Annotated in this window: 51 protein-coding genes (2 of these 51 cut by a window edge); 22 read left to right on the forward strand and 29 right to left on the reverse strand. The window is 71.4% G+C overall.

Going from position 1 to position 56799, the window contains the following annotated elements; genetic code table 11:
* The 9 genes from IQ210_RS02025 to IQ210_RS02065 form a co-directional block, all read right to left on the reverse strand.
* A protein-coding gene (locus IQ210_RS02025) for a glutamate ABC transporter substrate-binding protein (protein WP_194076202.1) crosses the window boundary here: on the reverse strand, nucleotides 1-818 show its 5' portion. The gene continues 250 nt to the left of window position 1, outside the view; the window shows 818 of its 1068 coding nt (coding positions 1-818); the start codon lies at nucleotides 816-818; its stop codon lies beyond the left edge, outside the window.
* A gap of 14 nt (nucleotides 819-832) precedes the next feature.
* The gene (locus IQ210_RS02030) at nucleotides 833-2260 is read right to left on the reverse strand and encodes a hypothetical protein (RefSeq protein ID WP_194077043.1); all 1428 of its coding nucleotides are present in this window, start codon (nucleotides 2258-2260) and stop codon (nucleotides 833-835) included.
* A 446-nt stretch (nucleotides 2261-2706) separates the two neighbouring features.
* Nucleotides 2707-3678: an N-acetylglucosamine kinase gene (locus tag IQ210_RS02035; RefSeq protein ID WP_194076204.1), complete on the reverse strand. Its 972-nt coding sequence runs from the start codon at nucleotides 3676-3678 to the stop codon at nucleotides 2707-2709.
* Nucleotides 3669-4934, reverse strand: coding sequence for a 6-phospho-beta-glucosidase (locus IQ210_RS02040; RefSeq protein ID WP_194076206.1), 1266 nt, complete (start codon nucleotides 4932-4934; stop codon nucleotides 3669-3671). The genes IQ210_RS02035 and IQ210_RS02040 overlap by 10 nt, the downstream gene beginning before the upstream one ends.
* A 2-nt stretch (nucleotides 4935-4936) precedes the next feature.
* On the reverse strand, nucleotides 4937-5830 hold the full coding sequence (locus IQ210_RS02045; RefSeq protein ID WP_194076208.1) for a carbohydrate ABC transporter permease: 894 nt from the start codon (nucleotides 5828-5830) through the stop codon (nucleotides 4937-4939).
* 3 nt (nucleotides 5831-5833) lie between these two features.
* Entirely contained in the window at nucleotides 5834-6775 is a 942-nt protein-coding gene (locus IQ210_RS02050) for a carbohydrate ABC transporter permease (protein WP_194076218.1), read from the reverse strand.
* A gap of 2 nt (nucleotides 6776-6777) precedes the next feature.
* The gene (locus IQ210_RS02055) at nucleotides 6778-8109 is read right to left on the reverse strand and encodes an ABC transporter substrate-binding protein (RefSeq protein WP_194076220.1); all 1332 of its coding nucleotides are present in this window, start codon (nucleotides 8107-8109) and stop codon (nucleotides 6778-6780) included.
* 42 nt (nucleotides 8110-8151) lie between these two features.
* Nucleotides 8152-9345, reverse strand: coding sequence for an ROK family transcriptional regulator (locus IQ210_RS02060; RefSeq protein ID WP_194076222.1), 1194 nt, complete (start codon nucleotides 9343-9345; stop codon nucleotides 8152-8154).
* 195 nt (nucleotides 9346-9540) lie between these two features.
* Nucleotides 9541-10374 (reverse strand): hypothetical protein, encoded by an 834-nt coding sequence (locus IQ210_RS02065; protein WP_194076224.1) that lies wholly within the window; start codon nucleotides 10372-10374, stop codon nucleotides 9541-9543.
* A 433-nt stretch (nucleotides 10375-10807) separates the two neighbouring features.
* Here IQ210_RS02065 and IQ210_RS02070 point away from each other — a divergent pair, with 433 nt between their 5' ends.
* Both IQ210_RS02070 and IQ210_RS02075 read left to right on the forward strand, forming a co-directional pair.
* Nucleotides 10808-11284, forward strand: coding sequence for a hypothetical protein (locus IQ210_RS02070; RefSeq protein ID WP_194076226.1), 477 nt, complete (start codon nucleotides 10808-10810; stop codon nucleotides 11282-11284).
* Nucleotides 11281-11844, forward strand: coding sequence for a hypothetical protein (locus IQ210_RS02075; protein WP_194076228.1), 564 nt, complete (start codon nucleotides 11281-11283; stop codon nucleotides 11842-11844). The genes IQ210_RS02070 and IQ210_RS02075 overlap by 4 nt, the downstream gene beginning before the upstream one ends.
* A gap of 52 nt (nucleotides 11845-11896) precedes the next feature.
* Here the strand turns inward: IQ210_RS02075 and IQ210_RS02080 are convergent, their stop codons facing one another.
* A complete protein-coding gene (locus tag IQ210_RS02080) occupies nucleotides 11897-12991 on the reverse strand; it encodes a mechanosensitive ion channel family protein (RefSeq protein WP_194076230.1) in 1095 nt (364 codons plus the stop codon).
* 292 nt (nucleotides 12992-13283) lie between these two features.
* Between IQ210_RS02080 and IQ210_RS02085 the strand changes: the two genes are divergently transcribed.
* On the forward strand, nucleotides 13284-13820 hold the full coding sequence (locus IQ210_RS02085; RefSeq protein WP_086843133.1) for an HNH endonuclease: 537 nt from the start codon (nucleotides 13284-13286) through the stop codon (nucleotides 13818-13820).
* Nucleotides 13821-13939: 119 nt separating this feature from the next.
* Here IQ210_RS02085 and IQ210_RS02090 read toward each other — a convergent pair whose 3' ends face one another.
* From IQ210_RS02090 to IQ210_RS02100, 3 genes are read right to left on the reverse strand one after another with little or no spacing between them, the layout of a single operon-like run.
* Nucleotides 13940-15331, reverse strand: a complete 1392-nt coding sequence (locus tag IQ210_RS02090; RefSeq protein WP_322656299.1) for an FtsX-like permease family protein — start codon at nucleotides 15329-15331, stop codon at nucleotides 13940-13942.
* Nucleotides 15328-16014: an ABC transporter ATP-binding protein gene (locus IQ210_RS02095; RefSeq protein ID WP_194076232.1), complete on the reverse strand. Its 687-nt coding sequence runs from the start codon at nucleotides 16012-16014 to the stop codon at nucleotides 15328-15330. The genes IQ210_RS02090 and IQ210_RS02095 overlap by 4 nt, the downstream gene beginning before the upstream one ends.
* The gene (locus tag IQ210_RS02100) at nucleotides 16011-16544 is read right to left on the reverse strand and encodes a PadR family transcriptional regulator (protein WP_194076235.1); all 534 of its coding nucleotides are present in this window, start codon (nucleotides 16542-16544) and stop codon (nucleotides 16011-16013) included. Before IQ210_RS02100 ends, IQ210_RS02095 begins: the two co-directional genes overlap by 4 nt.
* Before the next feature lie 201 nt (nucleotides 16545-16745).
* Here IQ210_RS02100 and IQ210_RS02105 point away from each other — a divergent pair, with 201 nt between their 5' ends.
* The 3 genes from IQ210_RS02105 to IQ210_RS02115 all read left to right on the forward strand — a co-directional run bounded on the left by IQ210_RS02105 (nucleotide 16746) and on the right by IQ210_RS02115 (nucleotide 19400).
* The gene (locus tag IQ210_RS02105) at nucleotides 16746-16955 is read left to right on the forward strand and encodes a hypothetical protein (protein WP_194076237.1); all 210 of its coding nucleotides are present in this window, start codon (nucleotides 16746-16748) and stop codon (nucleotides 16953-16955) included.
* On the forward strand, nucleotides 16956-19004 hold the full coding sequence (gene malQ, locus IQ210_RS02110; protein ID WP_228046698.1) for a 4-alpha-glucanotransferase: 2049 nt from the start codon (nucleotides 16956-16958) through the stop codon (nucleotides 19002-19004).
* A 120-nt stretch (nucleotides 19005-19124) separates the two neighbouring features.
* Nucleotides 19125-19400, forward strand: a complete 276-nt coding sequence (locus tag IQ210_RS02115; protein WP_194076239.1) for a hypothetical protein — start codon at nucleotides 19125-19127, stop codon at nucleotides 19398-19400.
* 93 nt (nucleotides 19401-19493) lie between these two features.
* Here IQ210_RS02115 and IQ210_RS02120 read toward each other — a convergent pair whose 3' ends face one another.
* Nucleotides 19494-20075 carry a TetR/AcrR family transcriptional regulator gene (locus IQ210_RS02120; RefSeq protein WP_194076241.1) on the reverse strand — a complete coding sequence of 194 codons (582 nt, stop codon included), beginning with the start codon at nucleotides 20073-20075 and terminating at the stop codon, nucleotides 19494-19496.
* Nucleotides 20076-20202: 127 nt separating this feature from the next.
* On the opposite strand from IQ210_RS02120, the gene IQ210_RS02125 reads away from it, so the two are divergent.
* Nucleotides 20203-21690 carry an FAD-dependent monooxygenase gene (locus IQ210_RS02125; protein ID WP_194076244.1) on the forward strand — a complete coding sequence of 496 codons (1488 nt, stop codon included), beginning with the start codon at nucleotides 20203-20205 and terminating at the stop codon, nucleotides 21688-21690.
* 105 nt (nucleotides 21691-21795) lie between these two features.
* Here IQ210_RS02125 and IQ210_RS02130 read toward each other — a convergent pair whose 3' ends face one another.
* Nucleotides 21796-22305, reverse strand: a complete 510-nt coding sequence (locus IQ210_RS02130; RefSeq protein WP_194076246.1) for a MarR family winged helix-turn-helix transcriptional regulator — start codon at nucleotides 22303-22305, stop codon at nucleotides 21796-21798.
* A gap of 107 nt (nucleotides 22306-22412) precedes the next feature.
* On the opposite strand from IQ210_RS02130, the gene IQ210_RS02135 reads away from it, so the two are divergent.
* From IQ210_RS02135 to IQ210_RS02145, 3 genes are read left to right on the forward strand one after another with little or no spacing between them, the layout of a single operon-like run.
* Nucleotides 22413-23363, forward strand: a complete 951-nt coding sequence (locus IQ210_RS02135) for an EamA family transporter (protein WP_194076248.1) — start codon at nucleotides 22413-22415, stop codon at nucleotides 23361-23363.
* Between the two features lie 35 nt (nucleotides 23364-23398).
* Entirely contained in the window at nucleotides 23399-24304 is a 906-nt protein-coding gene (locus IQ210_RS02140) for a DMT family transporter (RefSeq protein ID WP_194076250.1), read from the forward strand.
* 18 nt (nucleotides 24305-24322) lie between these two features.
* Nucleotides 24323-25225 (forward strand): LysR family transcriptional regulator, encoded by a 903-nt coding sequence (locus tag IQ210_RS02145; RefSeq protein ID WP_194076253.1) that lies wholly within the window; start codon nucleotides 24323-24325, stop codon nucleotides 25223-25225.
* Between the two features lie 356 nt (nucleotides 25226-25581).
* Here IQ210_RS02145 and pepN (IQ210_RS02150) read toward each other — a convergent pair whose 3' ends face one another.
* The gene (pepN, locus tag IQ210_RS02150) at nucleotides 25582-28155 is read right to left on the reverse strand and encodes an aminopeptidase N (RefSeq protein ID WP_194076255.1); all 2574 of its coding nucleotides are present in this window, start codon (nucleotides 28153-28155) and stop codon (nucleotides 25582-25584) included.
* Nucleotides 28156-28285: 130 nt separating this feature from the next.
* Here pepN (IQ210_RS02150) and IQ210_RS02155 point away from each other — a divergent pair, with 130 nt between their 5' ends.
* Entirely contained in the window at nucleotides 28286-28759 is a 474-nt protein-coding gene (locus IQ210_RS02155; protein WP_194077047.1) for a DUF1203 domain-containing protein, read from the forward strand.
* On the opposite strand, the gene IQ210_RS02160 is transcribed toward IQ210_RS02155, so the two are convergent.
* Together IQ210_RS02160 and IQ210_RS02165 are read right to left on the reverse strand one after the other, a co-directional pair.
* The gene (locus IQ210_RS02160; protein ID WP_194076265.1) at nucleotides 28756-29772 is read right to left on the reverse strand and encodes an aspartate-semialdehyde dehydrogenase; all 1017 of its coding nucleotides are present in this window, start codon (nucleotides 29770-29772) and stop codon (nucleotides 28756-28758) included. The genes IQ210_RS02155 and IQ210_RS02160 overlap by 4 nt on opposite strands.
* 107 nt (nucleotides 29773-29879) lie before the next feature.
* Nucleotides 29880-31940 (reverse strand): TerD family protein, encoded by a 2061-nt coding sequence (locus tag IQ210_RS02165; RefSeq protein WP_228046700.1) that lies wholly within the window; start codon nucleotides 31938-31940, stop codon nucleotides 29880-29882.
* 112 nt (nucleotides 31941-32052) lie between these two features.
* Between IQ210_RS02165 and IQ210_RS02170 the strand changes: the two genes are divergently transcribed.
* A complete protein-coding gene (locus IQ210_RS02170; protein WP_194076270.1) occupies nucleotides 32053-32592 on the forward strand; it encodes a sigma-70 family RNA polymerase sigma factor in 540 nt (179 codons plus the stop codon).
* Nucleotide 32593: 1 nt separating this feature from the next.
* Complete coding sequence (locus IQ210_RS02175; protein ID WP_194076272.1) at nucleotides 32594-33298, forward strand: hypothetical protein; 705 nt, start codon at nucleotides 32594-32596, stop codon at nucleotides 33296-33298.
* Nucleotides 33299-33349: 51 nt separating this feature from the next.
* Here IQ210_RS02175 and IQ210_RS02180 read toward each other — a convergent pair whose 3' ends face one another.
* Nucleotides 33350-36649: a S8 family serine peptidase gene (locus IQ210_RS02180; RefSeq protein WP_194076274.1), complete on the reverse strand. Its 3300-nt coding sequence runs from the start codon at nucleotides 36647-36649 to the stop codon at nucleotides 33350-33352.
* 216 nt (nucleotides 36650-36865) lie between these two features.
* On the reverse strand, nucleotides 36866-37393 hold the full coding sequence (locus IQ210_RS02185; protein WP_194076276.1) for a CGNR zinc finger domain-containing protein: 528 nt from the start codon (nucleotides 37391-37393) through the stop codon (nucleotides 36866-36868).
* 121 nt (nucleotides 37394-37514) lie between these two features.
* On the opposite strand from IQ210_RS02185, the gene IQ210_RS02190 reads away from it, so the two are divergent.
* The 8 genes from IQ210_RS02190 to IQ210_RS02225 all read left to right on the forward strand — a co-directional run bounded on the left by IQ210_RS02190 (nucleotide 37515) and on the right by IQ210_RS02225 (nucleotide 45099).
* Entirely contained in the window at nucleotides 37515-37958 is a 444-nt protein-coding gene (locus IQ210_RS02190; RefSeq protein WP_194076278.1) for a VOC family protein, read from the forward strand.
* 2 nt (nucleotides 37959-37960) lie between these two features.
* The gene (locus tag IQ210_RS02195; RefSeq protein WP_194076281.1) at nucleotides 37961-38845 is read left to right on the forward strand and encodes a pyridoxamine 5'-phosphate oxidase family protein; all 885 of its coding nucleotides are present in this window, start codon (nucleotides 37961-37963) and stop codon (nucleotides 38843-38845) included.
* A gap of 9 nt (nucleotides 38846-38854) precedes the next feature.
* On the forward strand, nucleotides 38855-39313 hold the full coding sequence (locus IQ210_RS02200; protein ID WP_194076282.1) for an NUDIX hydrolase: 459 nt from the start codon (nucleotides 38855-38857) through the stop codon (nucleotides 39311-39313).
* A 294-nt stretch (nucleotides 39314-39607) separates the two neighbouring features.
* A complete protein-coding gene (locus IQ210_RS02205) occupies nucleotides 39608-41383 on the forward strand; it encodes a TIGR03767 family metallophosphoesterase (protein ID WP_194076283.1) in 1776 nt (591 codons plus the stop codon).
* A gap of 92 nt (nucleotides 41384-41475) precedes the next feature.
* Nucleotides 41476-42600 (forward strand): serine hydrolase domain-containing protein, encoded by a 1125-nt coding sequence (locus IQ210_RS02210; protein ID WP_194076284.1) that lies wholly within the window; start codon nucleotides 41476-41478, stop codon nucleotides 42598-42600.
* A 143-nt stretch (nucleotides 42601-42743) separates the two neighbouring features.
* On the forward strand, nucleotides 42744-43901 hold the full coding sequence (locus IQ210_RS02215; protein WP_194077049.1) for a glycosyltransferase: 1158 nt from the start codon (nucleotides 42744-42746) through the stop codon (nucleotides 43899-43901).
* A gap of 50 nt (nucleotides 43902-43951) precedes the next feature.
* Nucleotides 43952-44401 (forward strand): hypothetical protein, encoded by a 450-nt coding sequence (locus tag IQ210_RS02220; protein ID WP_194076285.1) that lies wholly within the window; start codon nucleotides 43952-43954, stop codon nucleotides 44399-44401.
* A gap of 38 nt (nucleotides 44402-44439) precedes the next feature.
* Nucleotides 44440-45099: a hypothetical protein gene (locus IQ210_RS02225; RefSeq protein WP_194076286.1), complete on the forward strand. Its 660-nt coding sequence runs from the start codon at nucleotides 44440-44442 to the stop codon at nucleotides 45097-45099.
* 82 nt (nucleotides 45100-45181) lie between these two features.
* Here IQ210_RS02225 and IQ210_RS02230 read toward each other — a convergent pair whose 3' ends face one another.
* The gene (locus tag IQ210_RS02230) at nucleotides 45182-46228 is read right to left on the reverse strand and encodes a hypothetical protein (RefSeq protein WP_194076287.1); all 1047 of its coding nucleotides are present in this window, start codon (nucleotides 46226-46228) and stop codon (nucleotides 45182-45184) included.
* Between the two features lie 217 nt (nucleotides 46229-46445).
* Nucleotides 46446-49019 (reverse strand): aminopeptidase N, encoded by a 2574-nt coding sequence (gene pepN, locus IQ210_RS02235; RefSeq protein ID WP_194076288.1) that lies wholly within the window; start codon nucleotides 49017-49019, stop codon nucleotides 46446-46448.
* A 149-nt stretch (nucleotides 49020-49168) separates the two neighbouring features.
* Between pepN (IQ210_RS02235) and IQ210_RS02240 the strand changes: the two genes are divergently transcribed.
* A complete protein-coding gene (locus tag IQ210_RS02240) occupies nucleotides 49169-49831 on the forward strand; it encodes a mycothiol-dependent nitroreductase Rv2466c family protein (RefSeq protein WP_194076298.1) in 663 nt (220 codons plus the stop codon).
* Nucleotides 49832-49834: 3 nt separating this feature from the next.
* Here IQ210_RS02240 and IQ210_RS02245 read toward each other — a convergent pair whose 3' ends face one another.
* The 7 genes from IQ210_RS02245 to IQ210_RS02275 all read right to left on the reverse strand — a co-directional run.
* Complete coding sequence (locus IQ210_RS02245; protein WP_194076300.1) at nucleotides 49835-50062, reverse strand: hypothetical protein; 228 nt, start codon at nucleotides 50060-50062, stop codon at nucleotides 49835-49837.
* A gap of 10 nt (nucleotides 50063-50072) precedes the next feature.
* Entirely contained in the window at nucleotides 50073-51098 is a 1026-nt protein-coding gene (locus tag IQ210_RS02250) for a glycerophosphodiester phosphodiesterase family protein (RefSeq protein ID WP_194076301.1), read from the reverse strand.
* Between the two features lie 26 nt (nucleotides 51099-51124).
* Nucleotides 51125-52543, reverse strand: a complete 1419-nt coding sequence (locus IQ210_RS02255; protein WP_194076302.1) for an FGGY-family carbohydrate kinase — start codon at nucleotides 52541-52543, stop codon at nucleotides 51125-51127.
* Nucleotides 52544-52738: 195 nt separating this feature from the next.
* Nucleotides 52739-53779 (reverse strand): 2-hydroxyacid dehydrogenase, encoded by a 1041-nt coding sequence (locus IQ210_RS02260; protein ID WP_194076303.1) that lies wholly within the window; start codon nucleotides 53777-53779, stop codon nucleotides 52739-52741.
* Nucleotides 53776-54858 carry an ABC transporter ATP-binding protein gene (locus tag IQ210_RS02265; RefSeq protein ID WP_194076304.1) on the reverse strand — a complete coding sequence of 361 codons (1083 nt, stop codon included), beginning with the start codon at nucleotides 54856-54858 and terminating at the stop codon, nucleotides 53776-53778. Before IQ210_RS02265 ends, IQ210_RS02260 begins: the two co-directional genes overlap by 4 nt.
* Complete coding sequence (locus tag IQ210_RS02270; RefSeq protein WP_194077052.1) at nucleotides 54836-55651, reverse strand: DeoR/GlpR family DNA-binding transcription regulator; 816 nt, start codon at nucleotides 55649-55651, stop codon at nucleotides 54836-54838. Before IQ210_RS02270 ends, IQ210_RS02265 begins: the two co-directional genes overlap by 23 nt.
* 23 nt (nucleotides 55652-55674) lie before the next feature.
* Nucleotides 55675-56799, reverse strand: the 3' portion of a protein-coding gene (locus IQ210_RS02275; protein ID WP_194076305.1) for an ABC transporter ATP-binding protein. 9 nt of this gene lie beyond the right edge of the window; only the last 1125 of its 1134 coding nucleotides appear in the window; its start codon lies off the right edge, out of view; the stop codon is at nucleotides 55675-55677.

The following is a 56799-nucleotide window of genomic DNA, read 5'->3' on the forward strand; positions in this document are numbered from 1 at the left end:
GCGGCGAGGGCGCCGTCCGTCACCACCGCGTCCACCTCGCCCAGTTGGAGCCGCACCAGGCAGTCCAGCTGGTTCGGCACCGGGTCGACGATCTTGGCCGTCGCGGGGAGCTTGCCCGCCTTCTGGTCCTCCGTCAGCGTGGTGTTCGCCGTCGAACCCTCCGCCGTGCAGATCCTCTTGCCGGCGAGCGTGTCGTCGTACCCCTTGATCGTCGAGGACTTGGGGGCGAGGACCTGCTGGCCGGTCTTGAAGTACGGGGCGGAGAACGCGACCTGGCCCAGCCGCGTGCAGTTGATGGTCATCGTGCGCACCACCATGTCGACCCGGCCCTCCTGGAGCGCCGGGATGCGCTGGTTGGTGGGGATCGCCTTGAACAGCACCGCGTTCGGGTCGCCGAGGATCTCCGCGGCGATCCGGTGCACCAGGTCGATGTCGAAGCCCTCCAGCTCGCCGCTGGTGCCGGCGTTGGGGTTGCGGTAGCCCCAGCGGTAGCTGTTCTGGTCCACGCCGACGATCAGCTTGCGCTTGTCGCCCTCGCGGGCCTTGATCTTCTTGATGGTGTCGCCGTCCGCACCCGACGGCGACAGCGTCTGCTTCTCCGGGGCCTTCTTGATCTGCGGGTCCTGGCAGGGGTCGTCCTCGGCCCGCGCCTGGCTGCCGTGGGCCACGCCCTGGCCGCCGGTGCCGGTGCCGTCGGCGCCCTTCGACTGCGTCAGCGGCAGGAGCAGCACGAACGCGAGCGCGAGGGCGCAGACCACCGCCATCGCGGCCACACCGCCCCAGCCCTTCAGACCGGCCCGTACACGTCGTATGTTCATCGTCACGCCCCCTTTCACCGGTACTCCGACAGCCTGCGGCCGATGCCGAGGACCGCGCCCGCCGCGCCCAGGACGGCGAGGACGGCCGCGCCCACCGGCAGGCCCGTCATCGCGTCCAGGCCGCCGCCGGCCGCCTGCTCGAACTCGGCCTCCTCGTGCCCGATCGCCGTGGCGAGGTTGTCGTCGACGCTGTCGAAGCACTCGCCCGTCGCGTTCTCGGGGCCGATGACCCGGTTCAGGGCCGCCTCGTAGTTGCCGTTGTCGTCCTCGTCGCGGGCCGCGCCGTGGCGCTTCTGCCACTCCGTCATGTTGCCCTGGGCCGCGGTGACCGGCTTCTCGCCATCGCTGTCGTCGGCGAGCTTCGCCGCTTCGGCCAGGCCCGCGCCGAGGGTCTTCATGTCCTTCTGGAAGTCGTAGTCGTAGGCGTCGCGTGTCTGTTCCACGCCGTCGGCGTCCTTCACCGTCACCGTCTCGGCGCCGCGGGCGACCAGGGTGAGGTTCTCGTTGCCGCGCGCCTTCAAGGAGGCGATGCGGGCGTCGTGCAGGACGTTGAGGGAGCGGACGCCGTGGTCGTAGGAGTCGTTCAGGCCCGCGCGCGCGACGGTGTGACCGACGACGAGCCACAGCAGCACGACCGTCGCGGTGGCCGTCGCCGCGACCAGGCCGTGGTTCATGACCCGGTTGGTGCGCCGGTAGTTGCGGTGCTGGGCCCAGGCGAGCGCGGCGAGGACCACGACGCCGAGGGCTATCGCCGCCCACGGGTACGGCGTCGCGTCGTCGTAGTCGGAACGGAGGCGTTCGTTCTCGCTCGTGTACAGGTCCTCCGCCGCCGGGAGCATCTCGTTCTGCATCTTCTCGTTGGCGTAGCGCAGATACGCGCCGCCGACCGGGAAGCCCTGGCGGTTGTAGGTGCGGGCACGCTCCACCAGGCCCTTGTACTCCGGCAGCAGACGGTTGAGCTTCGTGACCGTCGCCGCGGCCGGGGAGTCGGGGTCCGAGTTCGCTGCGGCCTTGACGAGGCCCGCGGCCGCCTTGTCGATGTCCTTCTCGTACCGGTCGCGGGACGTCGCCGTCTCCTGGCCGCCGGCAAGGAAGCCGCTGGAGGCGGCGGTGTTGGCGTCGGCGAGGCTGCGGTAGATGTCGGCGGCGGCGCTGCTGAGCGGCTGGCTCTTGTTGAGGACGTCGTCGGCGGCGGCCGCGCGGTCGGTCGTCTGCCAGGCCGTGACGGCGCCGAACGCGATGACCAGGGCGGCGAGGAAGGCGCCGATGATGCGGAGCCGGCCGGGTTCGGTGGTGGCCGCGTGGCGCAGGCGGTCGACGCCCTCGGCGAACGCGGTACGGCGGGGTTCGCTGGGCGCGGGCGCGGGCGCGTTGGTGGAGGCGGTGGCCGGGGTGGGGGTGCCGTTCGCCTGGAGGCCCGGTTGGGGTGGTACGGCCGGCATCGTGGGCATGCCGACGTCCGGTGGTGGTGCCGCGCTGCTTTTCGGCGGGTGTGTCACTGTTGACCTCCCCCATGGTCATCTGTCGCCGCAAGTATCGCTGCCGGGACCGACAATGCGCACCGGCCTTCACTGGATCTTGATCGGATCGCAGCGTGTATGCCGGTTTCCCGGCGCAACACAACGCCCCGCACCACCCCCTGCCCAATCACACGCGGGGGGAATCTGTTCGGTTCCCGGTTCGGGCGTTCGGTGGGGGTTCGCGTCTTGCGTGGTGTGGTGCGTTGGGGGTCGGGGCCGCGCCGGGGGGTGTCCGTCCTCGGAACGGCGCGGAATCGGGCGTTCAGATAAGGCGCCCGTGTTGACGCGCCAACCGCTGCGGGCGGACACCCCCCGACACGTCCCCTTCCCGCCGTCGCGCGCTGCGGGGCCGTGGGGGTGCGCCCCCGTCAGCGCTCGTAGTGGGCTCGTGTGCGTGCCTGGGCCGTGGGGGGTGCCTCTACGTCGTCCAAGCCCAGGAGTGCCGCTCCCAGTACCGGGCTTGCCGTGACCACTTGGGGTACGGCCTTGGGTGCGTGGGTGGCTAGCAAGTCCCTTATGCCGTGATCCAGTTGGGGGTGGCGTGCTGCCAGTACGCTGCCGCCCAGGAGTACCGGGGTCTCCTCCTCCAGGAGGTCCAGGCGGGTCAGGGCCACCGTGGCCATCGCCACCACCTCTTCGGCCAGGCGGTCGATCAGGGCGCGGGCTGTGGGGTCGCCGTCGGCTGCCGTGGTGAAGAGGACCGGGGTGAGTTCGTGGCGGCGGGCGGGGGCTATGCGTTCCAGGTGCAGGGCCTCTATCAGGGCGTACATGGAGGGCAGGTCGAAGTGGGCGGGCAGTGTGCTGGACAGGGCTGTGGGGTCGCCTCGGCCGTCCTCTGCCCTTGCGGCGTGCCACAGGGCCTCCTCTGCGAGGCCCCAACCGCCGCCCCAGTCGCCTGAGATGCGGCCCAGTGCCGGAAAGCGGGCGGTGCGGCCGTCGGGGCGCATGCCTACGCAGTTGATGCCGGCGCCGCAGACCACGGCCACGCCGCGGGGTTCGGCGGCGCCGGCGCGGAGGATGGCGAAGGTGTCGTTGCGGACCGTGACGGTGGTGCCCCAGGTGCGGGCTTGGAGGGCCTCGGCCAGCTGGTCCTCCTCGAAAGGGAAGTCCGCGTTCGCCAGGCACGCTGAGATGTGGTCCGTGGTGGTTGCTCCGGCCCTGGTGAAGGCCTCCGTTACTGGCTTGGCCACTGTGTCCAGTGCTGCTTCGACGCCCGTCGTGTGGGGGCGGAAGCCGTCTCCTCTCGCCGTGGCCAGGACCGTTCCGTCGGGGGCCAGGACGGCTACGTCCGTCTTGCTGTTGCCCGCGTCTATGGCGAGGACACGTGCGGTCATGCCCACGCGAGATGCTCCCGGTTGTGTGCGATCAGTCGGTCGGTGAGGGCGTCGGCGTACTCGTACTGGGCGATCAGGGGGTGGGAGAGCAGGGCCTTGAAGACGCGGTTCCGGCCGCCGTGGAGGGCTGCTTCCAGGGCTAGGTGTTCGTAGGCCGTCACGTTGGAGATCAGGCCCGCGTAGAGGGGGTCCAAGGGGGCGACGGGGAGGGGGGTGGCGCCCTTCTGGCCCACCGCCGCCTGTACCTCGATCACCGCGTCGTCGGGGAGGAAGGGGAGCGTGCCGTTGTTGCGGGTGTTCACCACCTGGTACGGGTTTCCCGCGCCGGTGAGCAGGGCCGCGGCCAGGTCCACCGCCGCCTCCGAGTAGTACGCGCCGCCGCGCTTGGAGAGGAGCTCCGGCTTCTCGTCCAGGGTCGGGTCGGCGTAGAGCGACAGCAACTCGCGTTCCATTGCCGCTACTTCGGCCGCTCGGGAGGGCTTGGTGCGTAGTTCTCGTACGACCTCGTCATGGGCGTAGAAGTAGCGGAGGTAGTAGGAGGGGATCGCGTTGAGGTGGGTGAGGAGGGGGTGGGGGAGGTGGAGGTCCGCCGCTATCCCCTCGCCGTGGTGGGTCAGGAGGTCGGGGAGGACGTCTCTGCCTTCGGGGCCGCCGAGGCGTACCGCCGTTTCCCAGGTGAGGTGGTTGAGGCCCACGTGGTCCAGGTGGACCTCGGAGGGGGTGACGTCCAGCAGGGCCGCGAACTTGCGCTGGAAGCCGATCGCCACGTTGCACAGGCCCACCGCCTTGTGGCCCGCCTGGAGGAGGGCCCTCGTGACGATGCCCACCGGGTTGGTGAAGTCGATCAGCCAGGCTTCGGGGTTGGTGCGGCGGACCCGTTCCGCTATGTCCAGGACCACGGGGACCGTTCGGAGGGCCTTGGCCAGGCCGCCGGCGCCGGTCGTTTCCTGGCCTACGCAGCCGCATTCCAGGGGCCAGGTCTCGTCCTGTTCGCGGGCCGCCTGGCCGCCCACGCGGAGCTGGAGGAGCACTGCGTCTGCGCCGTCCACGGCCGCGTCCAGGTCGGAGGTGGTGGTGATACGGCCTTCGTGGTGCTGTCGGGTGAAGATGCGGCGGGCCAAGCCGCCTACAAGGTTCAGGCGTTCGGTCGACGGGTCGGTGAGGACGAGGTCGTCGATGGGGAGCGTGTCCCGCAAGCGGGCGAAGCCGTCGATGAGTTCGGGGGTGTAGGTCGAACCGCCGCCTACCACGGTGAGTTTCATGGTCAGCCCTTCACTCCGGTGAGTGTCACGCCTTCGACGAACGCCTTCTGCGCGAAGAAGAACACGAGGATCACGGGGGCCATGACCAGCACGGTCGCGGCCATGGTCAGGTTCCAGTCGGTGTGGTGCATGCCCTTGAAGGACTCCAGGCCGTAGCTGAGGGTCCAGGCGTTCTGGTTCTCCGAGGCGTAGATCTGGGGGCCGAAGTAGTCGTTCCAGGCGTAGAAGAACTGGAAGAGGGCCACTGCGGCGATGCCCGGCTTCGCCATGGGGATGACGACTCGGAGGAGGGTGCGGAGGTCCCCGCAGCCGTCGACCTTCGCCGCGTCCACGTACTCGTTCGGGATCGTCATCAGGAACTGGCGCAGCAGGAAGATCGAGAACGCGTCGCCGAACGCCATCGGGATGATCAGCGGCCACAGCGTGCCGGAGAGGTCCAGCTGCTTCGCCCAGAACAGGTACATCGGGATGATGACCACCTGCGGCGGCAGCATCATCATCGAGATCACCAGCATCAGGGAGAGGTTGCGGCCCCGGAAGCGGAACTTGGCGAGCGCGTACGCCACGGGGAGGGACGAGATGACCGTGAGCGCTGTGCCGGCGCCCGCGTAGAGCAGCGTGTTGCGCCACCAGGTGAGGAAGCCCGGGGTGTCGAAGACCCTTCGGTAGTTGCCCCATTCCCAGGTGTGCGGGATCAGGTCCCGGCTGAGGGCCTGGGTGTCGCTCATGAGGGAGGTCAGGAACACGAAGACGAAGGGGAGGGTGAAGAAGAGGGCGGCGGCGAGGCCGAGGGAGTGGACGGCGATCCATTCGAGGAGTGCTTTGCGGCGGGCCGTGCGTTCGGCGGGGGAGGCCGGTGCCTTCAACGGCGCGGGCCTGTCCAGTACTTGGGTCATCGGTCAGTCACCTGCCTGGATCAGGCCGCCCCGGCGCCGCATCAGAAACGCGGTGAAGGCCATCGAGAGGGCGAACAGCACCAGGGCCACCACGCAGGCGGAGCCGTAGTCGAAGCGCTGGAAGCCGAGGTTGTAGACGAGTTGGGGGAGGGTGAGCGTGGACTTGTCCGGGTAGCCGGGCTCGAACTGGGTGCCGGCGCCCTGGATCACGCCCGAGGCGACCTTCCCGGCGATCAGGGGCTGGGTGTAGTACTGCATCGTCTGGATCACGCCCGTGACGACCGCGAACATCACGATCGGGGAGATGTTGGGGAGCGTCACGTAGCGGAAGCGTTGCCAGGCCGACGCCCCGTCCAACTCCGCTGCCTCGTACTGCTCTTGGGGTACGTCGAGCAGCGCGGCCATGAAGATGACCATCAGGTCGCCGATCCCCCACAGGGCGAGCAGGGTGAGGGCCGGCTTGGACCAGGTGGGGTCGTTGAACCAGCCCGGCGCCGGGATGCCGACCTTCTCCAGGATCGAGTTGACCGGACCCGTACCGGGGTTGAGGAGGAACGCGAAGGCCATCGTCGCCGCCACCGGCGGGGCCAAGTAGGGCAGGTAGAAGAGGGTGCGGAAGACACCCGTCCCCGTCTTGATCTTCGTGATCAGCAGGCCGATCCCGAGGCCGAACACGACCCGGAGACTGACCATCACCACGACCAGCCACAGGGTGTTGCGCAGGGCCGGCCAGAAGAAGGGGTAGTGCTCGAAGACGTAGGTCCAGTTCTGCGTGCCGCTCCACGTCGGCGGCCGGAAGCCGTCGTAGTGCATGAACGAGAAGTAGACCGTCGAGATCAGCGGGTACGCGAAGAAGACCGCGAAGCCGATCAGCCAGGGGGACATGAAGGCGAGGGTGCGCAGCGCCGACCTGCGGCGCTTCGACGCCAACGTAAGGGTGCTCATCGCTACTTCGCCTGCGCGATGTCCGTGTCGATCTGCCGGGCCGCGTCCGCGAGGCCCTTGTCGAGGTCGGTGACCTTGCCGCTCTCGTAGGCGTAGCCGAGCTCCTGGATCGTGGTGAGGTACACGCCGCCGTTGACCGAGGACGGGGCGGTCGTCGAGTCCGGGTTCGCCGCGATGTCCAGGAAGGTCTTGAAGCGCGGGTCGTACTCGAGCTTCGGGGACTTCAGGGCGGCCAGCGTGGAGGGCACGTTGTGGATGGCGTTGGAGAAGCCCACCACCGCGTCCGTGTCCGTGGTGATGTACTTGACCAGCTCCCAGGCCGCGTTCTGCTTCTTGCTGGTGGCGGCGATGCCGGCGATCGTGCCGGTGATGTAGCCCTTGCCGTACTGGTCGGCCTGGTCGTCGGGGACGGGCAGCGGGGCGACGCCGATCTCGAAGCCGGGCTTGGCCTCCAGCGCCATGCCCAGACGCCATTCGCCGTCGAGCTGCATGGCGACCTGACCGGTGTGGAAGGGGTGCTTGGGACCCCACTCGTCGCCGAGCTTGGAACGGTACGTCTCCAGCTTGCGGTAGCCGCCGAGGGCGTCGACCAGCTTCTTCTGCACGGTGAAGGCGTCCGCGACGGCCGGGTCCGTCGCGATCGTCGACTTGCCGCTCTTGTCGAAGTACGTGGGCGAGAACTGGCCCAGGTAGTGCTCGGTCGTGGTCTCCCAGCCGTGGTAGTTCGGCATGAAGCCGAGCTGCTTGAAGCCGTCGCCCTGAGGGATCGTCAACTTCTTTGCGTCGGACTCGAATTCGGACCAGGTCTTCGGCGGGGCGCTGATGCCCGCCTTCTCGAAGGCCGTCTTGTTGTAGTAGAGGCCGTAGGCGTCGCCGAGGAGCGGGACCGAACAGCGGTCGCCGTCGAACTGGGTGTACTCGTTCATCGCCGCCGGGAAGGTCTTGTCCGGGTCGATGCCCGCCTTCTCGAAGAAGGGGTTGAGGTCGACCAGGGCACCGGAGGAACAGAACTTGCCGACGGCGTTGGTGGTGAACGACGAGATCACGTCGGGCGCCTTGGAACCGCCCGCCCGCAGCGCCTGGTTGATCTTGTCGTCGGTCATGTTGCCGACGACGTTGACGTGGATGTTGGGGTGCGCCTTCTCGAAACCGGCGACCAGCGTCTTCACGGCCTTCACCTCGGAGTCCGCGCTCCAGGCGTGCCAGAAGTTGATGGTCGTCTCCTTGGAGGCGTCGTCGTCGGCGCCGGAGCTCGACTGGCCGGTACAGGCCGAGGTCAGGAGAGCGACGGAGGACAGCAGGGCAAAAGCCGTTATTCGGGCGCGCTTGGGCATGGTGAGGTCTCCCTGGGGCGGGCAAGTGGGTGAGCGGAGGGGTCAGCGCGAGGTGTCGAAGACCTCGTCACGGGTGGCGGCGAGCGCGCTCTCCAACGCGCCGCGCAGCACGGGCTGTTCGGGTACGGCGCCGACGACGAGGTGGGGGCGGGCCGCGGCCAGCTCCTCCAGTTCGGACTGGACGAGCGCGCGCAGGGGCTCGCCGCCGGCGGTGAGGGAAGCGCCGCTCAGGACGACGAGTTCCGGGTCGAGGACGGAGACGAGCGAGGCCAGACCGGTGGCGAGGCGGGTCGCGTACGTCTCCAACAGCTGCTGGTGGGTGGGGTCTTCGGAGTGGGCGGCGCGGGCGACGAGGGCGGCGGCGACCTCGGCGTACGGGCCGCTCGGGATGTCGTCGATGCCGAGTTCGCGGGCGAGCCGGGGGACGGCCTGCGAGCCGGCCAGCTCCTGGTAGCCGCCGCTGTTGGCCTTGGTGACCTGCCGCACCAGCGGGGTGCCCGGCACCGGCAGGAAGCCGACCTCGCCCGCGCCGCCGGTCCAGCCGCGGTGCAGCCGGCCGCCGAGGACGAGGGCCGCGCCGAGGCCGCCCTCGTTCCACAGCAGGACGAAGTCGTCGTGGCCGCGGGCCGCGCCGAGCCGCTGTTCGGCGACGGCGACGAGGTTGACGTCGTTCTCGTACTCCACCGGCATCGGCAGCGCGGCGGCGAGTTCGTCGAGGAGGGCCGGGGTGTGCCAGCCCGGGAGGTGGGAGGCGTAGCGCAGTCGGCCGGTGTTGGGGTCGAAGGCGCCGGGGGTGCCGATGACGAGGCGGTGGACGTCGGCGCGGGCCAGCCCGGCCGCCTTCACGGCCCCGTCGAGAGCGTCGGTGACCTGCTGGACGACCGGTGTGCCGGTCCTTCTGCCCGGGGTGGGCAGTTCGTACGAGCCGATCGTGCGGCCGGTGATGTCGGCGACGGCGGCGAGGATGCGTTCGGGGGTGACGTCGAGGCCGGCGGCGTACCCGGCGGCCGGATTCACCTCGTACAACTGGGCGTTGGGGCCGGGGCGGCCCTCGGTGGTGCCGCCGGCGAGGACCAGGCCCGCCGCTTCGAGGCGGGCCAGGAGCTGGGAGGCGGTCGGCTTGGACAGGCCGGTGAGCTTGCCGATCCGGGTGCGGGACAGCTGCCCGTGCTCCAGGAGGAGGTCGAGGGCGGCACGGTCGTTCATGGCGCGGAGTGTGCGCGGGGTGCCGGCCATGTGTGCCCCTCTCCCGGGATCGGTCCGCAGCAGACTCTACGGACTGTGACTGTTAGGAAGGTTTCCTATCGGATGCAGGGAACATAGGTCTGGACCGTGGGGGAGTCAAGGGGGTGAAGAAAACCGCCCTCGCGGGAAACGGAGTCGTTACCTGCGAGGGCGGTTCGGGGGTGGTGAAGGGGTGGTGCGGGGTGATTACTGGACGTCTATGTAGTCGCCGGTCGCCTTCGCGGCGGCCGTCGTGGACGTGCCCGCGAAGACGTAGCGGTAGTAGCCGTCCTTCGACGCGGTGACGGTCGCCTTCAGCGCGCCGGCCGTGGACGAGGTCACCGTCTTGACGGTGCTGTAGGTGTCCGAGCCCTTGGCGCGGAACTGGAGCGTGGCCGTCTGGGAGACGTAACCGGTGTAGCCGCCGGTCTCCCAGTTGGCGCGGGTCAGCTTGCCGCTGACCGTGATGGTCTTCCCCTTCTTCACCGGCTCCGGCGAGGCGTTGGCGGTGAGCTTGGCGGCGCGCTGGATCTTGGCGGTGCCCTTGTTGCCCCAGGCCGCGAAGCCGTACTCGAAGCTGACCTTGTCGTCGGAGTCGTCCAGGTCGGAGGCGACCTGGCCGTAGAAGCCGCCCACCTTCCAGGTGGTGGCGTCCGCGGCCTCGAAGAGGTCGAACGACGGGTCGACGGTGAGGGTGTCGGAGCAGGACTCCGTGATCGTGGTGTCCGTCGTCGCCGTGGTGGTGCAGGTCGGTGAGGCGTCGCTCTCGATCTCGTTGTCGAGGCTGGAGAGCGAGCCGCGGTAGAGCAGGACGCCCGCCGCGTTGTTCTCGTAGTCGATCGTGAGGTCGGAGGGCCGGGTCAGGGTGTACGTCACCGGCACGGTCACGTCGTTGGTCGTGCCGACGACGATCGCCTTCCCCTTGTTCACGGTCACGTCCGCGAAGACGAGGTCCGGGGTGGCGGCCTGGGCGGCGGGCACGGCCAGCGCGGACAGGGCCAGGGCGCCGGTCGTGACGGTGCCGATGGCGAGCTTTCTCATGTGTTTCCCCACATTCGGAAGCGGACCCCTGGGCGTTGCGCTCCAGAACAAGGGCCCGCTGACGGCTCGAACCTAGGCGGGGAGGGGGTGTGGGGGGAATGCGGGTGAGCTGTGAACATCATTAATTCGGGGGTGGGGGGGCGGGGGTTGGTCCCGGAGCCGTCACGAGTTCATCACGATCATTCGTTTTCGCAGGTCGGGAGTGGTTCTTCACAGGTTCCTGCTCTTTCATCCGGCTGCGGAACACGAAGGGGAGGGGAACCCTGTGAACAACTCGGCTCGACGGGCCGTGCCCGCGGCGTTGTTGTGCGCGGCCGTGGGTTTCGGTGTGGGTGGGTGCCGGGTGGGGGGCGACGACTCGGCGGCCGTGGCACGCACGACGTCCACGGCTGCGCCGACGGGGTGTGCGGGCGGGGCGATCCGATGGGGGCGGGTGGCAAAGGAACCGACGCTCATCGCGGTGTCCCGGCCGGTCGAGGTCGGGGAGGACGACGGGTGGGTGACCATCACGCCTGAGCGGGTGCGGGAGTTGGAGCCGCGGATCGAGGTGAGCGGCGCGGGCCCGTCCGCCCGGCGGATATATGCCTCGCTCGCGAAGCGGCTGAAGTACTGGTCCGCGTCGGAGCTGGCGAAGCCGGGCGCCTCGTCCGCCGAGGAGGAGGACGACGACCGCATCGACTTCCACGGCGCCGGTGTCTTCGTGACAGCCCAGGGGGTCCGGGCCGTGGACGCCAGCTTCACGGTGGACTGCCCCGACGGCAGCCGTACCCGGGTCTACGGCAGTGTCTTCACCTATCTCCGCGGCAACTTCCATGCCTCACTGGCGTGCGGCGTCGACCCCGCCGAGCACGGCAACAAGGAGCAGTGGGTCACCGAGGCGTACACCCTCGCCTGCGGAGACGGCTCGTGAAGCTGCTTCTGGTGTGCTGGCGGGCGGCCGTGGCCATCCAGTCGCCGCTGATGGTCGTCCAGTTGGTCGCCGGGCTCGTCGACGACGGGTTCACCCGGAGCAACCTGGGCCGGGAACTGGTGACCGCGCTGCTCGCCTGGGGCACTGTCAGCCTGCTCTGGGCAGCGCTGGCGTGGGGATGGCTCAGGCGCCGGTCGCGGACGGCCGGACTCGCGTTCTCCGTGGCGGTCCTGGACGCCAGACAGACACATCTGCTGCGCTCCGCGGACGTCTCCGACGGCTGGCAACAGCGCACGCGCGACCGCCTGACCGCCTCCGACCGGGCCTTCCTCGTCGCCGAGAACGGCCAGGAGGAGGTCAGCTTCCGATGGCGCCCGGGCCGCTCGGACCACTCGGTGCACGGCTCCCTGTCCTTCGACACGACCTCGGGAACGGTCCTCATCGACCTCCGCGCCGACGAGAGCCACCTCGGCGTGGCCGGCCTGCGCAAGGGCACGTCATACGTGGCGATGTGCCAGGTGGCGGGGGAGCTGGAGTTGAGGGGGACGGGCGTGGGATGACAGAAGGGCGGCGTCCAGGTTGCCCCGGGCGCCGCCCCTCTCGTAGCGGCTGTTACTTCGTCACGCTCGGTGGGGTCAGGGGGGTGGCTGCCTGGGCCTGGGGGGAGGACGTGTTGGAGTAGGCCGAGGGGGCTGCCATGGCTGCCGTCGGGTCGGGGGTCGGGTCGGGGTCCGCCGCGACCGCCGGGCCGCCGACGATGTCGATGTCCGCCGCGTCGAAGGCGCGCTTGACGCGCCAGCGGAGTTCGCGTTCCACCGTCAGGGCCTTGCCCGGCATCGTCTTCGCGGAGACGCGGACGACCATCGAGTCGAGGAGGACGCTGTCGAGGCCCAGGACCTCGATCGGGCCCCACAGGAGCTCGTTCCAGGGCTCTTCCTTGCTCATCCGCTCGGCGACCTCGTCGATCGTCGCCTTCACCTTGTCCAGGTCCTCGTCCGAGCGGACCGTCACGTCGACGCCGGCCGTGGCCCAGCCCTGGGAGAGGTTGCCGATGCGCTTGACCTCGCCGTTGCGGACGTACCAGATCTCGCCGTTGTCGCCGCGCAGCTTCGTCACCCGCAGGCCGACCTCGATGACCTCGCCGGAGGCCACGCCCGCGTCGATGGTGTCGCCCACGCCGTACTGGTCCTCCAGGATCATGAAGACGCCGGAGAGGAAGTCCGTGACCAGGTTGCGGGCGCCGAAACCGATCGCGACACCCGCGACACCGGCGGAGGCCAGCAGCGGGGCCAGGTTGATCTCGAAGGTGCCGAGGATCATCAGGGCCGCGGTGCCCATGATGATGAAGCTGGCCACCGAGCGCAGCACCGAACCGATCGCCTGCGAGCGCTGACGCCGCCGCTCGACATTGACCAGCAGGCCGCCGAGCGCCGTGCCGTCGACCGCCTGGACCGTGCGGTTCATGCGGTCTATCAGCTTGGTGATCGCCCGCCGCACCGCGACTCTCAGCACCGCCGCTATCACCAGGATCAACAGCACGCGCAGACCGATCGCCAGCCAGGTCGACCAGTTCTGCTCGACCCAGCTCGCGGCGTTCGTCGCGCTCTCCTGGGCGTCCTGGAGCGTGGGGACGGTCGCGGCCCCGCTCTCCGAGGGAGAGGGCGACGGGGTCGCGGTCGCGGCCAGTAGGACGGCGGGCAAGGACACGGCAGGTACCTCCAGGTGCAGCGTCCGCCGCCTGGCGTACGGGCAAGGTCACGGAAAGGTCACCGGGCGGCAGGCCCACCACACTAACGGTGCATCGTGTGTGGATCGTCGCCATGTTCGAGGGAGAGACCGTGCTCACCTGGGGATGCTGAAAGCAGTGGTCGCAGGTGTGGTCGAAAACACTCCCAGCCCGTTACCGGGAGATGGTGGCGCTTCCACCAGGCATGAGGGGAGACTGACTACAGATCGTCCCGGCGCGAGCCACGCGCCGCCGACGCCCAAGGAGGCATCCGTGCCGCATGTCCTGGTCCTCAACGCGTCGTACGAGCCACTGGGCGTCGTACCGCTCCGCCGCGCGCTCGTCCTCGTGCTCGAAAACAAGGCCGTCTGCCTTGAAGAGTCCGGCGCCTTCATGCACAGCGCAACCGTCACAGTCCCCGCACCAAGCGTGGTCCGGCTCAAGCGATTCGTCCGGGTTCCCTATCGGGGGCCCGTTCCTCTTACCCGGCGCGCGCTCTTCGCCCGCGACGGGGGCCGGTGCATGTACTGCGGTGGCGTCGCAACCAGCGTCGACCACGTCATCCCGCGCAGCCGCGGGGGCAAGCACGTGTGGGACAACGTGGTGGCCTCGTGCCGCCGCTGCAACCACGTGAAGGCCGACCGACACCTGTTCGAGATCGGCTGGCGGCTGCGCCACAAACCCGCTCCGCCCACCGGCCTGGCCTGGCGCATCATCGGTACCGGGCATAGGGACCCGCGCTGGCTGCCGTACTTGCAGCCGTACGGCGCGGACGACGCCCTGGCCCGGATCGACGGCATCTCTGCCTGACGACGATCCGGGCCTTCGTGTTGTCCCGCGGGTCGTTCCGTGGGTGTGCTGCCCCGGGGGTCCCCCGTGCCCCCGGGACAGCGGTCATGCATGCCTACGCGGCAGCGGTCATGGTCGTCTCACGCGTACCGCAGCTCCGCCGGGCGCAGTGAGCGGCGCAGCAGCGGCAGCGAGGTCGCGGCGGCCAGCAGACAGGCCGCGTACGCCAGCACCGGCGCCAGCAGTGCCATGTACGGCGCATCCGGCGTCCCGTGTTCCGAGGCGATCGAGCCGTACCAGACGCTGATCGTCAGACCGCCGAGGCCCGCGACCGCCAGCGCGGGGGCCAGCGGCAGCGCGGTCTCCAGCAGGGTCGCCCGCGCGAGGACCGAGTACGGCACTCCCGCCGCCGACTGGGCGGCCAGTCCCCGGCGCCGGGTGGCCACGGACTCCGCGGTGCCGACGGCCAGCGCGGTCAGGACCAGGGCGAGGGCGGCGAGGATCGCGAGGCCCGTGAGGTTCAGGCCGCCTTCGATCTCCGCGATCTCGTCGGCGTAGTGGTGCTCCCGGGAGCGCAGGGCCGACAGCAGTACCTGCCGTATCCCGAGGAAGCCCGAGCCGGCCACCGTGACCAGCAGCACCGCGGCATGCGTGCGGGCCGCCGCCCACGGGTCGTCGCGCAGCCGTTCCGCCGCGATCAGCAGCGCCGGGCTCTTGGCGCGCGCGGACAGGCCCTCGCCCAGCTGCCGGGCCGAGGCGCCGGTCAGCCACACCGCGACGGCGCCCACCAGCAGGCACAGACAGAACACCGTGACCGGCGTCAGCGCGAACTCGAACGGCACGTCGTGGAACGGCGTCGTCACGACGTACACCACCAGCAGCCCGAGCAGCGCGGTCGCCACCCGGAACAGCCGCCCGGGTCCCTCGGCGGGGCGCTCCCGGCGCAGCCGGCCCAGCGGCGAGGCCACCAGCCGGCGCAGCGCCAGCACGCTCACGACCACCCCGAGGACCGGCACCAGGACGGCGACCACCGCCATGACCGCCCACACCAGCGGGTCGGGCCGGTGCCACATCCGGAGCAGGGTCGGTACGGAGACCACCGTGGCCACCGCCGAACCGGCGAGGCAGGCCAGCCCCGACTCCAGCGCCGCGATCCGCCGCACCTGCCCCGGCGAGGCCCCCGCCAGCCGCAGCGCGGCCAGTCTGCGCTCCCGGTGCACGGCGCCGATCCGGGCGCACTGGCCGAGGAAGCCGAGCACCGGGATGAGCAGCATCAGCAGCGCGGCGATCACGCCGATGCGGGTGCCGGGCTGGTCGAGCATGCCGTAGCCCACCGGCACGTGGTGCTGTCCGGTCAGCGGCAGCAGCGCGGCGACGACCAGTCCGAGCCCGGTCGCCAGCGCCGCCCCGACCGCCGTCAGCAGCGCCCGCCATCCCTCCCGCCGGTCCGACCCCCGGGTCAGCAACCAGGCCAGCCGCAGATCGGTGCCCAGCCGCCCCTGTGTGCTGACGCGTTCCGTGTACGTCGTCACGCCGCCACCTCCTGCGGGGCCACGACGCCGTCGTTCAGGCGTAGCTCGCGGTCCGCGTACGCCGCTACCTGGGCGTCGTGGGTGATCAGCAGGACCGCGGTGCCCTGTTCGCCGGCCGTGTGGGTCAGGGCCGTCATCACCTGTTCGCTCGCCAGTGAGTCCAGCGCGCCCGTCGGCTCGTCCGCGAAGACCACCTTCGGGTCGGTGACCAGGGCCCGGGCCAGCGCGGTCCGCTGGGCCTGGCCGCCGCTCATCTCGCCCGGCCGCAGCGCCTCCTGCCCCAGCACGCCGAACCGCTCCAGCCACTCCTGGCCGCGGACCTGGGCGTCCTTGCGGGCGGCGCCCGCCAGCATCAGCGGCAGGGCCACGTTGTCGAGCGCCGTCAGCTCCGGGATCAGCTGCCCGAACTGGAACACCACCCCGAAGTCCGTGCGCCGCAGCTCGCTCAGCCGCTTCTCGGACAGCGTGTGGAGCTGCTCCCCGGCGTAGCTCACGGAGCCCGCGTCCGGGCGGACGATGCCCGCGAGGCAGTGCAGCAGCGTCGACTTCCCGCTGCCGCTGGCGCCGGTCACGGCCAGGATCTCGCCGGCCCGCAGTTCGAGGGAGGCGCCGCGCAGGGCCTCGGTCGGGCCGTGCGCCTTCACGAGGTCGCGCGCCGCCAGGAGCGGCACTGTGGTGCTCATGCTGTGTCGACCTCCGCGGTCAGTGTGGTCAGCCGGGCCGCCGTCGTGGTCATCCAACGGAGGTCGGCGTCAAGGTGGTTGAGGGCGTAGTCCGCCGAGAGGACGGTCGCGAGATCGGCGCCCTTGGCGGTCTTGACCTGCGTGAGCTCCCGCATCCGGCCCATGTGGGCGGCGCGTTGGGCGCGCAGATAGGCGTCCGGGTCGCCGCCGGAGAGGATCGCGACGACGACCTTGGCGAAGATCTCGTTGGTCACGAAGGGCGCCGGCGGGGCGATCTCCCGGGCCCACTCGGTGAGTTCACGTTCCCCGTCGGCCGTCGCGCGGTACGTCGTGCGCTCCGGGCCGCCGTCGGACTCGGTGGCGTCGATCTCGGCGAGACCGTCGCGGACCAGGCGTTGCAGGGTCGTGTAGACCTGCCCGTAGGCCAGTGGGCGGGCCTGCGGGAAACGTTCGTCGTGGCGCCGCTTCAGGTCGTAGCCATGGCTCGGCCCCGAGGCGAGCAGCCCCAGCAGGATGTGGCGGGTGCTCATGGCGATCATTATGCACTCGATACATGTACTGAGTGAATAGTGGCCCGTGTGCGCCGAGTGGATCGTGATCTCTGGACGGATCGCAGAGCGGGCCGGAACATGACGAAAAGCACGTTCTTGCCCTCCGTACGTCTGTCGCCGCGACCACTGGGTAGGGCTGCGATGACCCGTCACGCAGCCGTACACACCGAGGAGGCCCCCGTGGCCGCACCGACCCACCCCCCGCTCCCGGCCGCCCTGTCCAAACCCGACGAGGCGCACTTCTGCGTCTTCAGCGCCGAGGGCGCCTGCGCCGAGACCCCGCTGACCAGCGAACCGCCCCTGCCCGACGCCGAGCCCCTGACCAGCGAGCCGCCGATGGCCGACGCCGCCCCGTTGACCAGCGAGTCCGATGCCGATGCGGAGTTGTAGATGACCGCTGCCGAGCCCCCGTCCGAGGACCTCTCCCGGCTTGCCGGGCTGCACGGCGTCGCCACCTCCTACAGCCCCGCCCCGGACCGCACGGTCGCCGCCTCGGCCGCCGCCGTCACCCGCGCCCTCACCGCCCTCGGCGTCGACACCGCCGACCCCGCGGCGGCGCTGGCCGCCCGTGAGCGCGAGCTGCGCGCACGGCTGCTGCCGCCGACGGTCGTGTGCTGGAGCGGCACCTCGTCCGCCGCCCTCGACGCCCTCCCCGACGGCACCCGGCTGCGCATCACGACCGAGCAGGGCGAGACCCGCTCCGCGACCGACCAACTCCCGCCCGGAGTCCACCGGTTGACCGCCACCGCACCGGACGGCCGGGTCGCCGAGAGTCATCTGGTCGTCGCCCCCGCCCGGCTCCCCACCCCCACCGGACGCCCGTACGGACTGCTCGTCCAGCTCTACTCCCTGCTCTCCCACCGCTCCTGGGGCATGGGCGACCTCGGCGACCTCGGCGAACTCACCGCCTGGGCCGGACGCGCGCTCGGCGCCGGATTCGTGCAGGTCAACCCGTTGCACGCGGCCGTGCCCGGCGCCCCCACCGACCCCTCGCCCTACCGCCCCTCCTCCCGCCGCTTCCCCGACCCGGTGCACCTGCGCGTCGAGGACGTCGACGAGTACCCGTACGTCACCGACCACGGCCGCGTCCGTGCCCTCCTGGAGCGGGCCGCGTCGCTGCGCGAAGCGGTGCTGGAGAAAGGGGCGTTGATCGACCGGGACGCCGTGTGGGAGCTCAAGCGCGAGGCGCTGGAACTCGTCCACGAAGTCCCCCTCGGACCCGGCCGGCGCGCCGCCTACGCCGACTTCCTCGCCCAGGAGGGCGAGGCGCTGGAGGACCACGCCACGTGGTGCGCGCTGGCGGAGGTGCACGGCTCGGACTGGAGCCGCTGGCCGGCCGCGCTGCGCGACCCCCGGTCCGGTGAAACCGCCCGCGCCCGCGCCGAGTTGATGGACCGCGTCGACTTCTGGTCGCGGCTCGCCTGGCTCACCGACGCCCAACTCGCCGCCGCCCAGCGCGCGGCCCGCGACGCCGGGATGAGCGTCGGCGTCGTCCACGACCTCGCCGTCGGCGTGCACCCCGAGGGCGCCGACGCCTGGGCGCAGCAGGAGTACTTCGCCGCCGGGATGTCGGTGGGCGCCCCGCCGGACGCCTTCAACGCGCGCGGCCAGGACTGGGGGCTGCCGCCCTGGCGCCCCGACCGCCTCGCCGAGTCCGGCTACGCGCCGTACCGCCGCCTGCTGCGCGCCCTGTTCCGGTACGCCGGCGCGTTGCGCATCGACCACGTCATGGGCCTTTTCCGGCTGTGGTGGGTCCCGCAGGGGCTGCCGCCGACCGAGGGCACCTACGTCCGCTACGACGCCGAGGCCATGCTCGCGATCCTGGTCCTGGAGGCTTCGCGGGCCGGGGCGATGGTCATCGGCGAGGACTTGGGGACGGTGGAGCCCGGGGTGCGCGAGACGTTGCGGGAGCGGGGGGTGCTCGGGACGTCGGTGCTGTGGTTCGAGCGGGACTGGGAGGGCGACGGCCGTCCGCTGCCGCCCGAACGCTGGCGCGCGGACTGTCTGGCCACCGCCACGACCCACGACCTGCCGTCCACCGCGGCCCGGCTCACCGGCGAGCACGTCGAACTCCGGCACCGGCTGGGGCTGTTGACGCGCGGGCTGGCCGAGGAACGCGCCGAGGCCGCCGCCGACACCGGGGAGTGGCTGGAGGTGCTGGCGCGGCTGGTTCGGCGGGGTGTGAGGGCTGAGGGTGGGAGGTTGGGGCTGAGGGACTGGTGCGGCTGGGTGGGGGCTGAGGTCGAGGGGTTTCGCTTGCCCGCGCCGGCGGGGTGCCGCTGCGCCCACCCGTGCCGCCCCAGCGGCACGACTGCCCGCAGCTGCGGCGGATGCGGCTGCTTGGGTGGGTGTCGCCTCTGCGGTACGGCTGCTCGCAGCTGCGGCGGATGCGGCTGCTTGGGTGGGTGTCGCCTCTGCGGTACGGCTGCTCGCAGCTAGGTGGGCCAGGCTGCCCCAGTCGCGGTGACGGTGGGGGACGCTCCGTGGCTTGCGGCGGTGGCTGCCTCATACGCACCCCCCGAGCGCGCGGGCTCGAGTCGTGTTCGATACTTTGGCACCGTGGACAAGAAGAACGCCCTGCGCGCCGGTGCTCTGGCTGCCGGTACGACGCTGATGATGCTGCTCATGACGTCTCCCGCGCTCGCGCTCACCCGGGACGACGGTGACGACCCCGGGTCCGGCCTGAGCGTCATCGACACGCTGGGTCTCTTCGTCGCGGCCCCGCTCGTGATCTTCGGGGTCATCGCGGGCCTGGTGATGGTCCTGGACAAGTCGCACGCGGACCACCGGGTGAACGTGCCCAAGAGCAAGGCGAAGGCCAAGGCCAACGCCTGACCGCAGGTCAGCACAGGTTTCACGAGGGCGCCGACCCCGTTCCCCGTACGCGCATCCGCCGTACCGGGCGAGGTCGGCGCCCTCGGTGTGTTCTCAGGGGCTCGGCGCCGTCAGGTACCGCTGCACCGTCGGGCCCAGCCACGCCACGATCTCCTCGGGGTGCAGCGCCACCGCCGGCGGAATCCGCAGTACGTACCGGGTGAGCGCCAGCCCGAGCAGCTGCGACGCCGTGAGCGCGGCCCGCGTCGGGATCTGTTCGGGGTCGGGGCACACCTGCCGGGCCACCGGCAGCAACTGGTCCCGGAAGATGCCCTGCATGCGCTCGGCCCCGGCCTGATTCGTGGCGCCGACCCGGAGCAGGGCCGTGAGGACCTCGTCGTCCTCCCACATGTCGAGGAAGTGCCGCACCAGGACCGCGCCGACGTCCTGCGGGGACAGCCCGCCGGCGTCCGGCAGCCGTAGGTCGACGGAGACGGCCGCCGCGAACAGGCCCTCCTTGTTGCCGTAGTAGCGCATCACCATCGACGGGTCGATGCTCGCGTCCTTGGCAATGGCGCGGATGGTGGCCCGCTCGTACCCGTCGGCGGCGAACCGCTCCCGGGCCGCGACGAGGATCGCGTCACGGGTCGCGTCGGAGCGACGGGGGCGGGTGTTCTTCGTGGGGGTGCCGGTCATGCCCACAAGCGTAGGTCAACGTTCGTTGGCCAACAAGTGTTGACTTCGCCACGCGACTGCGCCTAACCTCGTCAACGAGCGTTGGCAAACAGTCGTTGGCAAACAGGCGTTGGCTCAGGAGGCCCCCATGAACGGCACCGGCACCGGCACTGACCTCGGCACCAACAGCACCCCGCACCCCGTGATCGTCGTCGGCTCCGGCCCCACCGGCCTGCTCCTCGCCGGTGACCTCGCCGGCGCCGGCGTCCCCGTCACCCTCGTCGAGAAGCGCCCGCACCAGATCAGCAACCTCTCCCGGGCCTTCGGGGTCCACGCCCGCACCCTGGAGCAGCTCGACGCCCGCGGCCTCGCCGACGACCTGCTGGCCACCGGCGACACCATCACCGGCCTGCGCCTCTTCCGCCGGCTGTCGCTCGACCTCGGGACGCTGGAGTCCCGCTTCCCGTTCCTGCTCATCACCCCGCAGTACGAGGTCGAGCGGCTGCTGGAGCGGCGGGCGCGGGAAGCCGGGGTGGAGTTCCGGTACGAGAGCGAGGTCGTCGGGCTGCGCCAGGACGACGCCGGCGTCGACCTCGACGTACGCGGCCCGGACGGGGCGACCGCCACGCTCCGCGCGGACTACGTCGTCGGCACCGACGGCCACCACAGCGCCGTGCGCCGGGCGATCGGCGTGGACTTCCCCGGGGTCGCCGTCATCAAGTCCCTCTTCCTCGCCGACGTCCGGCTCACCGAGAAGCCCGAGGGCGTGCTCACCGTCAACGGGGCGGACGACGCCTTCGCGATGATCGCCTCCTTCGGCGACGGCTGGTACCGGGTGATGGGCTGGAACCGCCGGCACGAGGTCCCCGACGACGCCCCGCTCGACCTGGCCGAGATCAAGGAGGTCACGCGCCGCGCCCTGGGCACCGACTACGGCATGCACGACGCCCGCTGGCTCTCCCGCTTCCACAGCGACGAGCGCCAGGCGCCGCGCTACCGGGTCGGCCGGGTCTTCCTCGCCGGGGACGCCGCGCACGTCCACTCCCCGGCCGGCGGCCAGGGCATGAACACCGGCCTTCAGGACGCGGCCAACCTCGGCTGGAAGCTGGCCGCGGCCGTCCAGGGCCGGGCCCCCGAGGGGCTCCTCGACACCTACGAGGCCGAGCGGCACCCGGTGGGCAAGGCGGTGCTGCGCAGCAGCGGCGGACTGGTCCGGCTGGCCCGCGCGCAGAACCCGGTCCTGCGTGCCGTGCGCGGCTTGGTCTCGGCCTTCGTCAACGTGGCCCGGCCGGTGCAGCGCAAGGCGCTGGGCCAGGTCTCCGGCATCGGCTACCGCTACCCCGCCCCCCGAGGCGCCCACCGCCTCACCGGCACCCGCGTCCCCGACGTCGCCCTGACCGGCGGCCGCCTCTACGAGGCCCTGCGCGGCGGCCGGTTCGTGCTGATCACCCCGGAGGTCACCTCGGAGGCCTACGACGGCCAGGGCACCCGCAAGGACCGGCTGACGGTGGCCCACTGGGCGAGCGACCGCCGTACGACCGTGCTGGTGCGGCCCGACGGATACGTGGCCTGGGCGGCGGACGTGGCGGACCCGGCACGGGTCGAGGCGGCACTCGTCGCTCACGTGGGGAGCTGACCGGCCCGGGGCCGAGCGCCCTGAAGGGGCGCGGGGAACTGCGCGACCAGCCACGACGGCGCCGCAGAGAACCCACGGCCCCTCACCGCACTTCCGGCGGAGCGCCTAGCGGCCCGTCCCCTCCGTGCCCGTGAGCAACTCGCGCAGCAGGTCGGCCAGTTGGTCGGCCTGTTCGGCGTTCAGGGTGGACAGGGCCGTCGCCTCGGCGTCCAGGCCGGCGCCGACCGCCTCGTCGACGGTGGTCAACCCCTTCTCCGTCAGGGTCACTTGGAGGCCGCGGCGGTCGTGGGGGTCGGGGGAGCGGCGGATCAGGCCCGCGCGTTCCAGCTTGTCGAGGCGGCCGGTCATGCCGCCGGTGGTGAGCATCAGCGTGCCGGAGAGCTGGCGCGGGGAGAGCGTGTAGGGCTCGCCGGACCGGCGCAGGGTGGCGAGGACGTCGAACTCGCCGCGGGAGAGGCCGTGAGGGGCGTACGCCCGTTCCATGCGGTCGCCCATGGCGCGGGAGAGGCGGAAGATCCGCCCGAAGACCTCCATCGCCTTGGTGTCGAGGTCCGGCCGTACGGCCGCCCACTGGTCGACGATCGCGTCGACGGGGTCCTTGCGCGGTGCACTCATGCGGAGAGTATCCGCCCGGTTCCGGTCGTCCGCAAGAAAGTGGATTGACAGTAAGTAGCTTAGCGCTAAGCTAATGACTACCAAGCGACCTTCAGAAGGGTGCCGTCGTGAACCGCGCCGCGACCGTCCTGCTCACCGCCCTCGCCCCCGTCTCCTGGGGCACCACCTACGCCGTCACCACGGAGCTCCTCCCGGCCGACCGCCCCCTGTTCACCGGCCTCATGCGCGCCCTGCCCGCCGGCCTGGTCCTGCTGGCCCTCGCCCGGGTGCTGCCGCGCGGCATCTGGTGGGGGAAGGCCGCGGTGCTCGGCGCCCTGAACATCGGCGCCTTCTTCCCGCTGCTGTTCCTGTCGGCGTACCGGCTGCCCGGCGGGATGGCGGCGGTCGTCGGGTCGGTCGGGCCGCTGTTCGTGGTGGGGCTCTCGGCGGTGCTGCTGGGGCAGCGGCCCACGACCCGGAGCGTGCTCACGGGGGTCGTGGCGGCGTTCGGCGTCAGTCTCGTCGTACTGAAGGCGGCCGGGGCCCTCGACGTGGTCGGCGTTCTGGCGGCGCTCGCCTCCGCCGCCTCCATGTCCACCGGCACCGTGCTGACCAAGCGCTGGGGCCGTCCCGACGGCGTGGGCCCGCTGGCGCTCACCGCCTGGCAGCTGACCGCGGGCGGGCTGCTCATCGCGCCGCTCGCCTTCCTGGTCGAGGGCGCCCCGCCCGCGCTCGACGGGCCGGCGATCGGCGGCTACCTCTACCTCGCGCTCGCCAACACGGCCGTCGCCTATTGGCTGTGGTTCCGCGGCATCGGCCGCCTCACCGCCACCCAGGTCACCTTCCTCGGCCCGCTCTCCCCGCTGACCGCGGCGGTCGTCGGCTGGGCGGCGCTCGGACAGGCGCTGACGCCGGTCCAACTGGTGGGGATGGGGCTGGCGTTCGGGGCGACGGTGGCCGGCCAGCTCCGGCAGCGGACTCCTGGCGCCCCTGCCGCTCCAGTGCGATCGTTCAGTTCAGCTGAAAGGAATGCTCGGAAAGTTTCGATGGACGTGACAGGTCCGGCGCTGCGACGGTAGATCCACCGAGATCACCGAGCAGTGGAAGGACCTACGTGACCGACGTCCTCGAAAGGACCCCCACCCGTACGACCCCGAGGGCCGCGCAGACCGCCGCCCTCGGGGTCGCTCTCGCCGCCCTCGCGACCGTCGTCTGGTCGGGCAGCTTCGTCACGTCCCGTGCGCTGCACGACAGCGTGCCGCCGGTCCAGCAGGCCTTCTGGCGCTGGATCGTCGCGCTCGTGGCCGTCGCCCCCTTCGGGGCGCGGCAGGCCTGGCGGCAGCGAGCGGCGATCCGCCGGCACCTCGGCTTCGTCGTCCTCGCCTCGCTCCTCGGCGTGACCGTCTACAACACCCTCGTGAATCAGGCCGGGTTGACCACCCCCGCCGCCACGATGGGCATGATCATGGCCGCGTCGCCGGTGCTGATGGCGGTGTTCGAGCGGGCGTCCGGCGTACGGCTGGGGCGGCGTCGGGTGGTTGGGCTGTTCGTGGCCTGCGCGGGGGTGCTGCTGCTGATGGGCGGGGGTGCCGGGTTCGCGGCCGGGGACCTGTGGATGATCGGCGCGGCCTGCTGCTTCGCCGCGTACAGCGCGCTGTTGCGGCGCCGACCCGCCGAACTCGGGGGCGCCGCCTTCCTGTTCACCACGTTTCTCGTCGGGGCCGGGCTGCTGCTGCCCGCGCAGGGCGTGAGTCTGGCGGTCCAGGGCGGGTTCACGCCGACGACCGCGACGGTGCTGCCGCTCGGGTACGTCGGGGTCGCCTCCTCCGCGATCGCCTTCTTCGCCTGGAACAAGGCGATCGCCCTGGTCGGCGCGGCCCGTGCCGGGGTCGTCTACTACCTCCAGCCGGTGTGTGTGGCCCTGCTGTCCTGGGCGGTGCTCGGGGAGACGGTCGGGCCGGTGCAGGTGCTGTGCATGGCGCTGATCCTCGGCGGGGTGATGTTGGGGGCCGCCGGATAGCTTGCGTAGGTTGCCCTCATGGTCGAGTGGGACATCCGGAAACTGCGCATCCTGCGGACGCTGCGGGAACAGGGCACCGTGACCGCGACGGCCGAGGCGCTGCGGATGACTCCGTCGGCGGTGTCGCAGCAGCTGACCAATCTGGCGAAGCAGGTGGGGGTGCCGCTCCTCGAGGCGCAGGGGAGGCGGGTGCGGCTCACGGACGCGGCGCTGCTCGTGCTGCGGCATGCCGAGGCGGTGTTCGAGCAACTGGAGCGGGCGGACGCGGAGTTGGCGGCGCATCTGCGGGGTGAGGTGGGGGAGGTGCGGGTCGGCGCGTTCTCCACGGCGGTGCCCGCGCTGGTCGTACCCGCCGTACGGGCGCTGCGGGTTTCGTCGCCCGGGATGAGTGTGCGGGTGCGGGAGGCGGAGGCGGGGGAGGCGTACGAGTTGCTGGCCGCGGGGGAGGTCGACCTCGCGTTGTCGCTGGCCGCGCAGGCGCCGGTGGTGGGGGACGGGCGGTTCACGCGGGTGGAGCTGCTGGCGGACCCGCTGGATGTGGCACTGCCGCGGGGGCATGAGCTGGCGGGGGTGGAGGGGTTGCGGTTGGCGGATCTGGCCGGGGAGCCGTGGATCTTCGGGGGCAGCGGGCCGTGGTCGGACATCACGCGGGGGGCGTGCGAGGCGGCCGGGTTCACGCCTCGGCAGGGGCATTCGGCGGCGGGGTGGACGGCGATCCTGGCGATGGTGGAGGCGGGGATGGGGGTGGCGTTGGTGCCGCGCATGGCTGTGGTGGGGAGGGGTGGGGTGGTGATGCGGGAGCTGGGGGTGGACCGGCCGGTGCGGCATGTGGTGGCGGCGGTACGGCGGGGTAGTGAGGCGGGGGTTGTGGTGGGGCGGGTGCTGGCGGCGTTGGAGGAGGTTGCGGCGGGCGTGGGCTGAGGGTGCGGCGGGGTGGGAGCTGAGGTCGGGGGGTTTCACTTGCCCGCGTTGGCGGGGTGCCGCTGCGCCCACCCGTGCCGCCCCAGCGGCACGACTGCCCGCAGCTGCGGCGGATCGGCGGGTGCCGGCCGTGCGGCACGACTGCCCGCAGCTACGCGGGGGCGCGGGGACGCAGCTACGCGGGGACGCAGCTACGCGGGGACGCATGACGACTGGCGCCCGCTGCGGATGCCTAAGGGGCGCGGGGAACTGCGCGACCAGCCCCCACCGGCCCGCACGCGCTCCACGGCCGTCGCCCCCAAGGCATGACAAGGGGCGCCCGGCATCACACCGGGCGCCCCTCGTCGGCGTAACCGCTACTCGGCCGCCGCGTCCGCCGCCTGGGCCTTCAGCGCGCGTTCCACGCCCGCCCGGGATTCCGAGACCAGGCGGCGCAGGGCCGCGTTGGGCTCGGTGGAGGCCAGCCAGGCGTCCGTCTTGTCCAGGGTCTCCTGGGAGACCTGGATCGACGGGTAGAGGCCCACCGCGATCTGCTGGGCGATCTCGTGGGAACGGGCGTCCCAGATGCCCTTGACCACCTCGAAGTACTTGTCCGTGTACGGGGCGAGCAGTTCGCGCTGGCCGGTCTGGACGAAGCCGCCGATGACAGCCTCCTGCACCGCGTTCGGGAGCTTGTCGGACTCCACGACCTGCGCCCAGGCCTCCGCCTTCGCCTCCGCCGTCGGACGGGCCGCGCGGGCGGTCGCCGCGTGGCGCTCGCCGGCCGCCGTCTTGTCCCGCTCGTACTCGCCCGCGATCTCGGCCTCGTCGAAGCGGCCCACCGCCGCGAGGCGCTCCACGAACGCCCAGCGCAGCTCGGTGTCCACCGCCAGGCCCTCGATCGTCTGCGAACCGTCCAGCAGGGCCTCCAGGAGGTCCAGCTGCTCCGGCGTACGGGCGGTCGCCGCGAACGCGCGCGCCCACGCCAGCTGGTGGTCGCTGCCCGCGGTCGCCGACCGCAGGTGCGCCAGCGTGGCGTCGGTCCAGCGGGTCAGCAGCGCCTCACGGGCCGCCGGGTCGGCGTACAGCTCGATCGCCAGCTTCACCTGCCGGTGCAGGGACTGCACGACACCGATGTCCGACTCTTTGCCGATGCCGGACAGGACGAGCGAGAGGTAGTCGCGCGTTGCCAGCTCCGCGTCCCTCGTCATGTCCCACGCCGACGCCCAGCACAGGGCGCGCGGCAGCGAGGACTCGAAGTCGCCCAGGTGCTCCGTCACGAACGCCAGGCTCTGCTCGTCCAGGCGGACCTTCGCGTACGACAGGTCGTCGTCGTTCAGCAGCACGACCGCCGAGCGGCGCTTGCCCACCAGCTGCGGCACGGCCGTCAGTTCGCCGTCGACGTCCAGCTCGACGCGCTCGTCGCGGACCAGCTTGCCGCTGTCCTCGTCGAGTTCGTACAGGCCGACCGCGATGCGGTGCGGGCGCAGCGTCGGCTCGCCCTTCGCGCCCGCCGGGAGGGCCGGGGCCTCCTGGCGGATGGCGAAGGACGTGATGACGCCGTGCTCGTCGGTCTCGATCTCGGGGCGCAGGATGTTGATGCCCGCCGTCTGGAGCCACTTCTGCGACCAGGTGCCCAGGTCGCGGCCGGAGGTCTCCTCCAGCGCGCCCAGCAGGTCGGACAGCCGCGTGTTGCCGAACGCGTGCCGCTTGAAGTACGCCTGCACGCCCGCGAAGAACTCGTCCATGCCGACGTACGCCACGAGCTGCTTGAGGACGCTCGCGCCCTTGGCGTACGTGATGCCGTCGAAGTTGACCAGGACGTCGTCCAGGTCACGGATCTCGGCCATGATCGGGTGGGTCGAGGGCAGCTGGTCCTGGCGGTACGCCCACGTCTTCATGGAGTTGGCGAACGTGGTCCAGGAGTGCGGCCAGCGGCTGTCCGGCGCGTACGCCTGGCAGGCGATCGACGTGTACGTGGCGAACGACTCGTTCAGCCACAGGTCGTTCCACCACTCCATGGTGACCAGGTCGCCGAACCACATGTGGGCCAGCTCATGGAGGATCGTCTCGGCACGGACCTCGTACGCGGCGTCCGTGACCTTCGAGCGGAACACGTACTGGTCGCGGATGGTGACCGCGCCCGCGTTCTCCATCGCGCCCGCGTTGAACTCCGGCACGAACAACTGGTCGTACTTCTTGAACGGGTACGCGTAGTCGAACTTCTCCTGGAACCAGTCGAAGCCCTGCCGCGTCACCTCGAAGATCGCGTCCGAGTCGAGGAACTCGGCGAGCGAGGGGCGGCAGTAGATGCCGAGCGGGACGGACTGGCCGTCCTTCTCGTACACGCTGTGCACCGAGTGGTACGGGCCGACGATCAACGCCGTGATGTACGACGAGATCCGCGGGGTGGGCTCGAACTCCCAGACGTCGTCCTTGGGCTCCGGCGTCGGGGAGTTGGAGATGACCGTCCAGCCGGTCGGCGCCTTCACGGTGAACTGGAAGGTGGCCTTCAGGTCCGGCTGCTCGAAGGAGGCGAAGACGCGGCGGGCGTCCGGCACCTCGAACTGGGTGTACAGGTACGCCTGCTGGTCGACCGGGTCGACGAAACGGTGCAGGCCCTCGCCCGTGTTGGTGTACGCGCAGTCCGCCACCACGCGCAGCACGTTGCGGCCCTGGAGCAGGCCGGGGAGCACGATGCGGGAGTCCTTGAAGACCTCCGCCGGGTCGAGCGCGTCGCCGTTCAGGGTGACCTCGTGGACCTCCGGGGCCACCAGGTCGATGAACGACTCCGCCCCGTTCTCGGCCACGTCGAAGCGCACCGTGGTCACGGACCTGTAGGTACCGCCCTCTTGCGCGCCGGAGAGGTCGAGATCGATCTCGTACGACTCGACGGTGAGCAGCTTCGCCCGCTGCTGAGCCTCTTCGCGAGTCAGGTTTGTGCCAGGCACGCGGTCATCTCCTCGTTATGGGTAGGTTCGGCGGTTCCGCCATCCTTCCATGGGAGCTGCGCGAAACGCGATGTCCGGAACCCGCCGGTGACCGGGGAGGACACCCGGGAGGGTGGAGCACATGACACACATGAGCACGTACACCGCACGCCCCGTCCCCCCGTCCGCTCTGAAAGAGCTCCGCTCCACCGACGACTCGGGGCGCGAGATGGTTCCCGTGACCGACGACGAGGGCGGGGCGCCCCTGAGGTGCTGTCTGCGGCGCAGCGTGCCGGGCGAGCGGATGGCCCTGGTCTCGTACGCCCCGCTGCGCCGCTGGGCCGCGGAGACGGGCGCCGAGCCGGGGGCGTACGACGAGCAGGGGCCCGTCTTCATCCACGCCGAGGAGTGTCAGGGGCCCGAGGGCGAGGGCTACCCGTTCGCCAACGCCCACCGGACCGTCCGGCGCTACTCCGCCGACGGGCACATCCTCGGCGGTGAACTGGTCGACACCCTCGACGACGAGGCCTTCCGGAACGCGTTCGACGACCCGGCCGTGGCGCTCGTCCACGTCCGGGCCGTCGAGTACGGCTGTTTCCTCTACGAGGTGCGCAGGCCCGCCTAGCCCTTCAGCTCCGCCGCCACCAGCTCCGCGATCTGCACCGCGTTCAGGGCCGCGCCCTTGCGGAGGTTGTCGCCCGAGACGAACAGGGCGAGGCCGTTGTCGACGGTCTCGTCGCTGCGGATGCGGCCGACGTAGGAGACGTCCTTGCCGGCGGCCTGGAGCGGGGTCGGGATGTCGGAGAGCGCGACACCGGGGGCGCCGGCGAGCAGCTCCGTCGCGCGCTCCGGGCTGAGCGGACGCGCGAAGCGGGCGTTGAGCTGGAGCGAGTGGCCGGAGAAGACCGGGACGCGCACACAGGTGCCGGAGACCTTCAGCTCGGGGAGCTCCAGGATCTTGCGGGACTCGTTGCGGAGCTTCTGCTCCTCGTCGGTCTCGTTCAGGCCGTCCTCGACGATCGAACCCGCCAGCGGTACGACGTTGAAGGCGATGGGCCGCTTGTAGACCTGCGGCTCGGGGAAGTCGATCGCCGAGCCGTCGTGGGTCAGCTTGTCCGCGTCGGCGACGACCTTCTGGACCTGGCCGTGCAGCTCCGCCACGCCCGCGAGGCCGGAGCCGGAGACCGCCTGGTAGGTGGTGGCGACCAGCGCCGTCAGGCCCGCCTCGGCGTCCAGCACCTTCAGGACCGGCATCGCGGCCATGGTGGTGCAGTTCGGGTTGGCGATGATGCCCTTGGGGCGGTCCGTGATGGCGTGCGGGTTCACCTCGGAGACCACCAGCGGCACCTCGGGGTCCTTGCGCCAGGCCGAGGAGTTGTCGATCACGACCGCGCCCTGCGCGGCGACCTTCTCGGCCAGCGCCTTCGAGGTCGCGCCGCCCGCCGAGAACAGCACGATGTCCAGGCCCGTGTAGTCCGCCGTCGCCGCGTCCTCCACCGTCACGCCGTCCAGGACCGTCCCCGCCGAGCGGGCCGAGGCGAACAGACGCAGCTCGGTGACCGGGAAGTCCCGCTCCACGAGAATCCTGCGCATGACCGTGCCGACCTGGCCGGTGGCTCCGACGATTCCTACCTTCACGACGACTCCTTCTACATGGCGGGTGCGTGGCCTGGACGTTTCCATCATGCGTCTCTTACCGGCCGGTGTGTCCAATCGTTTGCCCGAGGGATGGGACGGCATGCCGGTCAGGGGCGCAGTTCCAGCGTCCACTCGCCGAGGCACCGCACGTGGAGGATCGAGTTCGATATGCGGTACGGACCGGAAGAAGCGGTGAGTTTCCGGTGCGGGAAGAGATTTTCGTCCAGTTCGAAGACGTGGATCATGGCTGTGCCGACGACCACCAGCTCGGCCTCGGGCCCGGTGTGACGTACGACTCCATACCAGCCACCCGGCGTCCGCGCGCCGAGCACGGGGGCCGCGCTGATCGGGGCCGGCTCCAGCCGCCACTTCGTGTCCTCGGCGGCACGGACCGTGACGAAGCAGGTGCCGCCCGGGTCGACCCACACCGGGCCCAGGGTGGGACGCCGCCGGCCGAGCGTGTCGGCGATCATCGCCGACTTGCCGTACGGGTGGTTCAGGGACCAGGCGCTGAGGTGCTCGTCGTTGCCGCGCGAGGTCCGGGTCACCGTCATCAGGGTGGGCGGCCCCTGGTAGCGCAGGACGGCGCTGCCCCGGCCCTCGGTCGGGCCGCTGAGCAGCGGCGCCTGCTCCTCGGGCAGCAGCCGCAGCGTCCAGTCGCCCGCGCACTTGACCCGTACGGACTGCTCGGCCCTGCCGTCGGCGAACAGCACGGCCGTGCCCCGGGTGCCGCGCTGGCGGCCGGTGAGCCACTCGTCCTCGTCGCCGTACTCGTCGACGAGCTTCACCTCGAGGCTGTAGTCGGCCTTCGCGCCGGGGAAGTCGTACTGGACCAGGGCCGGGCGCCCGGGGTGCGGGTTCAGGAGCGTGATCGTCTTGTCGCCGCGGCCCTCGTAGGCGCCGGTCTGCCGGCCTGCGGACGGGTCCCGGACGGGCAGGGGCTTGGCGGTGAGCTCCCAGTTGCCGTCGCCGTGCTCGACGACGAGCAGCAGCGGGCCGTCGGGGACCGGGACGGTCTGCTTGAGCTTGCCGGTCTCGTTGCACAGCATCTCGTGCTCGTCGAGGTCGTCGAAGTGCTCGGCCTCGTGGCAGTTCAGCACGAACCACTCGTCGCGGTCGGCGCCGCCGTCGAAGCGGACCTTCACGTCGGCCATGGTGCCGGTGTAGGCGATGACGTCGGGGCCGCGCCCGTTGATCGTCTGCGCGCCCAGGGGACGGGCCGCCGACAGCGGCAGGACGGTGATCGTCCAGTCGCCGTCGTAGTTGACCTTCATCCGCAGCGGGCGGTCGCGCGGGGGCTGCACCAGGGCGCGGCCGTGGAAGTCGCGCAGGGTGGTGTTGAAGACGGTGTCCTCGTCCTTGTTGCGCCGGTTCAGCGTCTCGACGAGCAGCCACTCGTCGCCTCTGACCCGCGCCTCCACGATCACCGGCCCGGGCGGCAGCGGTACGTCCACGGAGACGACGCCGTTTCCGCGGCCGCTCTGGGTGTGGGGGCGGAAGTCGGTGCCGAGAGGCTGCGCCGCCGGTACGGACATGTGCGGCACGTGCGCGGGGGCTTCCGCCTTGGAGACCGCGGCGTACGCCATCGGAGCCGGAGCAGGAGGAGCCGCCACCGGCACCGGCACCGCCACCGGAACCGGCTCCTGAGCCACCACGATCCCGAAGTCCGTCGCCAGCCCCGCCAGCCCCGACTCCCACCCCTGCCCGACCGCCCGGAACTTCCACTCCCCGTTGCGCCGGTAGAACTCCCCGAGCACGAACGCCGTCTCACCGGCCGCGTCCGTCACGTCGTAGTGCGCGACGATCGTGCCGTCGCCCGCGACGGCCTGGAGCGCGAGGCCCGGCACCGCCCCGAAGGTGCCGTCGTCGCAGGACGCGGCGACCAGCACCCGCTGCACCGCCGGCTCCACCCGGGGCAGGTCCAGCTCCAGCCACTCGGCGAGCTGGTCCACGCCGTCCCCGGTGCCGAGGTGCCGTACCGCGCCCGACGGATGCGCGGGCTGGTTGTGGAAGACGAGGTCGGCGTCGCCGCGCACCTTGCCCGTGGCGTCCAGCAGCAGCGCCGAGACGTCCACGACGGGCGTCCCCGGCACCTTGCGGCGGCAGACGGCAACCCTCAGAGGACCGGTGGGGACAGGGGTGTTGGCCCCCTTCACGATGTGCGTCATGGGGCTCATGGTGGCAGTGAAGATCATGTGAAGAAAGAATTCCGGGAATCGGGCCGAACGTTTCCGCCCGCATCGGCGTCATAGAGGAAACGCGGCGAGGAGAGGGGGAGCCGTGCTGCGCAGAAAGGCCCGCCGCGGCCAGGGGGACGCCGTCCATGACGGGCCGGACGACCCGCTCGACGCGGCCCAGGAACGTCGGGTGCGAGCCGTGCTCGCGCTCGGCGGCGTGCCGCAGGCGGACCTGCCGGACGGGGTGCAGCAGGTCCGCCTGCGGCTGCTGGAACGGGCGGCCAAGGGGTACGAGGCACCGCGCGACGTCTCCGCGTGGGCGGCCGTCGTCGCCTCCAACCTCGCCATGGACTGGCACCGCGCCAAGCGCCGGCAGGAACGCATCGGCGAACGCCTCGCCTCCCTGCGCCAGTTGGAGCACCCCTCAGGCGAGGACACCAGTGTGCTCTCGCTCGCCGTCGCCCAGGGACTGGACGAACTCCCCGACGCCCAGCGCCAGGTCCTCGTCCTGCGGTTCTACGCCGACCTGCCGGTCCGGGACATCGCCCAGGAACTCGGCGTCCCCGAGGGCACGGTCAAGAGCAGGCTGCACACGGCGGTCCGCGCGCTGCGCGCCCGTCTGCACGAGGACGAGGTGGTGTGACATGACCGCCGAACACCGGGACGGCGACGCGCTGATGGCCGCGCTCACCGGCGAACCCCTGCCCGACGACACGGACCCCGCCTTCCGCGCCGAACACCGCGAGGCCACCGCCGACATCGCCCTCCTGCGCGAGCAACTCGCCCTCATCGGCGACGCCTTGGCACAGCAGCCGCGCCCCGCGTCACGCCCCGCACCGGCACGCCCCTCACGCGTCCGCGTCTGGGCCCCCAAGGTCGCGTTCGGCACCCTCGTGGCCGCCATGGTGGCCTCCGTCGTCACCGGGCTCGGCTGGCTGGTCGCGACGGGCGGCAACGACAGCGCGGACGCCGGCAGCGCCGCGAGCGACAAGTCCCAGATGGACACCGAAGCCGGCCGCTTCGGCAGCCCGCACTATCTGGCCTGCACCCGGCTGGTCGTCGAGGGGGAGGTCGCCTCGGTCGAACGCCTCGCGGACCAGGTGCAGTTGCGGATCACCGTGGACGTGCTCCGCTACTACAAGCAGGACATGAAGGGCCCGAAGCAGCTGACCTACGTCGTCGACGACACCTTCGTCGACGGCCTGCACAAGGGCGACCGGGTGCTGTTCGGGGTGCTCCAGGGCGACGCCGTACCCGACCACTGGGTGGTCGGCGAGAAGGAGGTCGCCCGCGAACGCGCCTGGGTCCAGGCGTCGTTGCCGCAGTCGCGCGACCTGCCGTGCGCATGAGAAAGGGCGGGCGCCCCGAGAGGACGCCCGCCCTGGTCACCGTAGGAAGAACTACGGAGTGACCTTCTCGATCTTCACGCTGCCGATGCCCGCGACCGTGCCGCGCGCGTTCACCAGCTGGACCTGGCCGAAGAACTCACGGCCCTCCGGAGCGGCCGCGGCGGCGGTGACGCTTGCGGCGACGTCCGTCGAGGCACCCGTGCCCAGCTTCACCGCGGCCGAGTCGTCGACCGTGACGGCGCCGAGCGCGGCGGAGAAGAACACGTCCTGGTAGTCGTACTCGGTGGTCCCGGCCGGGACCGAGTAGCCGACGACCTCGATGGTGTACGTCCCGGCGGCCGGGGAGGCGATGGAGACGGCCTCCTCCGAGTCGCCGTCGGCCGACTGGCCGACCTGGGTGCCCGCCGCGTCGTAGACCGTCAGGTCCAGGTCGGCGGAGGCGTCGGACACGTTGCCGATGACCACGTCGAGCGACTTGGCGCCCTCGGGCACCTCGACCGTGGTGGTCTGGGTGGCACCCTCGGCGATGGACGGGCGGGCCGACTTGGCCGAGCCGAGCGGGCCGCCGACCAGCTTGCCGTCGAGGGCGGCGAAGTTGTTCGTCACCTTCCAGGAGGCGGCGACCGGGGTGCCGACCTTGGCCTCGGGAACCGTCACGACCTCCGGGTCGAAGGCGGCGCCGAGGACGGTGACGTCCAGCTTGTACGGGTTGTCGAGCAGCGGCGACGTACGGCGCGACTCGACCTCGATCTCCCAGACGCCCGCCTGCGGGTCCGCGTACGAACGCACGTCGGGCTTGCAGCCGTTGCCGTCGAGGTAGTTGTTGTAGCAGTACGGGGTGCCGGTGTTGTCGACCGGAGTGCCGTACGGGTGGATCGCGATGAACCGGGTCTGGCTCTTGTCCTTCAGCCCGCCGATCGCGACCTCCAGGGACTTGGCGCCCTCGGGGACGGTCACGAAGTACGACTGCGTGCTGTTGCGCTGGACGGTGTTCGACGCGGAGAAGGTGTACTTCACCGGCGACGACACGACGACCGTGTTCAGGATCTGCTTGTCGACGCCCTCGGTGCGCGGGTCGTCGACCTCCAGGATCGCGCTCTTGACGCCGGCGGACGGCGACTTCGCGGCGATCTTCACGGTGACCGGCTTGTTCAGCTCCAGCTTGATGTCGTCGGAGCCGACGATGGAGAAGGTGCCGGAGGCGTTGTTGACCAGGTCCAGCTCGTGGCGGAGCGGACGGTCGGCGCCGGTGGTACGGGTGATGGTGACCTCGTACGACTTCTTCACGCCGGCCTTCAGGCCGCCCTCACGGTCGTAGATGCCGGTGCCGAAGCCCGGCGTCTTCAGGAACTGGTCGATCGCGGTGTCGACCGGCGCCTTGACGGTGTACTCGTGGGCGGTGGCGCCGTCCTTGATGGCGTCCCAGGCGTCCACGATGTTGATGAGGCCCGCGCCCTCCTCGTACGCCTGCACACCCTTGATGTGGTCGGCGGTCGAGGTCAGGGCGGTGCGCAGGTTCGCCGGGGTGAGCGTGATGCCCTTCTGCTTCGCGGCGGAGAGCAGCAGCGCGGAGGCGCCCGCGGCCTGCGGGGAGGCCATCGAGGTGCCCTGGAGCATCGAGTAGCCGGCCGGCAGCGAGTAGCCCGCCTCGGCGACCGGGGAGCCCGGCAGCCAGGTCTGCGTGGTGTTGATGGAGGCACCCGGCGCGGACAGCGTCGGCGTGAACCCGCCGTCCTCACGCGGACCGCGCGAGGAGAACGGCATCATCGCGTACGACTTCGTCACCGCGGAGCCGTAGTTGGAGGCCCACGTCGCCTTGGAGATGGCCGCGCCGACGGAGATCACCTTGTCGGCCAGGCCGGGGTCGCCGATGGTGTTGGCACCCGGGCCGGAGTTGCCGGCCGAGATGACCAGCTGGACGCCGTAGGTGTCGATGAGGCGCGTGTAGAGCTCGGCGCGCGCGTTGTTGCCGTCGTTCAGCGCCGGCAGACCGCCGATGGACATGTTGACGATGTCGACACCGCGCTTGGTGACGAGGTCGATCATGCCCTCGGTGAGCGCGACGTTGGTGCAGCCGCCGGTCCAGGTGCAGGCACGGGAGGAGACGATCTTCGCGCCCGGGGCCGCGCCGTTCATCTTGCCGCCGAACAGGCCGTTGGCGGAGGTGATGCCGGCGACGTGGGTGCCGTGCTCGGACTCGATGACGCCGATGTTGACGTAGTCGGACTTGTCACCGGCGGCGTTGTAGACGACGTCCTTGCGGATCTCGACCACGAACGGCTGGCGCTCGACGACGTCGGTGGACGGGTTGTCGGTACCGAAGTAGCCGATCTGGAACCCGTCCTTGTACGGCTTCATCGGCTCGTCGTCGCCGAAGTCGTTGTTGTTGTTCAGGTCGACCCGGACGGTTCCGGCGGCCGCGTCGTAGAGGACGCCCCAGACGTCGGTGGTGTCGCCGTCGCGGTTGGCGTCGCCCTTGGCGTCACCGCCCGCGGTGTACGACTCGCGGAACAGGTTGAACTGGTAGGCGCCCGCCGGGGCCTTCCAGGTGGCGCCCGCGATGGTGAAGGTCGGGCCGCTGACCGGGTTGTTCATCCGCCGCCAGGTGGCGTCGCCGTCGGACACCGGGTCGGTGGCGGTCACCCAGTCGACGATCTTGCGCTCGCCGGTGGTGGTCTTCTGCAGCGCCGGGTGGCCGAGGTCGACACCGGAGTCGAGGATGCCGATGGTGATGCCGCGGCCGTCCGCCTTCGGGTGGTCCTGCACGAACTCGACGGCGCCCGTCTCGAAGGACGGGTTGTACGGGTTCACGGCGGGGGTCTTCTTGTCCGGCGCCGGGTAGGTCTTCGTCGTCGCGGCGGACGCGGCGCCCTTCGCGGTGTCGGCGGCCGGCGTCGGGTCGTCGAGCGCGATCTCCTGCCGCAGGTCGATGCCGTGCACGGAGGAGAGCTTGGCGGCGGCCGCGATGGCCGCGTCGGCCTTGGCGGTCGGGACGGTGGCGCGGACGTAACCGAGCTTGTCGTAGGTCTTGCCCACGAGGCCGCCCTTGACCGCGTCCAGCTCCTCGGCGACCTGCTCGGTCTGGCCGGGGGCGGTGGCGACCATCAGCGTGACGTTCTTGTCGCCGGCGGCCTTGGCCTCGGCGAGGAGGTCCGCGTCGTCCGAACCGAGCTTCTCGTCGGCGGACTTGACGCCCGGGTCGGCCGCGGCCGGCGTGGCGGCGTCGGCGGAGAAGGCCATGGGTATCGGCCCGGCCGCGGAGAGCGCGGCCACGAGACCGGCGGCCACGGCTATGCGCACCACGCGTCTCGCGCCGCCCGATATCGGATCGCGCTGGGGGGTGAGGGTCATCGGCATCCCTTGTAGGTAAAGGAACGTGCGGATGCGGCCGGGGCCGATCGGTCCTGACCGCGACAGTCCGGAAAAGCGACCCGGACGATCGCACAGCTTTACGCATGGGAAGGATGTTTAGGGAGAGTTGACCGAATCGATATGGGCGGATGGGGAAAACCCGCGATCCCCTTTAGGGAGATGGGTGAGAAAAGGGATGAACTGCCCGACCGGTTCTCAGACTTCTCTGGTACGCGCGTAGTGCCGCGACGCCTTCGCCCGGTTCCCGCACGCCGCCATCGAGCACCAGCGGCGCGTGCCGTTCCGTGACGTGTCGAAGAAGTGCAGGATGCAGGCCTCGTGGGCGCAGCCCCGGATGCGGTCCGGTGCGGTGGCGAGGAGTTCGAGGTAGTTGCGGGCGGCGAGCCAGGCCGGCCCCCACGCGGGGTCGCGGAACTCCGGTACCTCGCCCGGTCCTTCGGCGGTGAGGGTGGCCCGGATGCGGCCATGATCGAGCACGGCGTCCAGCGGGGCCGTCTCGCCCCCGTCGACGGCCTTCCGCAGCGCGTCCCGCGCCTGGAGGGTGTGCCGCAGCGTCGGCGCGTCGGCCGCGAACCGTCCGTCGAGGGCGTTGGCCGTCAGCCACACGGCGAGCCCGTCGTCGTCCCGGAGCAGGTCCTGGACGGCGCCTTCCCGCATCCACCGCGTGTTGAGCAGGTCGAGGGCGAGGGGCTCGCCGGTGAGGGGGCGCGGGTCGGCTGGCATGGGGGGCTCCTTCGGTGCTAACCGCTCAAGGGTACGTGAGGGGTTGCGGCGACCGCATCTAACCTTTAACTTGAATGAGAGAGGTTAGCCATGAGGGCGGCCGTCTTCCCTGGGGAGAGTCATGACCTTGCGCACCGGCCACATCGGCCTGAACGTCACCGACCTCGACCGCTCGCTCGCCTTCTACCGGGACGTCCTGGGCTTCCGGCTGATCGGCGAGGGCAAGGAGGAGGGCCGCCGGTACGCGTTCCTGGGCGACGGCTCGGCCCTCGTCCTCACGCTCTGGCAGCAGGCGGAGCAGGGCTTCGAGGGCGACCGCGCCGGCCTGCACCACCTCGCCTTCGAGGCGGACTCGATCGAGAAGGTGCGGGAGTACGAGGCGGCACTGCGCACGTACGGGGTGGACTTCGCCTACGAGGGGGTCGTCGCCCACCGGGAGGGCGCGGCGTCCGGCGGCATCTTCTTCCACGACCCCGACGGGACCCGGCTGGAGATCTCGGTGCCGAGCGGGGCGGAGGGCGCGCCGGCGCCGGTGGAGTCCGCTCCGACCTGCGGGTTCTTCTAGACATGGGGCTGTATCACGCGGGTTCGCGCGCCGTGCAGGACCGGGTGGGGGTGCGGGAGCGGGCGGACCACGTGGGCGCCTCGATCGGCGAGGGCATCAAGCCGGTCGCCGCCGCGTTCCTCGGCTTGCAGCCCCTGCTGGTCGTGGGCGCCGCGGACCCGTCGACGGGTGAGGTCTGGGCGTCCGCGCTGCACGGGCCGCCGGGTTTCGTACGGGCGACCGGCCCCCGCCAGATGTCGGTGACGGCAGGAGCGGCGGCCCCGGACCCGCTCGCCCCGGCCCTCACCGTCGAGGGCACCCAGGTGGGCACGATCGCCCTCGACCCCCGCACCCGCCGCCGGATGCGCCTCAACGGCCGACTCCGGCCCACAGACCGGGGGTTCGTGGTGACGGCGGAACAGGTCTTCTCCAACTGCCCGAAGTACCTCCAGAAGAGGGAGTCGTACGAGGTGATGGCCGACCGGACCGGGGAGGAACCCCGCCACGGGACCGAACTGACGGCCTCCCAGGGGGAGTTCATCACAGCGTCCGACACCTTCTTCCTGGCGACCGTCCATCCGGGCGGCGCCGACGCCAGCCACCGGGGCGGCAACCCCGGCTTCGTGCAGGTCGCCTCACCGCGCGAGCTCAGCTGGCGGGACTACCCGGGCAACTCGATGTTCCTCTCCCTGGGCAACCTCGACGCCGACCCCAGGGCGGGCCTGCTGTTCCTGGACTGGACGACCGGCACGACCCTCCAGCTCACGGGCGAGGCACGGACGGAGTTCGCGGGCACCGAACGCCGGGTCCGCTTCACCGTCACGAAGACCGTCGAACGGCCCTCGGCGCTCCCACTGCGCTGGACGCCCCCGGAATACTCCCCGGCCAATCCCGACGACGCGGGCTAACTTCCCTGTATGCGCAAGAAGTTGAGGGTGGCGGCCTACGCCGTGTGCGTCCGTGACGAACAGATCCTCCTCGCCCGCTGGATCGGCGACGACGGCAGGCCGGAGTGGACCCTGCCGGGTGGCGGCATGGAACACGGCGAGGACCCCTACGACACGGTGCTGCGGGAGGTGATGGAGGAGACCGGGTACACCGTCGAGATCACCGGCCTGCTCGGGGTGGACTCCGTCCGCTTCACGCCTGAGCGGCGTCGGGGCCGGAGCATCGACCGCCAGGGCCTGCGCCTCGTCTACGAGGGCCGCGTCACCGGCGGCGAACTCCGCCCCGAGGTCGGTGGCTCCACGGACATGGCGGCCTGGCATCCCCTCGCGGAGGTGCCCGCTCTGAACCGGGTCGGGCTGGTGGACGTGGGCCTCGCGCTGTGGCGGGAGCGGCCGGTGACGGGACGGGTGACGGGCGTACGGGAGTGACAGCCCGCCGCCGCCGATTCGCCGGGCGGCCTCGTCGTGGCGATCGTCCTGCCGTCGGACCCCTCCACTACCCCGCCAGATGAACAGTCCGTGACCACCACCCGCCCACCGGACGAGCCCTCGTGGACACCCAGGGTCCCCCAAGATCCACGTACGGTGATCGGCGTCGGTCGTTGCCGTCTCGTTCACGCACAGGTCATCCCCGGTGCCAACGATCCAGAGCGAGCGGGGAATTCGCGGCAGCGAGCGACCCGCGACCACTGCCGACGCGTTCGCACTCGGGGAGACCGCGCCATGTCGCGCATACGCTCTGTCGCCACCTCCGCCCTGGCGGTCAACCGCCGTACCGTCCTCGCCGCCACCGGCGCCGCAGCCGTCTCCGCCGGCGTCGGCTACGCCCTGCGGCCCACCGACAGCCAGGCCGCCACCACCACGCCCGCCGCCGACACCGCGGCCGAGGCGCCGGTCGCCCAGTCCCGGCAGGCCCCGGCCGCCGCCCCCCTCGCGCCCTACACCCGCGGCACCACGGTCGCCACCGTCGCCGCCCCGCGCACCTCGTCCGGCTTCCGCCGCCTCGGCGACGGCCCCGGCTGGCAGCGCGTCGTCCGCGGCGACCTCGCCGCCGCGAAGTCCGGCCGCGCCGGCCGCCGTACCGCGCTCGCCGCGTTCGTGCAGCTCACCGACATGCACATCATCGACGCCCAGCACCCGATGCGCCTGGAGTACCTGCGCTCGACCGACGTGCACGCCTGGCGCCCCCAGGAGGCGCTCACCGTGCACGGCGCGATCGCCCTCGTCGAGCGGATCAACGCCCTGCGCGGCGGCCCCGTCACCGGAGCCCCGCTGCACTTCGCGATGACCACCGGCGACAACACGGACAACAACGCCAGGACGGAACTGGAGTGGTTCCTGACGGTGATGAGCGGCGGCCGGATCAGCCCCAACTCCGGTGACCCGCGGCACTACGAGGGCGTCATGAACAGCGGCATCAAGCAGTACTGGCAGCCCGACACCACCGTCCGCGACGCCGACAAGCAGCGCGGCTTCCCGCACCTCGACGGCTTCCTCGCCGCCGCGATCCGCGAGCTCAACAGCCCCGGCCTGAACCTCCCCTGGTACTCCACGGTCGGCAACCACGACGCCATGCCGCTCGGCTGCTACGGCTCCCACGCCGACCCCTGGCTCACCGAGTACGCGATGGGCGGAAGGAAGCTCATGAGCCTGCCGGCCGCCGAGGCGAAGAAGCTCCAGGACGCCATCAAGACCGCCAAGGACCCCAAGGGCGCCGGCTTCCGCGAGCTGCTCAAGGCGCACGCCCGCGACATGCGCTCGGTGACGCCGGACGAGGCGCGGGCGCCGTACACGCCGACCGAGTACCTCAAGGCCCACCTCGACCCGGCCCACCGCGGCCTCGGCCCCGTGGGCCACGGCTACTCCACCGCCAACCTCGACACGGGCACCCAGTACTACTCCTTCCGCATCGCCGACGACGTCATCGGCATCAGCCTCGACACCACCGACGCCGGCGGCCACTACGAAGGGTCCGTGGGGACCGCCCAGCTGAAGTGGCTGGAGAAGACCCTCAAGGACAACAAGGACTCGTACGCGATCGTCTTCAGTCACCACACCAGCAAGTCGATGGACAACACCCGCCCCGACCCGGCCCGCCCCGGCGAGCGGCGCCACAGCGGTGCCGAGGTCGTCGCCCTGCTGTCCCGTCAGCGCAACGTCCTGGCCTGGGTCAACGGCCACATCCACCGCAACGACATCACCGCGCACAGCGGCACCGGCGGCGGCCACGGCTTCTGGGAGATCTCCACCGCCTCCCACGTCGACTACCCCCAACTCGCCCGCGTCATCGAGCTGGTGGACAACAAGGACGGCACGCTCTCCCTGTTCACCACCTGCGTCGAGTCCTCCGCCCCGCACCGCACCGACTTCGCCGACCTGTCCCAGACGGGCCTGGCGGCGCTGTACCGGGAGCTGTCCTTCAACGCCCCGGGCGCCAGCACCTCGCTGGGCGGCTCGGCGCGGGACCGCAACACGGAGCTGGTGCTGAAGAAGGGCTGAAACCGGCTCAACCGCAGCACCCTTCTCAACCCCGGACGATTCCAGCCGTGTCTCCCTCCCCGACCAGCAGCGAAGGCCGGAAGGGGAAGAACATGAGGACCGTACGGACGACTCTCGTGGCGGTGACGGCGGTGGTGCTGTCGGCGGCACTGGCGGCACCCGCGTTCGCCGCCCCGAGAGGCCACGGCGACCACGAGGCCACCCGCGAGGCGATCGAGGCCGCCGTGAAGGACGGCGTGCCCGGCGTGACGGTCACCGCGGACGACTGGTCGGCGACCGCCGGGGTGGGCAACCTGCGCACCGGCGCCCCCCGTTCGGCCGACGACCGCTACCGCATCGGCAGCATCACCAAGACCTTCGTGGCGACCGTACTGCTCCAACTGGAGGCCGAGGGACGGCTGTCGCTGGACGACACGGTGGAGAAGTGGCTGCCGGGCGTGGTGCGGGGGAACGGCCACGACGGCAGCAAGGTGGCCCTCCGTCAACTCCTCAACCACACCAGCGGGATCTACAACTACACCGAGGACAAGGACTTCGGCCGGACCTACTTCCTGGCCGACGGCTTCTTCGAGCACCGCTACGACACCCGGTCGCCGCGGGACCTGGTGGCGGTCGCCATGGGCCACGCGCCGGAGTTCGCCCCCGGCACGTCGTGGAAGTACTCCAACACCAACTACATCGTCGCGGGGATGGTGATCGAGAAGGTGACGGGGTCGCCGTACGGCGACGAGATCCGGCGGCGGGTGATCAAGCCGCTCGGCCTGCACGCCACCTCCGTCCCCGGCACCCGCGTCACCGTCCCGCGGCCCAGCAGCCGCGCCTACTCCAAGCTCGCGGAGACGACGACGGGACCGACGTACGACGTCACGAAGCTCAACCCGTCCCTCGCGGGCGCGGCCGGCGGGATGATCTCCGACTCCAAGGACCTGAACCGCTTCTACACGGCCCTGTTGAAGGGACGGCTGCTCCCGCCGGAGCAGCTGAAGGAGATGAAGACCACGGTGGCCACCGGTGGGCCCGCCGGGTACGGACTGGGGCTGTCGGGCGTCGGGCTCAGCTGCGGCGTGCGCGTCTGGGGCCACGACGGCGGCATCCACGGCTCCCAGTCGGTGGCGCTGACCACCGGCGACGGCCGGCATTCCCTCGCCTTCAACTTCAACGGCGACTGGTCCGGGGACGCGGTCGCGGTCGTCGAGGCGGAGTTCTGCGGCGAGTAGCCACGCCGACCCGGACACGAAGCGCCACGTTCATCCGGACGTAACGTCCGTACCGCCTCATATCGGCTAACCCGCACTTCACGGGGATGGCTCGATATGAGTGCAAGGCGGGTGGTCGTGTGCGTACGGGACACGGGCTGCGGGTGCTGTCGGTCTACGAGGGTTTCTTCTCCGGCGGCGCCCGGATCGTGCACACCGATGTGGTGCTGGGCCTGGTGGAGGGCGGCCAGCGCCACCAGGTGCTCAGCGTGCACGCGGAGATGTACCGGGAGGCCACCCGCCAGCGGATGGCGGACGACGCCTGCCATCGCGCGCTGACCTCGGCGGGCGTGGTGGTCTCCGCCCTCGACCGGAGGCAGGGTGATCCGGCCGCGTTCACCGGGCCGGACCTGGCCGAAACGGCGAGGGCGATGGCGGCGGCGGACGTCATCCTGTCCCTGAAGGAACAGCCGCTGGCCCTGCTGAACCAGTCGGGCCTGCCCCGCCGCCCGGTCGTGGTCTGTCTGCACCGCTCGGACCCGGAGAACCAGGGCGAGGCGCTGGACGCGCTGAAGGCGGCCATCGCCGACGGCACGGTCGCGGCCGCCGTGTGCTGCGCGGAGTCGACGCGGGCGGCGTACCGGGCGGCGGGCATCCCCGCCGAGCTCCTGCACGTCATCCCCAACGGCGTCGACCTCCTCCGCTTCCGCCCGGACCCGGCCCGGCGGTCGGCGTTCCGCGCGGCCACGGGCATCCCCGCGTCCGCCCCCGTGGTCGTCCTCGCCGCCCGCTACGACGCGATGAAGAACGTCCCGCTGTTCCTGCGGGCGGCGGCGGAGTGGCTGCGGCGGGAGCCGGAGGGTCACGTCCTGATGTGCGGGACGGGCATGACCCCGGCCAACCCGGACCTGGTGGCGCGGCTGGGCGCGGTGGACCGCACCCGGCTGCATCTGCTGGGCGTGCGCCGGGACATGGAGACGGTGTACGCGGCGGCGGACGTGGTCGCCCTGACCTCCGCCTGGGGCGAGGCGGCCCCGCTCTGCCTGATCGAGGGCATGATGTGCGGCGCGGTACCGGTGACGACGGACGTCGGCGACAGCGCGGCGATCGTGGCGGGCCACGGCTTCGTGACCCCACCGGACCCGACGGCGATCGCCACGGCCTGGACGCGGGCGGTGACCGCGCGCCCGGACCTGGCGGGCGCCCTCTCGGCGAGCCGCGAACGCTTCAGCCGTACGAGGATGATCGCGTCGTACGCGGCCCTGCTGGACGGCATCCACACGGCCACGACACCCCGCCCCAGCCTGCCGGAACCGCTGTGAGGGGCCTCTGACACACTGCTCGGCGTGATGTCGGCGGGTGGGGAGGCGTGATGTCGCGGCAGGCGGAACGGATCGGCCGGCGTTCGCAGGGTCTTCTGGAACCCGGTGAGCGGATCGGGCGGGTGGTGCTGGCGCAGGGCGGGATCAGCCCCTGGTGGCAGGCCGTGTTCTTCGTGGCGGCGGTGGTGGCGATACGGCTCGCCGTCGGCTCGGCCGAGCTGGCGGAACTGTCCGGCGTGCCCTGGGGGATCGCGACCGGGCTGATCGGCGCGGTCGCCTCCAGCGCGTTCTTCAGCCGCCGCGTGGTGCTCCTGACGGACCGGGCGGTCGTGGTGCTGGAGTACGGCCGTTTCGGGCCGGTGAAGCCGAGGCGGGTGCTCGCGCGACTGCCGCTCGGCACGGGGATCGGCCCGCTGTCCGGGCTCTGGGCCCGCACCGAGGTGGCCGGTGAGCGGCTGTGGGTGCACAGGAGGTGGCACGGGGACGCGGCGGCGTTCTGATCGTGCGGCTTGTCAGTGGCCTGCGCTTGGATGAGGGCATGTCCGTCCACGCCCTGATCAGCCGCCTGCCCGCGATAGCGGTCCTCCGCGACCGCTCCCGCGCCCTGGCCGTGCTCGACGCCGTCCTGTCCCCCGACTGGGAGGACCGGTACTTCTCGTACGCCGCCCGCTGGTCGCCCACCGAGGAGATGGCGTCGATGCGGGACGGGAGCGGCAACGAGTACGCGATCGTGTTCTCGCCGGCCGGCGCCTACGTCCGCGGCTTCGACCACGAGTCGCCGATGAGCCCGTACGCCCAGGAGGACCACGAGCCCTGGCCCGGCCTCTTCGACGGGCTCCCCGAGGCGTTCCAGGCGTACGTCACCGAGCCCGCCTTCACCGACGAGAACGGGACGCCGCTGGCGACGGTGTGCTTCTGGCGGGAGGCCGCCGACACCGCTTGGCGCGCGGGAGACGTCGAGGCCGCCGAGGACGACGATAGCGCCGAGTGGCTCTTCGAGGCGCTGCTCGACGGGCGGCCCGAGGGCTACCGGGAGTTCGCCGAGGAGTACTACGAGACCGACGTGGACCTCGACGCCGTACGCCATGTCTGGTCCCTGCGCCCGCTGACCCAGGCCGTGGTCTCCCGGCTGAACCCGTCCCTGACCCTGGGCGACCTCGCAAAGGACCTGTCCCTGATCGGCTACCCGACGTCCTGACCGTGCACACGAGGAGGGGCCGCCCGGTCCCCTCCGCCCGGCGGCCCCTCCTCTCCCCTCCTGGTCGCGCCCCGGTCCGTCACTACCGGGGCAGGACCACGACATACGCGGCCGGGTCGCGGTCGCCGGACGCCATCAGGGCCGTACGGACCACGGCCGCCTGCTGTTCCATCGACTCGCGGAGCTTCCTCGGGGTGATGTGGACGACCGTGATGCCGAGCCGCTCCAGGTGCTCGCGCTTGCGGGCGTACTCCGACCACAGCGCGTCCTCGTCCTGGCGCGGGGCCCGGGTGTCCAGTTCGACCGCCACGGCCTGCTCGGGCCAGTACGCGTCCAGGCCGCCGAGGTGCGGGCCGCCCGGCAGGCGCAGGTCGACGTTCCAGACCGGGTCCGGCAGACCGTGTTCGCGGACCATGCGGTAGAGGCGGTCCTCAGCGATGGCCCGGCCCTCGGCGAGGAGGGAGTCCACCGCGTCCACCACGTGCGGGCGGGACAGCAGCTTCGCCGCGTTCAATTCCCGTACCACCGCCGCCGGTTCACAGTGACCACCACGGACGGCCTCGGTGAGCAGCCGGCGCACCGCGCCCGCGTCCGTCAGTTCCGACACCGCGTCCGCCAGCGCGCGCGGCACCGGCGCCACCGGGACGCCCGTCACCTGCTGCGGGGTCGGCAGGGACGCCGTACGGACGATCCGCGCGCTGCCCGTCGAGCGCAGCCGGCGCAGCCGCGGGACCAGGACGTCGATCTTGTCGACCGCCATCAGCGGCGGCGAGGACGTGAAGCCGTGCAGGGTCAGGGCCGCGAGGCCGGTCAGCATCGCCTCCGTGTACGCCGGGGCGTGCGCGTCCTCCGCGCCGGGCTGGGCCGGGACCCCCGCCGGGCGCTCCTTCGCCGCGTACATCAGGACCGCGTGCAGCCGCTCCTCGCTGGTCGGCGGGCCGGGGTGGAGCAGGACCACGCCCGGGAGGATCTGCTGCCAGGGGCCGCCGGGGCGGCACTGCTCGTTCACGTCGGCCGGCGAGACGCCGTGCGTGCGCAGCTGCGCCGTCGTCATCACCCGGCGGTGCACCTCCGAGAGGTGGCGGACCGGGCGGGGGGAGAGCGGGGGGACCGGGGTGTTGTGGTTCATGCAGCGGGGATTCCCGCCGCCGGACCGGCCTCTAACCGCTGTTACGTGCCTGTCGATAAATGCGGACAACACGGTACTAAAGGACGGGTGTTCGGATGCCGAGTAGGCGGCGAAAACCCCTGGTCCGAATGGGGTGGACCAGGGGTTACGGCCGTTATTGACTGAACTTCGTAACGGCTACCTACTGCCCAAGCTCAGGGCAAAGGTCGGCGGTTGTTCAGCCCGCCTTCGCGTCGCACGCCTGACCCCGCAGCGCCCGCGCCAGGTCGTCCCGCGCCTCGAGCACCAGCCGGCGCAGCGCCGGCGGCGCGTCCTCGTGCGCCGACAGCCACGCGTCCGTCGCGGCGAGGGTGTCGGGGGAGTCCTGGAGCGACGGGAACAGGCCCCGCACCACGTCCATCCCGATCTGGATCGACCGGTCCGCCCACACCCGCTCGATCGCCGCGAAGTACTTCTCCGCGTACGGCGCCAGCAACTCCCGCTGCGAGGACTGGTTCCAGCCCCCGATCGTCGCCTCTACCAGCGCGTTCGACAGCGCGTCCGACTCCACCACCTGCGCCCACGCCTGCGCCTTCACCGCCGCCGACGGCCGCGAGGCCAGGCAGCGGACCTGGTGGCGCTTGCCGGACGCGGTGTCGTCGCGGGCCAGCTCGGCCGCCAGCACCTCCTCGTCCGCGACCCCGTGCGCGGCCAGCGGACCGAGGAACGCCCAGCGCATCTCCTGGTCCACCGTCAGACCGTCGATCTTCGCCGAACCCTCCAACAAGCCCTGGAGCAGCTGGAGATCGGCCTCGCCGGACGCCACCGCCGCGAAGAACCGCGCCCACGCCAGCTGGTGCTCGCTGCCCGGCTCCGCCAGCCGCAGCTCCTTCAGCGCCCCCTCGGCGAGCAGCCGCTCACCCGTCGGACGCCACTCGGGCGCCACGTAGTTGACCAGCGACGAGTTCGCCCAGGCGTGCAGCATCTGGAGCACGCCGATGTCCGACTCGCGGCCCGCGAAGCGCAGTACCAGATCCACGAAGTCACGGGCCGGCAGCAGCGCGTCCCGCGTCATGTTCCACAGCGCGGACCAGCACAGGGCGCGGGCGAGCGGGTCCGTCACATCGCCGAGGTGCGCCTTCAGCGTCTCCAGCGACCCCGCGTCGAAACGCGTCTTGCAGTACGTCAGGTCGTCGTCGTTGACCAGCACCAGCTCCGGCGCCTCCGCGCCCACCAGCTCCGGCACGACCGTACGCGGCCCGTCGACGTCCACCTCCACCCGCGCGTACCGCTCGACAGCGCCCTCGGGCGTACGCCGGTACAGGCCCACCGCGATCCGGTGCGGGCGCAGTTCGGGGTGCGACTCGGCGGCCTCCTGCAACACCGCCAGCTCGGTGATCCGGCCCTCGGCGCTCAACAGCACCTGCGGCGTGAGGGAGTTGACGCCCGCCGTCTGGAGCCAGGACCGCGACCACGCCGCCATGTCCCGCCCGCTGGTCTCCTCAAGAACCGACAGCAGGTCGCCGAGGCGCGTGTTGCCGTACGCGTGCCGCTTGAAGTAGCGCCGCGCGCCTTCGAGGAACGCGTCCTGCCCGACGTACGCCACCAACTGCTTGAGCACCGAGGCGCCCTTGGCGTACGTGATGCCGTCGAAGTTGAGCTTCGCGTCCTGGAGGTCGCGGATGTCGGCGGTGATGGGGTGCGTGGAGGGGAGCTGGTCCGCGCGGTACGCCCAGGCCTTGCGGCGGTTGGCGAAGGTGATCCAGGCGTCCTTGAAGCGGGTCGCGCCCACGTTGGCGAACGTGCCCATGAAGTCCGCGAAGGACTCCTTCAGCCACAGGTCGTCCCACCACACCATCGTGACCAGGTCGCCGAACCACATGTGCGCCATCTCGTGCAGGACGACGTTGGCCCGGCCCTCGTAGGACGCCTGCGTCACCTTGCCCCGGAAGATGAACTCCTCGCGGAAGGTGACCAGGCCCGGGTTCTCCATCGCGCCGAGGTTGTACTCGGGCACGAACGCCTGGTCGTACTTCCCGAACGGGTACGGGTAGTCGAAGTGGTCGTGGAAGAAGTCCAGGCCCTGCTTGGTGACGAGGAAGACGTCGTCGGAGTCGAAGTGCGGGGCGAGCCCCTTGCGGCACATCGCGCCGAGCGGGATCTCCAGCGTGCTGCCGTCGGCGAGGGTGCGGGAGTAGGAGTCGGTCACGTAGTGATACGGACCGGCCACCACGCACGTGATGTACGTCGAGATCGGCTTCGTCTCCGCGAACCGCCACACGCCGTCCGTGCGCTCGCCGACGCCGTTGCTCCACACCGTCCACTCCTCCGGCGCCCGCACCTCGAAGCGGAACGGGGCCTTGAGGTCGGGCTGCTCGAAGTTGGCGAAGACGCGGCGGGAGTCGGCCGGCTCGTACTGCGTGTAGAGGTAGACCTCGCCGTCCTCGGGGTCGACGAAGCGGTGCAGGCCCTCGCCGGTGCGGGAGTAGGCGCACTGGGCGTCCACCACGAGCTCGTTCTCGGCGGCGAGGTCCTCCAGCGTGATCCGCGAGCCGTCGAAGACCTCGCTCGGGTCGAGATCACGGCCGTTGAGGGAGACGGAGGTCACACTCGGCGCGATCAGGTCGGCGAAGCTGCCGGCGCCGGGCTCGGCGCAGCGGAAGCGGATCGTGGTGACGGACCGGAAGGTGCGCGGGGACTCGTCGCCGTCCGCCACGGCCGAACGCACGTCGAGGGACACCTCGTACCCGTCGACGGACAGCAGGGCGGCCCGCTCCCGGGCCTCGTCGCGGGACAGATTCTCACCGGGCACGGGCGGCACTCCCTGAGGTCGACAGCGGGTGCTGTTCGGTATGTGGACAGCACCGATCCTGCCATGTGCCCCTGACGGTCGGGAGCAGGGAATGGCACGGGAGTGGACGACGTTGTCGCGAGCAATCGAACACTTTCCTTAGGAGACGCATGTCCGAGACCGCGAGCACCTCCGCGAAGACCCCCGTCGACTTCTGGTTCGACCCGCTGTGCCCCTGGGCGTGGATGACCTCGCGGTGGGTGCTGGAGGTGGAGAAGGTCAGGGACATCGAGGTGCGCTGGCACATCATGAGCCTGGCCGTGCTCAACGAGGACAAGCTGGACCAGCTGCCCGAGGAGTACCGGGACATGCTGGCGACCAAGGCGTGGAAGCCGGTGCGCGTGGTGACCGCGGCCTGGCAGAAGCACGGCGCGGACGTCCTCGGCCCGCTCTACACCGCGCTCGGCACCCGCTTCCACAACAACGGCGAGGGCCCGACGACCGAGGCGATCGCCGCGGCCCTGGCCGACGCCGGGCTGCCCGCCGACCTGATCGACTACGCCGACCAGGAGGACTTCGAGTTCGACGCCGAGCTGCGCGCCTCCCACAAGGAGGGCATAGAGAAGGTCGGCCAGGAGGTCGGCACCCCCGTCATCGCCGTCCCCGGCCCCGACGGCGAACAGATCGCCTTCTTCGGCCCGGTCGTCACCCCGGCCCCCAAGGGCGACGACGCGGCCCGCCTCTGGGACGGCACCCTGGCCGTCGCCTCGGTCCCCGGCTTCTACGAGATCAAGCGCACCCGGACCAAGGGCCCGGACTTCAGCAACCTGTAGGGATCACTCCGCGGGCTCGGCGGCCGGGTTCTGGAACTCCTCCGGGAGCCGGGCGCCGTCGCCCTGGTTGTGCACGGGCTGGTAGAAACGGCAGCCCACGGCGGTGCAGCGCCACAGGTCGGTCCTGCCGCGATGCCGCTGCTCGACCACCGTCCACTCCCGGCCTTCGAGCTTCCGGAACCTCCGGTCGTACTTCTTGCAGGTCGGGCAGTACTTCTTCGCGAAGAACATCGGCCCCTCCTCAGCTTCTCCTGGCGATCACCGCCAGATCCGGGAAGTCGGTCACCACCGCGTCGACCCCGAGTCCGTAGTACAGCGCGTACTCGCCGAACGCGTCCCCGAAATCGTTCGCTCCGCTACCGCGCCGGAACTCCGCCGGCAGGAACTGGTTCTCCGCGCGGAAGGTGTACGGCCCCACACGCAGGCCCGCCGCGTGCGCGTCCGCGAGGACCGACGTGCCGATGAGGGAGGACTTGTCCGGGCCGATCCAGTCGGCGTAGGACGCGATCTCCGCCAGACCCGCCGGGGTCATCATGTCCCGGTAGGTGAGGGACGGTTGGTCGTACGGTCCGCCCGTCGTCCCCAGCGCCTGCCACAGCGGCACGCCGAGCCCCGTCATCCGCCGCAGACTCGACGGCTCGAAGGACTGCACGACACACTCCCGGGCCGTGAGCCGGTTGCGGCGGATCGCGGACGCCAGCCTCGGCTCCAACTCCAGCCCGATGCCCCGGAAGTACGTCGGATGCTTCGTCTCCGGGAACACGGCGACCGTCCGGCCGTACGCCTTCGACAGCCCGCGGGCGAGGTCCACCACCTCCTGGAAGGTCAGGATCTCGTCCCGGCCGTCGAAGACCGTGTTGCGGTTGCGGACCAGCGGGAGTCGCTCGACCGCCCGCAGCGTCTTCAGCTCCGCGAGCGTGAAGTCCTCCGTGAACCAGCCGGTCACCGAACGGCCGTCCACCGTCTTCGTCGTCCGCCGGCCCGCGAACTCCGGGTGCGCGGCCACGTCCGTCGTCTGGGAGATCTCGTTCTCGTGCCGGACCACCAGAACGTGGTCCTTCGTCGGGACCAGATCCGGTTCGATCCAGTCGGCGCCCGTCTGGACGCCGTACGTGTACGCCGACGCCGTGTGTTCCGGCCGCCAGCCGGCCGCGCCGCGATGGCCGATCACCAACGGCCCCCGATGGGCCGCCGCTTGGGCGGGCACGGCCGCGGCCACCGGCGTGGCGGCGGCCGCGAGCAGCAGGGAGCGACGTCTCAGGTGCATGCGGTTCCCTTTCGTCGTCGGGTTGTTCATCCACGCGCCCGCGCCCGGGCCGCGTCCAGCCGCGCCAGATGGTCGTCGTACCCCTTCGCGTAGTACGCCGCCCGCCCCGGGTCCGGCTCGACGACCGCCGTCGGCCGGGTCCACGCGCCGGTGTCCAGCGCGACCCCGTACCGTTCCGCCGCCGCCAACACCGCGCCCCGCGCGCCCACTTCACCCTCCACCACCCGCAACGGCCGCCCCAGCACGTCCGCCAGCAGCCGCATCCACGCGGGGCTGCGGGTGCCGCCCCCGCACACGGCGAGCGAACCCGTCAGGCCCGCCGCCTCCAGACAGTGCCGGGCCGCGTAGCCGATGCCCTCGCAGGTGGCCCGGACGAGGTCGGCCGGGGTCGACTCCAGGGAGACGCCGGTGAGTTCGGCGCGCAGGCGGGGTTCGACGAAGGGGGCGCGTTCGCCGGAGGGCGCGAAGTAGGGGAGGACATGGACGCCGTTCGCGCCGGGCGGGGTGTCGGCGAGGAGGGCGTCGACCTCGTCATGGGCGATGCGGGTCGTCGACAGCACCCAGTCCAGGGCGGCCGTGCCGACCATCGCGGGCATCGCGCGCAGCCAGTGGCCGGGGCGGTCGGTGGAGATGTACAGGCCCGCCGGTTCGCCGGTCAGGTCGAGGTCGGTCGTGGCGACGAGGCTGGCCAGACAGGTGCCGACGATCAGCAGACCGTCGCCGGCTTGGGTGACACCGGCGCCTAGGGCGCAGGCCGCGAGGTCGTAGGGGCCGTTGGAGAGACGGGTGCCGGCGGGCAGGCCCCCGCCCCTCGCCTCACCGGTGGCGACCGGGTCGCTGACCGGGGCGAGCAGGCCGCGGCGGTGCGTCAGGCCGAGGAGTTCCACGACACGGTTGTCGTAGGCGCGGGTCCTCGGGTCCAGGAACGGCATCGACGCGTCCGACACGTCGGTCGTCGCGCGGGGCGCGCCGGTCAGACGCTGGAACACCATGTCCTTGCAGTAGACGGCCGCCGTCGCCGCGTCCAGGGACTTCGGGTCGTGACTGTCCAGCCAGGCCAGCAGAGGGCCCGGACATCCCGGGAACATCGCGCTGCCGGTGCGGCGGAAGACCGTCTCGAAGGTGCCGTCCGCCAGCCAGCGGTCGACGAGCTCGGCGGCCCGGCCGTCCATCCAGGAGACGGCGGACCGGACGGGCCGCCCGACCCGGTCCAGCAGCCACACGCCGTCACCCTGCCCGGTGAGCCCGGCCAGCTCCACCGCCTCGCCGCTCACCTCCTCCAGCACGGCGACGACGGCCCCGTACACCTCGTCCATGTCCTGCTCGACCGTCCCGCCCCGCATACGGAGCCGCACCGCCCGGGCGGCGACCTTGAGCTCACGCCCCTCGGCGTCGAAGGCGGCGGCCTTCACGGTGGACGTACCGACGTCGATCCCGATGTACATGTCATGGCTCCTTCGCCTACGGGCGCTTTCAGCCGGTGTCGAGAGCGCGATCGTGCTCGGCCCTTCGGGCCTCCGCGCGTTCGCGCTCTCGACACCGGCGCGCCCTCCGGCTCTTTCGCGGCCGGTGGCCCGTGGACCGTGGGCCTTGGTGGGCCTGTGCTCGGTGACTTGGCGACGCCCTTGGGACCGTGGGCGTCAGGTGAGTGAGTGGGCCAATGGTTCCCCCCTTGCCCAGCGGGCTACCTCCTGCGCTGCTGTCGTCGCCGCCTTTTCGGCCACCGCGCGGCTCGCTCCGCCCAGGTGTGGGGTGAGGACGACCCGGTCGGCCAGGTCGTGCAGGCGGGAGTCGGGGGGCAGTGGTTCCTGTTCGTAGGTGTCCAGGGCTGCCGCCGATACGTGGCCGCTCTCCAGGGCGTCGCACAGGGCGGCCTCGTCGAGGAGGGGGCCGCGGGCTGCGTTCACCACGACCGCGCCTGGTGGGAGGAGGGCCAGCTCGCGGGCGCCCAGCAGGCCTCGGGTCTCCGGGGTGAGGCGGGCGTGGAGGGTGATCGCCGCTGATTTGGTGAGGAGTTCGTCCAGGGTCGTCACGCGCAGGCCGTGGATCTCGCCGCGGACGTAGGGGTCGTACACCATCACCTGCGCGCCGAACGCGCACAGCACGCGTGCCACCCGGCTGCCGACCGCGCCGTAGCCGACCAGGCCGATGGGGAGGTCCTCCAGTTCCAGACCGCTGTGTTCGTACGTGTAGTACGCCGACCCCTTCCAACTGCCCTGCCGGGCAAGGAGGTCGTGGGACTGGGGGATGCGGCGCAGGGCGGCGAGGAGGAGGCCTACGGTGAACTCGGCGGTGGCGGCGGCGTTGCGGCCTGGGGTGTAACAGACCCGGATGTCACGGGACTTGGCGGCGTCCAGGTTGACGTTGACCGGGCCGCCCCGGCAGACCACGACCAGCCGCAGCCGCTCGGCGGCGGAGTCCAGGACGCGTTCGGTGACCGGCGCCATCTGCGTGACCAGGACTTCCGCGCCGCCCGCCAGGGCCGCGATCACCTCGTCCTCCGTACCGCACGCCTCCCGCACCTCGGCCACCGGGCCGAACGGGTCCAGGGGCCAGCCCAGTGTCAATTCCCTTACGGAGACGTCCTGTTCGGGGAGCTCGTGGTGGAGGGCGCGGGCGATCAGCCCCGGCTGTACGAAGTGGTCGCCGGCTGCCAGCACCTGTAGGGGGTCGTCGCTCATCGCAGGCTGTCTCCCGTCTCGGCGTCGAAGACTTGGGTGAGGTCCCGGTCGGCGACGACTCGGACCCGGTCGTCGTGGGCCAGGCGGACGTCCGGGTCGGTGAGCGCCACCAGGTGCCGGTCCACGCCGTCCAGCGCCAGGGTGGCGATGCCCGACTCCAGCAGCGGTTCGTGGGCCACCACCCGGGCGGGCAGGGCGCCTTCGTCGTCCGACAGACGCAGGTCCTCCGGGCGGATGCCCAGCACCAGCTTCCGGCCCTCGGCCACCGGCGTCGGGAGTGCGAGCCGGACCGAGTCCGACAGCCGGGCGTGCGCGTCGGCCGTCGCGGTGCCCGGCAGCAGGTTGATCGCCGGTTCACCGACGAAGTCCGCCACGAAGACATTGGCCGGGCTGTCGTAGATCTCGTACGGGGTGCCGAGCTGCTGGATGACGCCGTCCTTCATCACAGCGATCCGGTCGGCGAGGGAGAGGGCCTCCTCCTGGTCGTGGGTGACGAGGATGGTGGTGTGGCCCAGGTCCCGTTGGATGCGCTTGAGTTCGCGCCGGGTCGTGTCGCGCTGTGCCGCGTCCAGGTGGGAGAGGGGCTCGTCCAGCAGTAGTACGTCGGGTTCGCGGATCAACGCCCTTGCCAGGGAGACGCGTTGCTTCTGGCCGCTGGAGAGGGTCGAGGGGTGCGCGTCGAGGATCTCCCGCAGGCCCACGCGCTCGGCGATCTCGGCGACCTTGCGGGAGACGTCCCCGCGCGCCGACCGGCGCCGCGCCCGCAGCCCGAACGCCAGGTTCTCCGCCACCGTCAGCGGCGGATACAGCGCGTAGTTCTCGAACGCCACCCCCATGTTCCGGTCCTGTGCCGGGGCCCGGACCACCGAAGCGCCGTCCACGAGGATGTCCCCGCCGGTCACCGCCTCAAGGCCGGCGATCATCCGCAGGGTGGTGGACTTGCCGCAGCCCGACGGGCCGAGGAGGCCCAGCAGCTCCCCCGAGCGCAGGGTGAGATCGATACCGCGGACCGCCTCCACCGGCGGCCGTCCGCGGGTGCGGTACGTCTTGCGCAGCTCACGTAGTTCCAGCCGGGTCATCGCCGCCCCTCGTCACACAGACCTCGTAACGGACCTTGTGTTCGTCCAGATCGCGCAGCGCGTCCGCCGGTGCCCCGTCGTCGACCAGCAGCAGGTCGAAGCGGGACAGCGGGGCGACGCGGTGCAGGGCGGCCCGGGCGAGTTTGGTGTGGTCGATCAGCAGGACGTTGCGGGCGGCCGAGTCGAGCATCGCCCGCTTCACCGACACGATGTGCTGCTCCTGGTGGTAGGCGTACCCCCCGTGCACGGCCGACGTGGACGCGAAGCAGACGTCCACCCGCAGCGACTGGATCGCCTCGACGCAGGAGACGCCGAGGAAGGAGGAGTGCAGGGGGTCGTAGTCGCCGCCGAGGGCCATGAGATGGATGCCGCGCTGGTCGGCGAGGAGGTTGATGGCCTCGAGGAAGTTGGTGACGACCGTGAGCGGGGTGACCTCGCCGAGGCGGAGGCGGCGGGCTATCTCCAGGGTGGACGTGGAGTCGTCCAGCATGATCGCCATGCCGGGCTCGATGAGTTTCAGCGCGTGTTCGGCGACCGCCGCCTTCTCCGCGCGCATCGTCTTCAGCCGGTACTGCACGTTCGACTCGAAGACCCCGGACGGCTGGGCCGTCACCCCGCCCCTGAACTTCCTTACGATGCCCTGCCGTTCGAGCTCGTCCAGGTCGCGGTGGATGGTCATCAGGCTCACCCCGAAGCGCTCGGCGAGCTCGGCCGCGGTCGCCGAACCGTCGGCCAGGACCTGCTCGGCCATGGCCGCCTGGCGGGCCGCGGGGCCCTGGGGCGCGTTGCCCATGGAGTTCGTGGGGTTCGTGGAGCTCATGGCGTGATCCTTCGCCCTGGACACTGCGGCCGGTCGGCCTCGAACAGCAGCAGACTCTCAGGTCGGACCGTGACCCGTACCGGGTCGTCGGGACGCAGCCCGGCCGCGTCCGCGCGCGGGGCCACCAGGGACACATGCTGTTCGCCGAGCCGGACGGTGACCTCGACGGACCGGCCGAGGACCTCGCTGACGTAGACGGTGCCGGTGAGTTCATGGCCGGGGCCGCGCAGGGCGAGGTCACGGGGGCGGATACCGACGAGGACGTCGGTGCCCTCCTTCACCCGGGCCGGAGGGCTCGGCTGTGCCGGAGGGTTCGTCTGTGCCGGAAGGGCCGCCCCTGCCGGAAGTGGCAGTTCCACCTTCCCGTCCACCGACCGGAACCCGCCGCCCGTCACCGTCCCCGGCAGCAGATTGATCCGCGGCCGTCCGAAGGCGCGGGCCACCTCCGTGTCGTACGGCTGGTACCAGATCTCCTCCCGCGTCCCCGTCTGGACGATCCGGCCGTCCCGGATGACGCCGATCCGGTCGCCGAGGGCCAGGGCCTCCACCGAGTCATGGGTGACGTAGAGGGTGGTCGTGCGCCGCACCGCCCCGATCGCCTTCAGCTCGGCCCGCATCTGCTGGCGGAGTTTGGCGTCCAGGTGGCTGAGTGGCTCATCCAGCAGGAAGGCGCGGGCCGGGCGGACCAGGACCCGGCCGAGGGCCGTGCGCTGCCGCTGCCCATTGGACAACTGGCTGATTGGCCTGTCCAACAGCCCACTGATCCCCAGGAGCTCCGCGACCTCACCGATCCGCTCCCGGGCCCGCTCCGGCGGCACCCGGTACCGGGGCGAGCGCAGCGGCGAGGCCAGGTTGTCGTACACCGAGCGGTGCGGATACAGGGCGTAGCTCTCGAAGCACATCGCCACGCCCCGGTCGTAGGGCTCCACGCCCCGCATGTCCTTCCCGTCGATCTCCACCGTGCCGGAGTCGGGGAGTTCCAGCCCGGCGACCGTCTTGAGGGTCGTCGTCTTCCCCGCCCCCGAAGGCCCCAGCAGACAGAAGAACTCGCCCTCCCGCACGTCCAGTTCGAGGTCGTCCAGCGCGGTGACCTTGCCGTACGTCTTCCTGACGCCCCGCAG

Source organism: Streptomyces justiciae (assembly GCF_015163075.1).
Classification (GTDB): domain Bacteria; phylum Actinomycetota; class Actinomycetes; order Streptomycetales; family Streptomycetaceae; genus Streptomyces; species Streptomyces justiciae.

Bases quoted from the DNA above. Each gene is read 5' to 3' on its own strand.
- IQ210_RS02030 (WP_194077043.1), bottom strand. From the start codon at position 2,260: ATGCCGGCCGTACCACCCCAACCGGGCCTCCAGGCGAACGGCACCCCC.
- IQ210_RS02040 (WP_194076206.1), bottom strand. From the start codon at position 4,934: ATGAAACTCACCGTGGTAGGCGGCGGTTCGACCTACACCCCCGAACTC.
- IQ210_RS02045 (WP_194076208.1), bottom strand. From the start codon at position 5,830: ATGACCCAAGTACTGGACAGGCCCGCGCCGTTGAAGGCACCGGCCTCC.
- IQ210_RS02050 (WP_194076218.1), bottom strand. From the start codon at position 6,775: ATGAGCACCCTTACGTTGGCGTCGAAGCGCCGCAGGTCGGCGCTGCGC.
- IQ210_RS02055 (WP_194076220.1), bottom strand. From the start codon at position 8,109: ATGCCCAAGCGCGCCCGAATAACGGCTTTTGCCCTGCTGTCCTCCGTC.
- IQ210_RS02060 (WP_194076222.1), bottom strand. From the start codon at position 9,345: ATGGCCGGCACCCCGCGCACACTCCGCGCCATGAACGACCGTGCCGCC.
- IQ210_RS02065 (WP_194076224.1), bottom strand. From the start codon at position 10,374: ATGAGAAAGCTCGCCATCGGCACCGTCACGACCGGCGCCCTGGCCCTG.
- IQ210_RS02095 (WP_194076232.1), bottom strand. From the start codon at position 16,014: ATGAGCACCACAGTGCCGCTCCTGGCGGCGCGCGACCTCGTGAAGGCG.
- IQ210_RS02100 (WP_194076235.1), bottom strand. From the start codon at position 16,544: ATGAGCACCCGCCACATCCTGCTGGGGCTGCTCGCCTCGGGGCCGAGC.
- malQ (WP_228046698.1), top strand. From the start codon at position 16,956: ATGACCGCTGCCGAGCCCCCGTCCGAGGACCTCTCCCGGCTTGCCGGG.
- IQ210_RS02120 (WP_194076241.1), bottom strand. From the start codon at position 20,075: ATGACCGGCACCCCCACGAAGAACACCCGCCCCCGTCGCTCCGACGCG.
- IQ210_RS02125 (WP_194076244.1), top strand. From the start codon at position 20,203: ATGAACGGCACCGGCACCGGCACTGACCTCGGCACCAACAGCACCCCG.
- IQ210_RS02130 (WP_194076246.1), bottom strand. From the start codon at position 22,305: ATGAGTGCACCGCGCAAGGACCCCGTCGACGCGATCGTCGACCAGTGG.
- IQ210_RS02145 (WP_194076253.1), top strand. From the start codon at position 24,323: ATGGTCGAGTGGGACATCCGGAAACTGCGCATCCTGCGGACGCTGCGG.
- IQ210_RS02155 (WP_194077047.1), top strand. From the start codon at position 28,286: ATGAGCACGTACACCGCACGCCCCGTCCCCCCGTCCGCTCTGAAAGAG.
- IQ210_RS02165 (WP_228046700.1), bottom strand. From the start codon at position 31,940: ATGACGCACATCGTGAAGGGGGCCAACACCCCTGTCCCCACCGGTCCT.
- IQ210_RS02175 (WP_194076272.1), top strand. From the start codon at position 32,594: ATGACCGCCGAACACCGGGACGGCGACGCGCTGATGGCCGCGCTCACC.
- IQ210_RS02180 (WP_194076274.1), bottom strand. From the start codon at position 36,649: ATGACCCTCACCCCCCAGCGCGATCCGATATCGGGCGGCGCGAGACGC.
- IQ210_RS02185 (WP_194076276.1), bottom strand. From the start codon at position 37,393: ATGCCAGCCGACCCGCGCCCCCTCACCGGCGAGCCCCTCGCCCTCGAC.
- IQ210_RS02190 (WP_194076278.1), top strand. From the start codon at position 37,515: ATGACCTTGCGCACCGGCCACATCGGCCTGAACGTCACCGACCTCGAC.
- IQ210_RS02195 (WP_194076281.1), top strand. From the start codon at position 37,961: ATGGGGCTGTATCACGCGGGTTCGCGCGCCGTGCAGGACCGGGTGGGG.
- IQ210_RS02200 (WP_194076282.1), top strand. From the start codon at position 38,855: ATGCGCAAGAAGTTGAGGGTGGCGGCCTACGCCGTGTGCGTCCGTGAC.
- IQ210_RS02205 (WP_194076283.1), top strand. From the start codon at position 39,608: ATGTCGCGCATACGCTCTGTCGCCACCTCCGCCCTGGCGGTCAACCGC.
- IQ210_RS02210 (WP_194076284.1), top strand. From the start codon at position 41,476: ATGAGGACCGTACGGACGACTCTCGTGGCGGTGACGGCGGTGGTGCTG.
- IQ210_RS02220 (WP_194076285.1), top strand. From the start codon at position 43,952: ATGTCGCGGCAGGCGGAACGGATCGGCCGGCGTTCGCAGGGTCTTCTG.
- IQ210_RS02225 (WP_194076286.1), top strand. From the start codon at position 44,440: ATGTCCGTCCACGCCCTGATCAGCCGCCTGCCCGCGATAGCGGTCCTC.
- IQ210_RS02230 (WP_194076287.1), bottom strand. From the start codon at position 46,228: ATGAACCACAACACCCCGGTCCCCCCGCTCTCCCCCCGCCCGGTCCGC.
- IQ210_RS02240 (WP_194076298.1), top strand. From the start codon at position 49,169: ATGTCCGAGACCGCGAGCACCTCCGCGAAGACCCCCGTCGACTTCTGG.
- IQ210_RS02245 (WP_194076300.1), bottom strand. From the start codon at position 50,062: ATGTTCTTCGCGAAGAAGTACTGCCCGACCTGCAAGAAGTACGACCGG.
- IQ210_RS02250 (WP_194076301.1), bottom strand. From the start codon at position 51,098: ATGCACCTGAGACGTCGCTCCCTGCTGCTCGCGGCCGCCGCCACGCCG.
- IQ210_RS02255 (WP_194076302.1), bottom strand. From the start codon at position 52,543: ATGTACATCGGGATCGACGTCGGTACGTCCACCGTGAAGGCCGCCGCC.
- IQ210_RS02260 (WP_194076303.1), bottom strand. From the start codon at position 53,779: ATGAGCGACGACCCCCTACAGGTGCTGGCAGCCGGCGACCACTTCGTA.
- IQ210_RS02265 (WP_194076304.1), bottom strand. From the start codon at position 54,858: ATGACCCGGCTGGAACTACGTGAGCTGCGCAAGACGTACCGCACCCGC.
- IQ210_RS02270 (WP_194077052.1), bottom strand. From the start codon at position 55,651: ATGGGCAACGCGCCCCAGGGCCCCGCGGCCCGCCAGGCGGCCATGGCC.